Source organism: Citrobacter sp. Cu096 (assembly GCF_030332285.1).
Lineage (GTDB): Bacteria > Pseudomonadota > Gammaproteobacteria > Enterobacterales > Enterobacteriaceae > Citrobacter > Citrobacter meridianamericanus.
The window spans coordinates 287,362-345,032 of the sequence record NZ_JAOWID010000023.1 but is presented as its reverse complement, the minus strand read 5'-3'; the positions used below and the strand labels follow the sequence as shown (position 1 = coordinate 345,032).

Below are 57,671 nucleotides of genomic sequence, written 5' to 3'. Positions count from 1 at the left end.
GCAGTTAACTCACTTAACTTCCCCATTCCCATGGTCAATGCCGTTGATTTTCCAAGTATCGATTCGGCCGCAATGTCTTTATCCTGGCTGGAAAAATGTACTACATATCGATACAGCGAACTCATTTCCTCTGTACCATTAAAGTTAATAACATCCAGCACTGACTTGCATGAAGGGATATACAATTGATAACGATTCAACGTATTTTCAGATATAAATGACATCCCACCGCCAAGTGATTCATCCATTCCCATATATTTAACCCCTGTAATTTTATAAAGAGTCACTTCCAGAACGAAAACTTACCCTCAACGCATTATCTTTATTAAACTGACTAAATCTTTTTTCTTGTTAGTGACAATGGAAAAAGTAAATCGACGGTTGTCATTTGATATCCAAAGCTCTTCTCTTCCATTATCAATATAATCATAGTGATGAAAGCCAAGACCTGTCAGATAATCACGAATAATGCCCGCATCACCACCGTAAAAAATAATAAGATTTGTTTCCCGTGTACTTCCATCAGGAGAAATATATTCAAAGTAATAATTATTTGATATCCTTGGAGCCTGCTTGATGTCCACATCAGTATAGAAATAGTAATCAAAAAAATCGTTTTCCCGATATTCTAATTTATCTGGCCAAGGTATTAACAGCGGTGACAAGGAAATAAAAACAATCGTCACCAGTATTATTTTACAGTAGTTCATTACCATTCACCTTGACAAGAATGAATAATAACCGCCATCCCCGGTGATAATTTCTACCCGACCCGAAGTGAAATCACTCCACGGTTGCACCCATGTCATAAATGAAGGCAGGCTTCCTTTATAGGGTTTATGGACAGCACAGTTATCCAGGGGATCTGGAAACAGTAATGGTAAAAATCCTTTATTCTTATATTTACCTATCGGCCCATAAAAATCCCATCTACTCAGTGCCCGCTCTTTACTGACTAAGCTCAGTCTTGACTGGTAGTTTGAGGGAAGGATTGCCCGGTAGAAGCCTAAAAGATCGGATGTAAGATCCTCACCGCTAAATCCACTGTCGGTATACCAACTAAAACACCAATTAGATTGCAAACTTTCAAACAAGCGCGCCGTCATCATCATCATAGCTAACGCAACGCTGCTTTTCTCACATGCAGATAAACCTTGTTTGATACGCCACTTAACAAATTTTCCTGTACCAAACTGGCGATGATATACAAACATCTTTTGGCTATAGGTGACTTCATAATAACCATCACGACTTGATTCACCTCGTTTTATATCTAACAGTAGGTTTTTAATATCGCTTCCCTGCGCATGGCCTATATCTATCCATCCCAATATTTCGCTATAAACGAGCCCCGTTTTACGATCCGATGTCCACTCGTAAGGTTCAATAATATCGTTACGTTTACTCATCATTAAATTCCAGCATAATTCCCTCTTCATCACGCCAACTTAAAGTAAGTTGCTGAGGTTTTTGCTGCCGGGAAAGATACGTTAACAACTGCTGGCTAAGCACAGGCAAGATTTGTTGGTTGAGCAGACTATCAATATTCCTCGCCCCCGTATCCGGTAGCAGACAAGCGGCTGTCAGGGCATCAAAAAGGTTCTCGGATATCGTCGTGGTGATACCGTAGTGGCGCTGCAATCGCTGGCTAACCTGATCCAGCTTCATTTGTACAATCGTACGTAACGCTGGTTCACCGAGCGGGTGGTAGATAATCGTCTGGAAGCGAGCCAGTAGTGCTGGCTGAAAATGGTCGCGCAAAAGTGGGCGCAGCAGTTCGTGCAACTCAGACTCTGTGGTTTCCGGCTGTTCTTCCAGCAGTTGCATCACTGCGTCGCCGCCAAGATTGGAGGTCATCAGAATAACGGTATTGCGAAAATCAATTTCACGACCTTCGCCGTCACGCATGAAGCCACGGTCAAATACCTGGTAAAACAGGTTCATGACATCACGATGCGCTTTTTCTACTTCATCCAGCAGCACCACGCTATAGGGACGTTTTCGCACGGCTTCGGTCAGGATCCCTCCCTGACCATAACCCACATATCCCGGAGGCGAGCCCTTGAGCTGACTCACGGTGTGCGGCTCCTGATATTCAGACAGATTAATAGTGATCAGCGATTTTTCACCGCCAAACAGAATGTCGGCCAGGGCCAGTGCCGTCTCCGTTTTGCCGGTTCCACTTGGTCCGGTAAGCAGAAACACACCCTGCGGGCCGTTTTCCGGCGTAAGACCCGTTTTTGATGCGCGCAGTCGTTGCGCGATGGCATTAAGCGCATAATCCTGTCCGACAACGCGTTTTCCCATCTGAGTTTCAAGCGTCAGCAAGTCTGCCTGGGAGTCCTTCATTAGTGAAGACAACGGTATACCGGTCCAGTCGGCGATCACCGTTGCGACAGTGCGCGCGTCTACCTCCGGAAACAGTAAAGGATGCCCCTGCTGAAGCACACTAAGCTGCTGCTGCAATTCAACCGTTTCCGCCTGACGGGAAATATCACGGCGGCTGGCCAGCAGTTGCTCGGTGAGCGATAATTCCTGGCCATACTGGGTTTCGCGTTCATCCAGCTCGACAAGCAGACGATTTTCCTGCTGTTCAATGCTCGCCAGCCTTTCACCATGCTGACCATTTCCTAGCGCGAGATCGGCAAGCAACGCCTGCTTTTCAATTTCAAGCGCGGTGATCTCCGACCTCAAACGCGTCAGTGGTTCCGGAACGGTATCAAGGCTCATCCGCACTCTTGCACCTGCGGTGTCCAGCAGGTCGACGGCTTTGTCCGGCAACTGCCGCCCGGTAAGGTAGCGGCGGGAGAGCGTAACAGCGGTTTTAACCGCGTCGTCAGTGATGTGAACGCCATGGTGTTCCGCATAGTGTGATTTCAGACCGCGCAGCATCAAACAAGCAGTGTAATCATCCGGCTCATCCACTTTAACCATCTGAAAACGCCGCTCCAGCGCAGCATCACGCTCAAAATACTGTTTATATTCGCTCCATGTGGTCGCCGCGATGGTTCGTAATTCACCTCTGGCCAGAGCGGGTTTTAGCAGATTGGCTGCGTCAGCGCCCCCCGCCTGATTACCGGCCCCAATGATGGTGTGTGCTTCATCGATAAAGAGCAGAATCGGTATTGGCGATTGTTGAACGGCATCAATGATATTTTTCAACCGCTGCTCAAACTCACCTTTCACCCCTGCGCCAGCTTGTAACAGCCCAAGATCCAGCGTGCGTAACGTCACCGCTTTCAGGCTATCCGGCACGTTACCTTCCGCAATACGCAGCGCCAGCCCCTCCACCAGAGCGGTCTTGCCGACGCCGGGTTCTCCGACCAGAATGGGATTGTTTTTTCGCCGACGGGACAGCACATCCACCATTTGACGAATTTCATTATCGCGACCAAATACCGGGTCGATATCGCCGGCACGCGCTTTCGCAGTGACGTCCTGCGTAAATTTATCGAGCACGCCTTGTAATGCTGGCGACAACGTCGACTGAGCCAGGCCAGGACGCGATTCATCATCAGGAGAAATCTGCGCCAGAGCGGCTTCCTGCTGTCTTTCCGGCCGCTCATCCGACTGGACATTTAATAGCGGCAGGAGGCGTTCCAGTTGAGTATGTCCGGCGCTCAGAAGAGGCCACAGGCCATCACACTTCAGTAGTGAAGGCTTGCCTACCAGTGCCATCAGCAGATGCACACCCCGTATCTGCGAATTTTCATCCGTTGCGGCGCAAAGCCACGCTTGTTGCATTAAAGAAAGAAGCGCATCAGACAACTGTGGGCGGCTTTTCACGGAACGAGGCTGATCATCCAGATGCGCCAGCAGCGACTGCCAGAGATTGTCGATATCCCATTCATAGCGACGAGCGATGACGGTAATATCGCCCTCCCCCTGCTCAAGCAACTTCAGTAACCAGTGTTCAGGCGTGATTTCTGCATGCGCGCGCGTCTGGCATAACGATGCTGCCGCTTCAAGCGCCTGAGCACAGTAAGGATTGAGACGACGTAATAACACTGCTGACTGGTGTTCCATTTGGTTCCTGACTCCCTGTATTCAGGCACGCTACCGCCCGTAGCCTTAATCCAATGCCCATAAGGTAATAAGTGACGTTGATACTCTCTGCTTAACCCCACTCCGGACGCTCAGCAGAGGGCATAAAAAACGGATGAGGAAATCCTCATCCGTTAGTGCATTACGCGGTGGTACGCTCGTTCCAGGCGTCAGAATGAATAATGTTGCCATCCTTATACGTCCAGACGATCTTCTCGTAGCGCAGTTCAATCTGCTCCAGGTGGTTGTGCTTCTCTTTAGCCGGATCCTTGATGTCGTACATCACTGGGTTTACTTTCACCACTTTCACGTTGTGTAGCGTGGTGTTGAAGTATTCCACTTCCTGACCCGCATCATTAATGCGATACCATTTGAACTCTGCCTGGCGCAGGGTCTGACCGGTCGTTACAGCCTTGTACAGATACGGGCTGGAGGCGTCGATTTCCTTCGTGAAAAGGAATGGGGTATGGATACGCGTCCCGGTCAACTTACCGGTGTTGTTATCGGTAGGGATGTACAGGTTATGTTCCTGAGCCACTACTTCGATACTGCCCACACGGTCTTTCACGTCAACAGAGCCTTTGATATCCGCACCGCCGTCGTCTTTCAGCCAAAGGTAGACTGGAATTGCCATAACTCTTTCTCCATTTTTACTTCGCTAATGCGTCACCGCCTTCCGGTGACGGTTCCTTCATTCCCGGTACCCGACAGGCATCAGCCTGCGGAACCAGACTGATCTCTACACGGCGGTTGGCAGCCCGACCCTCCAGCGTATCGTTGGTTTTGTAGGGATGTGATTCACCGTAACCCTGAACGGCAAAGCAGCTCTCTGCGACGTCACCGGTATCACGCATCCAGTCGCGAACAGATTCCGCACGTTTGAGAGAGAGCTGCTGATTAGATTTATCGTCACCCACATCATCGGTATGCCCGGCAATGACTATCAGCCAACCGGGTCTGGCTTTGATATTGACCAAAGCTCGAATGAGTACTTTTGTTGAACTCGCTTTTAGCGCCCATTTGCCCGTATCAAACAGCGACATGCTGTCGAGACGCACGGTTTGCGGGGAGGTCGCTTTTGGTTTTTCAGGTGGCAACCAGTCGCTGATTGCGGCCTGCAAAGGTGGGATCAATCTCATCCCCTGGTACAATCCCATTGAAAGAGAAAGGGGTTCGCCGCGCTGATACCAGCGATCAAGCCGCTGCGCATCCCGACGAAGCTGATCCTGGGCCTGAATCTTTGGCTCGACAGGATTGCCGCTAAGATGGCGGTATAACGTCAGATGATCGTTTGTGACCCTGATGAGATGCTGGTTATTGATAAAGCTGCATGCCATCGCCAGTCCGACAAAAATGCCGCATAGCAGACCACTTATACCCACCGTTCGTTGCAATGCTGTCAGTGCCCGGCGGCGGGATAAAAAAGGCAATGCTAAATCAGGAAAAGGCAGCAGCTCGGACCCTGCAGAAGCCGCAGGAGAAATCGTTGTCTGATCGGTAATATGCCGTTGCCACAGATTATTTTCACAGACCGCTAATGAGGTGAAACACGCAACCCGTAAAGCAGAGAAAAGTGGCGGAACATGGCGCCCTGCGTCGCCTTGTACCCTCTTCAGCCAACCCAGTAAGGTATCTAACCATACGGCATGTGTAAGATGAGAATGGCGAGCCGAGTGCTCTTGCAATGAGAAAGGAACACAATCATCTAATCCTGTAGCCGACTGCACTTCAGCATCCTGAGGAGTGCGAATAAACCAACGTACAGTCTCATTGCATTGAGGAGAATTCAGCCAACAACACAGCCAAAATGGCGGTATACCTGATAACCAACGCCGACTCTGGGTCACCACCCGCCGCCAACTGAGTAGCATGTGCTTAAGCGCATCTTCATCATTATGCCATTCCGGGATTAACGCCAGCATCACGGAAACGCGCATAAGAAGCCCCGGACGCTGCACAGCTATCCGACGAACCAGAGCACTATAATGCTCCGGGGATTGAACAGATAAATACCACCCCTGTGAACTCTCGCAGGAATCGCCACGTCCGGCAAATAAGGGGGCAGTATCGCCACATACCAGCACAACAGGCCCACTGAAACTCTCTGGAGGGAGCGGAATGTCATGAGCAGAATGCGCAGACGTCAACCGACCATACTGGCGCCAGCCATAAATGATTCCAGGAATGGAAAGCAGTAAAATAAAGACGGTAAGACCACTGCGAACACTCGCACTTAACGGACTGAATCCCCAGACCAGCAACAAAGCCAGCACGGTCGCCAGTACATAGTTCACGATCCCTCGCAACTGAGCCATGTCTTAACCCTGCCCAATAAGCTGAGCAATCTGCCCTTGTAAGACATGAGAAAATGTGAGCCATAAAGCACCTAACGCCAGCGCGCCGACAAGCCATGCCAGCCACCAGCGGCGCTTACCGCCAGAGAAGCCGGAAGCCCGCATGATGACTGGCGCATCGTGCTTTAATTTAAAAGGCATCGCCTGAGTCGCCAGCGCTTCAAGAACATCTTCACGACGTTCGTCACCTTGCTCACGATAGCGCCCCACAAAACCGAGTGTGATTGCGCGATAAAAACAGGTTAATACGGCGGTGTCAGGAACGGGCTCGCGCAGAACGGTACGGATGCGCTCCCAAAGTTCTTCCCCGGCATTGGTGGTGTTGAAATAGCGGGCCTGTAAAGGTGTCGCAAGCCAGGTGATATAACCGCTATCCTGACGGTTGCGGTTCAACACGCTTTCATCCAGTAATGCACATTGCGTATAGAGCATGTGCTCAACGCTGTGTTCGCTGTATCCCATGTCACGCAATGCTTCACGTGCAGAATCAATCCATTGGCAGGCCCGGCGATAGAAAGCAGCACCATCGTCGACTTCCGACCCATCGCGTAATTGGCTTACAGCAAGCCAGGTTGGCCAGAACACCTGATCAATATCCTTATTCATTTATTTCAATCCCTTAATACTGCAAATAGCTCAAGTTGAATCTCTCCCAACGTTCCCGGCACATAGAAAGCGCAATTACCGGCGTCCAGCATGGACTGGGCGGCTGGATGATTAATCTCAAGAGCAAAATATTGATTTTCCAGTCGTAGTGGGATAGCGGCGGGTACATGCGTCAGCGGTTTTAATGGAATGCCGCTGAGTGCCACATTGACGACATCTGACACATCAGCCCGACTCCCGGCTTTACACAGTTGTGGAAACTGTGTCAGGAGGACATGCGCTGGAAGAGCCGAACGAACGGACAGATAAAAATCAGCGCCTTCACGCAGTCGGGCATCCGACAGAGCGCCATACCAGAACTGTCGCTCCTGCGTCAGTTCAATCGCGACAACGCGAGATGGCAGGCTGGCTTCCAGTAGTTCCACCAGCAGTGCAAACAGTGGCGGGAATACCTGCTGCGGATTTGCGTGCTGGTATGGAGGTACAACGCTGACATCATTTTCTAATGAAAAGGTCAGCAGGCTGCCGGCTAACCGCGCCAGCTCACGCCACAAAAGCTCGGGGTGACGGCCTGGGTTTTGCAGCATTTCTTTCAGAACAGGCTCCGAGCTATTAAGCGCATTCAGCAGCCAAAATAATGAAACGTCTGCTACCGCAAAATCCGCCATTCGTTCATTACTTTCACGGCGCAAGGCCATCAGGCGGCGACAACGGGCCTGGATACGGTGTACCAAATCACCGAGCGAATTGATTAATGAGGGGCTCGCTGAGAGTGAAAGCGAGGGGGGTAAAAAATCGCGTGCCAGCTCCCATTGCCCCTGAGCATTACGAATAAGGCAAGCTACCGGACAGGTCAGATAAGCGCTGTTATCGTCGTGGGCATACCGAAGGGTAATAGCATGCCGCAGCACCGCCATATCAGTCCTTTCCTGGCCTGCAAGATCCTGCACTGGCAGCCATTCCTGCTGCCAGCGACACGGGCGGCTAACGCCGTTGCCTGATGAAAGATTACCGCCATTAGCCGAAAGCAGTGGCAATGCCAGCACGATATCAACGCTGTTGTAACCAGCAAGGTGCGATAAATCACACGCCGGAGGCAGGTTATCTGAAATACCTGTATCCACTAACGTTCCGTCAGGAAAGCGCACCACCAGATTAACGGGATTCAAACGGGAAACCGTTAGCGCACTTTCGTCAAACTCCGCGCTGATGACACCCCATGGTGAGGAAAGTGACATGTGTGCCACTACGTCAGCGACATAGGCATCCCAACGTGTCTGCTGCTGAAACTGCTGGGGAGCCAGAAAGGCCCCCTCGCTCCATAACGGACGGTAGATCTTCATCGCACCTCCTGTGCGCTGCGTCGTTAAGATTTCGACTTAGGCATTTGTGAAACTAACGACAGACTGACGTCCATACCTTCAACCTGGAAATGCGGAATGGCATACAGGCGCACACGGAAGAAACCGGGGTTATCCTCAATATCCTCTACCACGACACGCCCATCACGCAGCGGGTGTGATGCCTGCAAGTCATCGCCAGGATCGGTCATTTCGGTTACCAGACTGCGCAGCCAGTTATTAAGTTCAAGCTCAAGCAGACGGCGATCTTTAGTCGTGCCAATATTTTCCCGCTGCAGGATTTTCAGGTAGTGAGCGATACGAGAAAGCAGGAAGATATATGGCAGACGTGAGTTAATCCGGCTGTTAGCCGTCGCTTCCGGAGTATCAAACTGCGCAGGTTTTTGAGCCGAGTTAGCAGAAAAGAAGCAGGCGTAATCACGATTTTTATAATATGAAAGCGGAATAAAGCCGAGATTAGCGAATTCAAACTCACGAGTTTCCGGAATCATTACCTCAGACGGGATTTTCACCTGATTACCTGTACCCAGATCGTACAAATGGATAGGCAAATCTTTAACCGCACCGCCCGCCTGTGGCCCACGGATCTGGACGCACCAGCCATTCTTGATAAAACTTTTCACCATGTTCACAGCGAAAGAGAAAGAGGCGCTGGTCCACAGATATTTTTCGTGATCCGGCCCCTTAACTTCTTCAACATAGTTAAAACTACGTACCGGCACGGTATCAGGGCCATACGGCAGACGCCCCAGTACACGCGGCATAGTCAGCCCGATATAGCGTGAATCGTCGCTATCACGAAATGCTTTCCACTTGATGTATTCAGCACGTTCGAAATAATCATTGATATCTTTTATGGCCGCGACTTCTTCCATATTTTCTTTCAGGAAGAATTTAGGCCCCACGGAACCAATAAACGGCATATGACAGGCAGCCGAGACGCCAGAAATATTGCGCAGCAGTGCAATATCCTGCGGGCTGTTATCAAATTCGTACGCTGAAATCATTGCCGCAATGGGTTCGCCGCCTGGTTGGTCATATTCTTCAATATAAACATGACGGTATAACCCACTCTGAATAAGCTCCGGCGCGTCGTCAAAATCATCACGTAGCGCATCCTTGCTGATATCCATCATTTCTACACGGACATTTCGGCGAAAATCGATGCCGGTAATCATCGAATGCAAACCACGCCAGAGCGATTCTTGTTTTTGAAATTCTACATGATGCATAACTTCATTAACCTGGTCGCTAATCTGCTTATCCAGGCGAGCAATCTGCTCATCGAGCAGCGTTTTATCCAGACGTTCCAGGGGCTGCGCAGCATCCGCCAGACATGAGACCAGAACCTGAATCGCAGCGGTCACGCGTTCAGCCGGCGCGGCATCAGATAGCGCTTCATCGCTCTGCCACGCATCGATATTTTTTAATGTCGAAACCGGGGCAAGATTAATTTTGTCAAAGAGAGACTGATAAACGCTGCGTTCACTGGTCGTGGTGGTCGCGACTGAAGAAGTATGTTCCTGAACAGACATCAGCATATTCCTTTTATGATCCTTTACTATTCCTGCCGATTAAGCGGAGGAAACCCTGTATAGCGTTAAATCTCTTTCGGCATCATGGTTGCCAGTTCTTCACGCAGTTCCTGACTCAGGGCTGGATCTTTAAGGATGATTTCCAGCTCGCGACGAAAAGCGGCGTTATCGAGTAAGTTAGATTTCAGGTCACGCAATAAGTTACGCATAGCTAACAAAACGCGTAATTGTGGGATATTCCTTGCGACCTGTTCGGGTTCAAAATCGCGGATATTTTTAAAGGTAAGGTTAATATCGTCTTTTCTGTCATCGCCAGCCAACGTATTTTTAACACTCAGATTAACTACTGGTGAGAACTTAGCCAACACATCGTTAAAATTATTCTTATTAATATCAACCTTTTCGCGCTCCGATAATGGTCGTTGTTCTCTACCATTACTGAAATCCCCCACGGTCAAAAGCTTTAACGGCAATTCAACCTTTTTTTGCACGCCTCCGGTATGTAAATCTAACTTAATATTAACGCGTGCCGTCGGCACTTCACTCTGAAAACTGTCACCCATACGTCCCTCTCAGACCGGCGATTCCTGCCGATGTTTTGCATTTCCTGACGGAGCACTTTTCCAATTGCTCAACGTGTTTCTTACAACGTCATTTCTGTGGGCAGTCAACAATGACCGTTAATGACAATTAATGATTATAATTAGTATGTCGATGTAATCCGATATATTCCACGCGGGAAAACATGATCGGCATCACTAATCAACCAAATAACATATTAGTGATATTTATTTAAAATCAAAATCAATAAAACATTTATTTAATACAAGCAGCAGGAATTAATCATCGTTAAAAGCATTCATCAACCAAATGCATTTAAGCTATAAAACATCACCCAAGAAAATACTTATGAATTTATATATACACTACGTAACTTATTTAAATATAATCAGCACCAAGTTAACTGTAAATTAAAAAATCCGGAGATAGACTCCGGCTTTCGTATTGCAATCAGAAACATGCCAAAAGATTACTCTTCCTTTACCACAATCAGCGGTTCGATATCGCTCTCTTTTTTAATCACCAGCGACTCATCGCCGCGCAAGCAGGTCCCGCCGTAGTTACCGCCTACGGTGAAAGTACAAACCTGAATATATTTACCGGCAATGTTTGGCAGACACCAAAGCTGCTGGTAAATGTTCTTCTGCTCGGCAAACTTACCGCTGGTTTTATCCAGCAATTCTTCCTGATGACTCACCAGATCGATGTTGCTGCCACAGCGTCCTGCAATAGGTTTCACCGCATAACCGGTTTGCGCCAGCTCTTCATTAACCGTGAAATCGGTATCAAGCAAATAGCGGTGATGCGGAAAAAGCTGCCAGAGGATCGGCAAAATCGCTTTGTTGCCTGGGATCACCGTCCAAAGAGGTTCGAAGACCAGCACTTCCGGGCGCAGCAGCACGTCGATTAAACGCACTTCCTGATTGGTATGCCCGGTACGAATTGGCACCGCGGCGTACTCCGTTTCGCTAACCTCTCGCACCTGCTCTATCGCAGTTTCCCACGCCCAGGTTTTCCAGACACAGTTCACCAGGCGACCGTCACCGTCAATCAGTTGACCGGCATCATCCCAACGTAGCTCATCGAGGCCATGCAGAATTTTGCTGTCAAACCCAGCCTGACGCAGCGCCTGCTGCATAAACTGTGCATGGTAATTTTCCTCTATATCTTTGTCCTGCATGATGTGGACAAAAGGACGCGCGCGGCTGTGCTTCCAGGCACCCGCCAGTTCGTTGATCAACCCTTCAGCCGGGTTGTGTCCCTGCCCTGTGTAGCCCCGCTCAGCCCATCTTTCGAGGATCAAACCGGCTTCGGTATGGCACGATGCGGAATCGGCGTTGTACTCATACACCTTCAGCCCGCGTTCATCCATACAGAAATCCATACGCCCCGTAATCATATGATGCCGACGACGCTGCCAGGAAAGGCGCAGTCGCGGCCAGAGGATTTTCGGAATATCGAACAGCGCCAACAGGTTGTCGTCTTTCAGTACCTTGTCGGTCGCGTGCAGGTACATCAGGTGCAACTCGTTCGTGGCTTTGATCAGCTCCTGCTCGGCACTCTCGGTAATGGTGAAGTACTGATGCGGATCCTGATTAATGACGTGGCCGTTGGCCAGCACGTAGGCTTTTTGCAGCGGATCCTGCTCATCCAGCCATTTACCGTCAAACTGTCCGTTATCTTCCAGTCGCGCACCGCCAATTTTCAGCGAGTCATTGGCGATTTCCGGCTGCGGCAGGCTGTAACGAGTATCCTCGGTCTGGATCATCCAGCCAAGGATGGTGGTGTCGTCAAAGGTATCCCGCAGAGTGTAGCAACCGTTTTCAACCACCATCTCCAGCTCGCGGGTCCACTGCTGTCCGGGAGGCAGCGGCGTATGGAGCACGTTCTGTTCGGCAATACGGATTTTGTTTTCCAGCAACTGGGTGACGACCGCCACATGGCCGGTATCTTTAAATTCGCCGCCTTTTTGCCAGATAAGCAACGCGCCTGCTACCGGTGCGCGGGGTGAACCATTGGGAAATGCCTGTAACGGCAGGATATTGTCATTCACCACTTCACGCAGGAAGCGTAAGGAGAAGATCTCCCAGGCCATGCCTACATCGGTGAAGACCACACCATAGTTAAGGAAGAGAAAGCGGCGTGCGAACTCTACGCACTGCCATTTGTGGCCCATGTATTCGTCGTCGATATAGCTGCGAAATGCCGCATCATCGTCGTAGTCCCGTGGGTCAAGGGAGCTGTAATCTGAAGAGTAGATTGCTACGCCGCCTGGGGCGTAGCCCAATAATGTCCCGAATGGGGCATCCTGACTGGTCGTTCCTTTGCTCATGCACCTTACCTCAAAACAATACAGCCTGAGCAGGTTGGCGTGAATTTTTCGCTCTGATTGCCTGCTCTGCGACACTAACCGGACAGAGGTCGACATCATCATACACCTCAACGCAGCGGCTGGCGCTCAGAGGCGAAAAATTCACAGCAGGATCTACGCCTGGGTAAGGATTACCGGCACGCTTTTATAGGCCGGAGTCAAACTTTGTGTATCCACCGCGTCCAACGAGAGCAGGACATTCGCTTCAGGCAGATACGCGCCAATTGAGCCCTCCGCCATGTTGTAAATCACCACCGTTAAACCGTACATGATGCGATCCGCACACGGCTGACCGTTGTCGTCCAGCGCCTGAACGTTAACCACATCACCCTGGTTCAGACCACGAGCCGCCGCTTCCTGGGCGCTTAAAAACACCACATCCCGACGACCAGTAATGCCACGATAGCGATCGTTCAGACCATAAATCGTGGTGTTGTACTGATCGTGGCTGCGTAGCGTCGCCAGCACAAGCGCAGCAGCAGGCTGGTTCTCCCGCTCTACCGCCCGCTGATGGCTGACGATAAAGTTGGCTTTGCCATTTACCGTTCGCCATTCACGGCGCGATGCAGGGGTATCCATACGAAACCCGCCCGGTTCAGCAATAAGGGCGTTGTAGTCGTGGAACGCCGGGATCACGGCTTCAATGGCATTACGGATCAGCGCGTAGTCCCCGGTCAACGCTTCCCAGTTTACCGGCGAAAGCGGCAGCGTGGCGCGCGCCATGCCCGCCACAATCGCGGGCTCTGATTTTAGCCAGCGGGAAGCCGGTTTCAGCGCGCCACAGGACGCGTGAACCATCGACATCGAGTCTTCGACGGTCACCGACTGAATGCCCGTCGCCTGCATGTCGCGCTCGGTTCTGCCCAACGCGGGGAGCAGGTAGTTATGTTTTGCCAGCAGCAAATGCGATCTGTTAAGTTTGGTCGCAACGTGAACCTGCAGATCCAACTTTTTCATCGCCGCAAAGGTACGCTGCGGCTGCGGCATCGCCACCGCCAGATTACCACCCATGCAGATAAGCGCTTTTACGTCTCCGCGCTCAATGGCGCGAATACTCTCCACGCTGGAGCGGCCATGTTTGCGCGGAACGCGGATAGAGAAATGCGTCTCAAGGCGTTGCAGGAATTCTTCGGACGCCGCTTCGTTAATACCCACGGAACGATCGCCCTGCACGTTAGAGTGACCGCGCAACGGGCAGATCCCCGCCCCCGGCTTACCTATATTGCCTTTCAGCAGCAGCAGGTTTACCAGTTGCTGGACGTTCTCAGTGCCGTTTTTATGCTGGGTGATGCCCAGACCATAACAAACGATAGTGGCACTGGATTTACTGTAGCTGTGCGCCAGATCTTCCATCTGACTGCGCGTCAGGCCTGAGTCCTGTTCCAGTTCCGCCCAGCTACGCTGGCGTAAGTCATCATACAACGCGGCATATCCGGCAGTGTGATCATCGATAAACGCATGATCGAGCGTCGGTTGTTGATCCAGTAAGATCCGTGCCTCATCCATTTCGATCAGCGCCTTCATGATGCCTTTGAGCAGCGAGGCGTCACCGCCCATTTTTACCTGGTAGTAGTCGTGGCTCAGCGCCGTCGCCTGACCGGTGAACATCTCTTTCGGACTTTGCGGGAAGCTAAAGCGCTCAAGCCCCCTTTCGTTCAGCGGATTAATGGAGATAATTTTAGCCCCGCGTTTGGCAACGTCGCGTAAGGTGGTCAGCATGCGCGGATGGTTAGTGCCTGGGTTATGCCCGATACAAATCACCAGATCGCAGTGGTCAAAATCCTCAAGTTCAACGGTCCCTTTTCCAAGGCCGATAGCCGGCGTTAGCCCTGCGCTGGTCGGTCCGTGGCACATGTTTGAGCAATCAGGGAAGTTGCTGCTGCCATATTCGCGGGCAAACAGTTGATACAGGAACGCCGCCTCATTTGACGTTCTGCCGGAGGTGTAAAACTCAACCTGCTGGGCTGAATCATAACTGTGCAGACGCTCGCCGATTTCCTGAAATGCGATATCCCAATCCACCGCTCGCCAGGTATCTGATGCGGCATCGTATTTCATGGGATGCGTCAAACGACCGATATTTTCCAGCTCATAATCGCTGTAGTGCCAGAGTGCGGAAACCGGGTGACGGCTGAAAAATTCCGGTGACGCTTTCTTGTTGGTTGTCTCCCAGGAGACCGCCTTAACGCCATTTTCGCACAACTCCATTGGCGCCCGATGCTCTGGGTCCGGCCACGCACAGCCTGGACAGTCGAACCCTTTAACCTGGTTCATTTTGAACATCGCGATAATGTCGCGGGCGACAGCCTTTTGCGAAAACAGCGAAGCAGTAACGGCTTTTACCGCGCCCCACCCACCCGCCGGGCCCTGATAACCGCTTACTCCTGGAACACCTTTTTTCATTATTACTGCTTATTCACCACCAATTTTTGATGGTGAATACGGTAGCAATTTCCGTGCAACATTGATTTCCTCTTCATGGAGTACGGGCCAGGTACAATGAACGGGTTAGATTTATCTTCCCCTTTCAGCACAAAACGGCATAAAGTCCCAATCTGTTAAATTGAGTTCTACCTGGCTGCTACACTGCATCAAACAACCACTCAGAAGGCAGATCACTATGTCAGACAATACCTATCAGCCCGCGAAAGTCTGGACGTGGGAAAAATCGAACGGCGGCACGTTCGCCAATATCAACCGCCCTGTTTCCGGCGCCACCCACGAGAAAACGCTGCCGGTTGGCAAACATCCGCTGCAGCTCTATTCGTTGGGAACGCCAAATGGGCAGAAAGTGACGATTATGCTGGAGGAGTTGTTAGCACAGGGCGTGAAGGGCGCGGAATACGATGCCTGGCTCATCCGCATTGGCGATGGCGATCAGTTTTCCAGCGGCTTTGTGGAGGTGAATCCGAACTCGAAGATCCCGGCGCTACGCGATCACTCGCAAAACCCACCGGTTCGCGTATTCGAATCTGGCGCAATCCTACTCTATCTGGCGGAAAAATATGGTTATTTCCTGCCGCAGGATTTGGCTAAGCGTACAGAAACGCTGAACTGGTTGTTCTGGTTACAAGGCGCTGCCCCGTTCCTTGGCGGTGGCTTTGGTCACTTCTATAATTATGCGCCGGTTAAAATTGAATACGCGATTAATCGCTTCACCATGGAAGCCAAGCGCTTACTCGACGTGTTGGATAAACAGCTAGCGCAGCATCAGTTTGTCGCCGGAGATGAATACACCATTGCCGATATGGCGGTCTGGCCATGGTTTGGTAATGTGGTTCTGGGCAACGTGTACGACGCGGCAGAGTTCCTTGACGCCGGAAGCTACAAGCACGTACAGCGCTGGGCAAAAGAGGTGGCAGCGCGTCCGGCGGTTAAACGTGGTCGGATTGTAAACCGCACTAACGGACCGCTGAACGAGCAGCTTCATGAGCGCCATGACGCCAGCGACTTCGACACCAGCACCGAAGATAAGCGCCAGGGCTAACGCAAGATGCCGGATGGCGGCATAAATGCCTTATCGGGCCTACATCTAAGGCATAGGCCCGATAAGCGCAGCACTATGAGGCACAAACCGGTTGTCACGCGCTGGTGACGTCGTACTCCATGCGGCGAAGTGCGTCTAACGTGGCTTTAGCTTCATCTTCATCAATGATGCTCATGGCGAACCCTACGTGCACCAGCACCCATTGCCCGACCAGCTCAGCCGTATCACCTTCACAAATCAGGGCAATATTGACATCACGTTTGATGCCGCACACTTCAACCTGCGCAAGTTGGTGAATATCTTCACCAACGGCCAGAACCTGACCAGGGACTCCAATACACATATCTGACTCCGCCCCATAGCAACCTATGGGTTATTCGACTTCAATACTTTTCACTTTCAGTGAATCGCCCGCATCAACTCGCAGACGATCCCCCTGACAATGTGGGCACTGCGCATCATGCTGGGTGATTTCCACAACCTGACTGCAATCCCAGCACCATGCCTGGGCTGGCTTGTAATCAATATGCAGCTCACACCCTTGCGCCAGCGTCCCCTGACAGACGATGTCGAAACTGAAACGCACGGCGCTCTCTTCAACGCAGGAGAGCGCCCCGATTTCCAGCCAAACGCCGGTTACTCGTTTGACACCGTGCTGCTCTGCCTGCTGTTGAACAATCTCAACCGCGCTCTGACAAAGGGACAGCTCATGCATTTTCGCAGTTCCGACGACCCAGCAGCAGCGCGCGGCGATTGAGCTGCGGCGCATTTGGATCGCTCACCGGCAGCGATAACAGCATTCGCGCGCAATCGTCAGTCAAGCGTACGCCTTCCTGCGACGACATATTGTGCGAAAGCGGTGACATCAGTGAACAGGAAAGGTATTGCGATACGCCCTCCAGTTCACCAACGGTAAAGGTCATCTCGCCATACGGCAGACGCAGCCCGATTTTTTCGCTGACTTTACGTACCGGCCAGATCTGGTCTGGTCCAGGGAAAATCAGTGCGCTGAGCATCCAGGGTGTGATAACACACCCCGTCCACTGCCCTTCAAACAGCGTAAAATCAGAGACATATACCGGCATGTTCGGATGCAGAAAAGAAAGATCGTGCATCGAGCGCCGGGCAACCTCTTCAAACGCTGCCTGAATCTGCATCTTCGGGGCCGTCTGAAAACCGACAAACTCCTCAGACATGAGCCGCCTCCCGAGGGATCGCTTCAACGCCTGATTCGCGAAGCGCGGCAAGAACCTGCTCAAGCGCAGGTTCAATCATCGCTTCGACCGTTGGCGTTAGCCCGATATGCGGCTCCAGCGATTCCGGAATAATGCCGACTAACGTCAGCTTTTTCGGAAACTCGCCGGTGAAACGCAGGGCCGACAAAACGTCGGCCAAGCCAAGCTGGTGCGGTGAGATTTTGTTGGTAAACAACGCCGGGATCTCTTCATCCCGCAGGACCATCATCGTTCCTGGCGTGTTTTTCTTCGACACAATAGCGTCAGCAATGATCAGATGATCTCTGTTCGCCATATCGCCGAGAAGCTCCATCCCAGCCGTACCACCGTCCAGAACATCAACAAAGTCTGGCAGGATGTACCGTTGCTCTAATGCCTCAACGATACGTACCCCGATGGCTTCGTCGGTCAGCAAAATATTGCCGACCCCTAAGACTAATATCCGCATTACAGAACCTTAACTGAGACCACTTCGTTCCCGTCAACGTCCACCACATGCACCGCACATGACATACAAGGGTCGAAGGAGTGAATGGTACGAACCACTTCCAGCGGTTTGTTTGGATCGGCAATCGGCGTTCCTACCAGCGAGCGCTCATACGGTCCCACTTCATCATTAAAGTTACGTGGGCCAGAGTTCCAGGTTGACGGTACAACCGCCTGGTAGTTGCTGATAATGCCATCTTTAATCACCATCCAGTGAGACAGCATACCGCGCGGCGCTTCGAGGAAACCAACACCTTTGAATTCGCCCGTTGCCGGAATATCCGGTTTCACGAAGGTGGTGTGGTCGCCTTTACCGATGTTCACGATCAGCGCGTTGTACTGATCCTGCAGAACGTTCTGCAGTTCACAGCAGTGAACGGTACGACCAATAATACGGCCCAGCGTAGAGTGCAACTGCGACACTTCGATAGTTTTACCGGTCAGCTTGGTGTAAATCGCGATGATTTCATTCAGCTTGGCATGAGTAGACTCGCGTTTGGCCGCCAGTTTACACAACATGTTGGCCAGCGGCCCCACTTCAACCGTTTTACCGTAGAAGGTCGGCGCTTTAACCCAGGAGTACTTACCGTCATCTGACCAACCGGTGTAATCAGGAACCGTTGTACCTTCCCACGGAGCCTGCGGCGCTTCGTCTTTGTACCACGCGTGTTTCGCACTCTCCTGAATCCCTTTGATCAGGTACTCATCGGAGTGAGAGGTGATCGGACGATAGGTCGACAGATCTTCATTGGTGATGTAACCCCCCGGGAACAGGAAGCTGCCGTTTTTACCGTCAGTCGGGAATTCCGGTGCGCTCAGATAGTTAACCGCACCCTGACCACGTTCCAGCCACTCAGGATAGAACGCCGCAATAACCGCAGTATCTACCTTGTAAACCTGCTCAACGAAGTCGCTCAGCTTATCAATGAAAGACTTGATGTACATCAGGCGTTCAAGGTTCAGCACGCCAAGACCGTCGAGGTTAATTGGGTTAGCAACCCCCCCTACTGCCAGGTTCTGGATGTGCGGCGTTTTACCGCCCAACAGCGCCACAACGCGGTTGGCATCACGCTGGCATTCCAGTGCCTGCAGGTAGTGAGCGACCGCAATCAGGTTCACTTCCGGCGGCAGTTGCATTGCCGGGTGACCCCAGCAACCGTTGGCAAAAATACCTAACTGACCGCTGGCAACAAGGTCTTTAATCTTGTTCTGAACCTTAGTGAACTCTTCTGCGCTGTTCAGGTGCCAGGAGGACACACCGTTCAGCATGGCAGACGCTTTCGCTGGATCGGCCTTCAGCGCAGAGGTGATATCCACCCAGTCCAGCGCTGAGAGCTGATAGAAGTGAACAATATGGTCATGCGTGGTGTGCGCGGCCAGAATGATGTTACGGATATACTGTGCGTTTACCGGAACATCAATATTCAGCGCGCTTTCTGCAGCACGAACGGAAGAGATAGCGTGAGTGGTCGTACAAACGCCACAGATACGCTGCACAATCATCCAGGCATCGCGCGGATCGCGGTTTTTCACAATCTCTTCCATGCCGCGCCACATGGTACCGGAAGCCCATGCTTTAGATACCACGCCATTTTCGATTTCGCAGTCGATGCGTAAATGACCCTCAATACGGGTTACCGGATCAATAGTAATTCTCTGGCTCATGCTTTGCTCGCCTCATGACGATTTTGATCGTTTTGTTTTAAAGGAGGAAGTATCGGCAGTAGACGAATGAGTACGATGTATGCACAAATCTCAATAGCCACAAAACCAATAGAAATCAACAGTTCTTCCCAGGTCGGGAAGTAGTGGTAGCCACCACCAGGATTGAACGCCACCAGCGAATAAGACAGACGCCATGTCGCACAACCCAGCAATGCGCTCAGCGCAGACAGATACAGCATGCGCGAGTCGTTACGCAGCTTAGTGACGCGCAGCACCACCAGCGGGAAGACCATCAGCACGACCTCAAGCCAGAACATGGCTGAGTAGAAATCGCCTGCAAACGCATACGACAGCTTGTCGCGATAGATCAGTTCGCCAAAGCGCAGAACCACGAAAATCGCCAACAGCACGCTGATGGTGTTCGTCAGCTTGATGAACAAACTTTTCTCGTCAGGGCCGTTACCTTTCAGACCAGCTTGTACCAACGAGCCTTCAAAGATGACGATCGAGAAGCCCATAATAAAGGCGGTTAATACCGAGAAAAGCGGCAACATTTCATAAGCTTGCCAAAGCGGATGTACTTTATAACCCGCAGAAATCATCAATGAACCCATTGAAGACTGGTGCATGGTTGGCAGCAGCGCGCCGAGGGCAATAATAAAGAACATCACTTTATTCAAACGCTTGAGAGAAACTTTCCACCCCAGACGTTCAAACAGAGCCGGAGCAAATTCCAGCGCCATGATGCCGATATAGATGGTCATACAGACCGCCGTTTCGAACAGTACCGAGTTCACGTTGAAGTGACCCGGAATGTAGAAATACGGCAGATTCCAGTAACGACCGACGTCAATGGTGATCGACAGACCGCCCAGCGAGTAGCCAAACAGGCTCGCCAGCAGCGCCGGACGTACCAGCGGATGGTATTGTCCTCTGTTGAAAACATACACCGCCCACGCCAGCGCCCAACCGCCGCACGCAAAGCCAGTACCAATCAACAGGTCAAATGCAATCCATACCCCCCATGGGAAACCGCCGTTCAGATCGGAGACTGAACCCAATCCGAAGACCAGACGTTTCACGATCAGGAGCATGCACAGGACGATAAGCGGCCCAAAAATAATGACCGGTTTGCTGATTATTTTTCCGCCCAGCGGTTTAGGATCATGACTCATGATCGTCTCCTCCATCGTGATGGTCGTTTTTCGTGTTACGACGAACCAGCACGGTTAAGCCCGCCAGCGCAGCCAGGGGTAGTATCATGCCCTTGTACAGGGAATGTTGAACATGTTCGGAACGCGCACCGGTTGAAAGATCATCCAGTTTCGGCAGATCCAAATCCTCGTAAGGAACACCCGTCAGCACCATAACCTGCGTACCCCCCCCCTCATTCTCACCGTACAGATGGGGGTAATACTTCGGTACCGTATGCAGGTAGGTATCGCCTGCTTTCACCGTTTGACGCGGATAGTGGTATTCGCTGCCAGGCTTCAGCGCGAGACGTTTTTTCGCCTCAGCCATCAGCTCTTCACGGGTACCAAAAATCACCGCACCGGCAGGACACACTTCAACACAACCCGGTAAACCGCCTTTGTCCAGACGCTCAACGCCTTTCTGGTTACAGAGTTCACATTTGTGAAGCGCACCAAACGGGTTGTTGTAGTCGTACTTAGGCACGTTGTACGGGCAGGCAACCATGCAGTAACGACAGCCTGTACAGACATCTTTGTCATAGTGGACGATGCCGGTTTTCGGATCTTTCTTCAGCGCGGAGACCGGGCAAACGGAGACGCAGTTCGGATCGACACAGTGCATGCACTGTTTCTTAATATATGCGTAGCCATTTTCTTCCTGGTCTTTGTTCACACCTGTTCCGCTACGCCACACCTGGATGATGTTATTGGTATACGGAGACAGTTTGTCGTTGTTCGACCAGGTCTGCTCGCCTTCCGGGTTACGCGCCGGGAAGTTGATATCCTGACACTTGGTGACACAGGCCTGGCAGCCTACGCACAGCGTCGAGTCATAGAGCATCCCCAAAGAACCAGGGATCGGCGGACGGTTTTCTGCAGCCGCATGGCTGATGGACGGCGCGGCGCCCAACAGCAATGCCCCGCTGGAGGCTGCTTTAATAAAGTTACGTCTGTTCACGGTTATTCTCCCCGTGAGTCAGCGTTATCTTTCTTCTGCTGACGCCCCAGTTCACGAACCGCCATCACGCTGACACCGGCAACCAGTCCTACTACGCCGCCAAGCAGCCCAATCGCTCCGGCAGAAACATTGCCGCCTTCTTTCATATTGACGTCAGGTTTCTCGGAACGTGGCGTTTGGTTTTCTACATGAGCAAGCTGGTGAATACCTTTATGGAAACCGACGCCTTCTTCGTTACAGCCGTAGCAAGGGTGACCGATAGCCACCGGCCACACGCCACCAACATCGCAGAATTGCAGCGTTGAACAGTTACCGTAGGTTTCTGGTCCTTTACAGCCCAGATGGTAGAGGCACCAACCTTCACGGTGGCCTTCATCGCCAAACTCTTTCGCAAAACGGCCAGCATCGAAGTGCGGGCGACGTTCGCAGTGTTCGTGAATCAAACGGCCATAGGCGAATGTCGGACGGTTTTTGGTATCCAGCTTCGGCGGCTTACCGTAAGTGATGATATGCGCGACCGTTGCAAGGAAGTTATGTGGGTTCGGCGGACAGCCGGGGATGTTGATAATGGTTTTGCCTGGCAGAACTTCCTGCAAGCCGACTGCACCCGTTGGGTTAACGCCAGCGGCAGCAACACCACCCCACGCGGCGCAAGAGCCGATGGCAATGATAGCGGCAGCGCCTTCAGCGGCCCGGCGGATGTGATCCACGATCGGCTCACCGGCAACCATGCAGTAAATACCATTATCTTTTAGTGGGATAGAACCATCTACAACCAAAACATATTGCCCTTTGTACTTCTCCAGAGCGTTATGTTTATTCTCTTCAACCTGGTGGCCGAAGGCGGCAGAGAGTACCTCATGGTATTCGAGAGAGATGGTCTCCAGAACGAGGTTTTCCACTGTAGGGTGTGTCGCGCGAAGCAGCGATTCAGTACAACCCGTACACTCCTGAGCACCAATCCAGATAACTGGTGGGCGCTGAGGACGAGAAACTGATTCGGCCATTTCTGCGGCGGCTTTGCTACTGAGCCCCATGGTAGCGGCCAGTGCTGCACAAAGCTTCATGAAATCACGGCGATTGATGCCGTTCGAATTGATGAGAGAGTTATCTCCAGTCATTTTATAGTTATTCCGTTGCGAAGACCTGGCTTTTTATTTTGCACCATTCGCATGTTGCATATTGCGATCGGCGCGCCATTTACCACACTTTTTATATGGTTATGTGCGATATATTACTTCGACGGAGCAACAAAACGAAGGTGTTGGTCAATAGTGTAATTAATTAAAGCAACGGAATACCCCTTTCGGATCAAGCTTCGAGCCGATAGCCAGCCATGAAAAACCGAATTGTCGTACTGGACTGGTTCTCTTTAAAGAAATCCATCACCATCTCTTTATCCAGGCCATAGCGGCGCGTGAGGATGCCCGCCTCCCACGCGCTAAGCTGCCGATCGCCCGTTTTTTCAAACATACGATGTGAAAATCCCAGTATAAAACCGCGTTTATAATCAGCACAAAAATTGGCCACCATACGGGCGCTATCCGCGCTTGACGCGTTTAATCCGGCCATCAGACCTTTTCCAAAATGATTGTCCATGCGTAACCCCCAATCGCTATATAATAAATTATATAGCGATTTTTTAAGCAAAGGCCAGAGGTTTCACGTACTTTTTTGCGCCTGCTTAAAAGGACACCCACTCGTCCGTTTTGGCGGCCGCAGACGTTTTGCTGTCTGCTGAAGGGGAAGTGGTATTCGCAGCAGCGTATTGCACATCATTCGCAGACAGGCGGAACTGTTGCACCGAGCGTTGCAGCTCTTCCGTTTGTCGTTCCAGCGCCACAGCAGCGGCAGAGACTTGCTCAACCAATGCAGCGTTCTGTTGCGTGACGCTATCCATCTGGGTGATCGCCACACTCACCTGCGAGATGCCCTTGTTCTGTTCTTCCGAGGCAGAGGCAATTTGTTTCATGATAACGGTCACTTCGGTGGCACCGCGGAGAATTGCCTCCATGGTTAATCCCGTCTCTTTAACCAGACGAGCGCCCTGATCGACACGACGCGACGATTCGCCAATCAGCGTCTCAATTTCTTTCGCCGCTCCGGCGCTCCGGCTGGCAAGGTTACGTACTTCACCAGCAACGACGGCAAAACCACGTCCCTGCTCGCCCGCTCTGGCAGCTTCAACTGCGGCGTTAAGCGCCAGAATGTTGGTCTGGAAAGCAATACTGTTAATAACAGACGTAATTTCGGCGATCTGTTTCGAGCTGGCGGCAATGCCATCCATCGTCTCAACCACTTCAGAAACCAGCGTGCTGCCTTTACCTGCCGTCTCTGTCGCCGTATCGGCAAGCTGGCTGGCCTCACGCGCATTTTCGGCGTTAAGTTTTACCGTGGCGGTCAGTTGCTCCATGCTGGCAGCGGTCTCTTCCAGCGCCGCAGCCTGCTCTTCAGTACGTGAGGAGAGATCGTTATTACCGGTGGAAATTTCCGTAGCTCCTCGCCAGATGTTGTCACTACCTGAACGAATGGTACTGACGGCTTCGCGCAGGCTGTCCTGCATCGCGCATAGTAACGGCACCAGTTGGCCCACGCAGTTACGCCCAAAATCTTCAATAGGATGGCTGAGATCGCCCTGCGCAATCTGTTGGAACTGCTGACGGATGCGTCCCAGAGGTTTCACCATCATGGCGACGAGGTAACGGTCGGTAAAGAACAGTAGGGCAATACCGAGGATCACGGCAGTAATAATTAACGTCCGGATGATAGACGTTTTGCCATCGACCATAACACGGGTGGTATCAAGCCGCTCTCCTGCCGTGGCGTTAAAACGTTCGGCACTGGCGCCAAATTCACGGCTCAGCGCTGGCGTTATGGTGCTGGCATGTTCCGCAAAGGCCGTGAGCGTGCCCTGCTTTGCCAGCTGCATTTGCGGGATCACGCCATTGTCCAGCAGCGCCTGCCACTTCGTCAGTACCGCCGCGGCAACTTCCGGATCCATGGGGCCTGGAGACAATGTTTTCATCTCCTGGAGTTTTTTGCTCATGTTCTCAAGGGACTGCTGCGCCGGCGCAAAATCAGGCGTTCCGCCACTCATTTTGACGTCCATGGCGCGACTTAACCGCGTAACGAAGCGAAAGTACTGATCGTTCCCCTGACTGAGCACCGTCATCTGATGGACGAGATGACGGTCAATATCATTGCCTTCAGATATTTTTGATAAAGAATGAAGACTGAATAAACCCACGCCCGACCAGAGCAGGCAAAAAAGTCCCAGTATTGCCAACATGACAATACGAATAGTGAAGTTTTTCAGCAAACGCATAATAATTTCCTTGCCGTTGATGAGGAATTCGCCATCAGGCGATACTTATCCTTGTTATCGGCAGGCAACAGAGAAGATATAATGCGTTCTTTATTTTTTTACTTTCTTAAGTACATTCAATATCTATTTACACTATATCAACATGAATGCTAATGAAATTAGCTAGCATTACTATTCAGATGATTAGCCTGAATCATTTAATAATCCTTTGTTTTATATCGTAAATATTCATTAAACCATGTAAGAGTGCGTTTCCAGGATAAATCAGCAGCAGTCTTATCATAACGTGGTGTCGAATCATTATGAAAACCATGATTAACGCCGGGATAGATATATGCCTCATAGACTCTCTTATTGGCCTTGAGTGCCTCCTCATAAGCAGGCCCCTCGTTAATTCGGATACCATCATAGTAATCGAGCAACTCTTGTGGAAAGTCTTTCGCAGTTAAACGCGGCATGGCAGCGCTCCTGATTGATGTTTTTATACGCAAAACACAGTGGTCTGTTTTTACCCAGTTTTTCATCCCAGTGTGACCTGGTGAACGGGATCTTCAGCGGGAACCCGCTAGAATAGAAACGTTGTTTCGAAATTCACCTGCACTAAGGAGATCTCATGGCCTGGTTTGCCAATCCTGAACGTTACGAGCAGATGCTCTATCGTTACTGTGGGCGCAGCGGTTTGCGTTTACCCGCGCTATCGCTGGGTTTATGGCACAGTTTTGGGCACGTTCAGGCGCTGGATTCACAGCGCGCCCTGCTGCGTAAAGCATTTGATTTAGGCATCACGCATTTTGATTTAGCCAATAACTATGGACCGCCTCCGGGCAGCGCAGAAGAGAATTTTGGCCGATTACTGCGCGAGGATTTTGCACAATATCGTGATGAGCTGATCATCTCCAGCAAAGCAGGCTATGACATGTGGCCAGGTCCATACGGTTCTGGCGGTTCGCGCAAATACCTGCTCGCCAGCCTCGACCAGAGCCTGAAACGCATGGGCCTCGACTATGTCGATATCTTCTACTCACACCGCGTTGACGAAAATACGCCAATGGAAGAGACCGCCTCAGCCCTGGCCCATGCGGTGCAAAGCGGTAAAGCGCTGTATGTCGGTATCTCATCCTATTCCCCGGAGCGTACGCAGAAAATGGCCGAGCTGATGCGGGAGTGGAAAATTCCGTTGCTGATCCACCAGCCTTCTTACAACCTGCTTAACCGCTGGGTAGACAGTAGCGGTTTGCTGGATACACTGGAATCCAACGGCATGGGCTGTATCGCATTTACGCCGTTGGCCCAGGGGCTGCTGACGGGGAAATACCTCAACGGCATTCCGGAAGGTTCACGCATGCAACGTGAAGGGAAAAAAGCCCGTGGGCTGACGGAAAACATGCTGACGGAAGAAAATCTTACCAGCCTGCGTTTGCTCAATGAGATGGCGCAACAGCGAGGACAGTCGATGGCGCAAATGGCCTTAAGCTGGCTGCTGAAAGACAACCGGGTGACTTCGGTATTAATTGGCGCCAGCCGGCCGGAGCAACTGGAGGAAAACGTTCAGGCGTTGGCAAACCTGACGTTCAGTGCCGAAGAACTGGCGCAGATCGATAAGCACGTCGCAGACGGTAAGCTGAACCTGTGGCAGGCCTCATCGGACAAATAGCTGTTTATCACTCCGTGCCGGAAGGTGTCGTTAACCTCCCCGGCACGTAATGCAGACCCGACAGTCCCCTCACACTTCTTCCGCGTTGATCTCCGGGCGTTGATACTCCGGCCAGACCAGCGCGACAAGTGCAGGATAAGCCTCAAGACTGAACTCCCTGAAGCACTGACGCAGGTTGAGCACGTCCAGGTCAGCATGCGGGACCTTCTCACCGCTCAAACAGCGTTTTTTAATATTGTCGTAATATTTATACACCGCAGAGTTGAGGTCGCTGCAACGCCGCTGTGCATCAAATAATCCAGGAATCTCATTCAACTCCACCATTGTCATCCGTTTGATCGTGGAGTGAATAAAATCGATATATTCGTGATTAACGCGCCAATACCAGACTGGGGTAATCGAATTCATCAATACCGAGAAATGGTCCTCACCTTCTTCTTTACTCAGCATTTCCGGCTGGTTTTCAGAATGTCCATTTTCTGCATATCGGTTTTTATTTGCACTGCGCATTAAAAAAAGCACCCCGCAGGTCAGCAATAGCAGGGTTATAACAGAATAAAATATACTGTTCATATACTGGCTCCATTTTTTTTGATTTTAAAATTACGCCATGCTATTGTCAACGCGGCCTGATTTATTTAAAACAACATATCATTGGCATCAAAGGATATTTCAACATGCTTCCCGAGCATCTTGTTCCCTCGCATTTTCACTTATCCAGTCCATCTACCAATACTGAACCCGTAGATAATAGTGAAAATTTGAATCAGGGAAAGAGAACGTTAAGCGATTACGAACCCGATATTTTGATTAGTGCTACAGCTACCGGTCAGGCACGCAATATGTTATTTGAAGAGTGTGATCGTCATTTAAAAGAGCGTTTGTTTCGTGCCGCGAAAATTGAGTCATTCACTCGCTTGCTCAATTCACTACAAGCAGAAGGCGACATTAACGCTCAAGAATTAAGTAAAATTTTGTCCACAAAAACAGCTATCATAAATGAGCAAGGTAATAAAATTTGGCTTAATTTAATCACACGTGAAACCAGCGATCCTATTTTTTATTCTCTGGAAAAGAAATAAAATGAAAGATATTGAGGATAATAATGTTTATTTGGCTTTAGATGACCATAAAAGCGATGAGTTTGTCTTAAAGCAAAATTTAGCCGTGTTGATTGCCAATAAAAACGCGACGCTGGAAAGCGTCGCTCAGGAGATTGTTTCTATCCCCGCCGCGCTGGTACGAATGAAATGGCAAAATCGCCGTGAGATTTATGCGCTACAAGCTAAAGAAGAGATCTACGGCGCCGCCATTGAGGCCATTATGGAGCAGCAACCGGAACTGCGGGACAAAATAATGACCCGGCTGGAAAGCGCATATCAGCATATTCTCAGGCGAGAAACAGCCACCCTTCGCCTGACGCGTAAACTGTCTGAAGGCAACTACGAGCCAACCAGGATAACGACAGTCGCCCTGGATGAAGACAGATAAGGGCGAGTGGAGAACGTTGAATCAGGAGCTGCAGGCCGGGTAAGGCGCCCCCCCCCACCCGGCAATGAGGATTACTTCGCTTTTACAGTCTCTTCACCAACCAGACCAATCTTCAGGAACCCCGCCTGATGCAAAGCATCCATAACCTTCATCATGGTTTCATAATCGACGGTTTTATCCGCAAGGAAGAAGATCGTAGTGTCTTTCTTGCCATCAGTCAGCGTATTTAACTCGCTAATCATGGTATCGTCCGTCACCTGGTTGTTGCCAATAAACATACTCTTATCGGCTTTCACAGACAGGTAAACCGGTTTTTCCGGACGCGGTTGCGGTGTGCTGGTGGAAGCAGGGAGATTCACCTTCACATCCACCGTTGCCAACGGCGCAGCCACCATAAAGATGATCAATAAAACCAACATAACGTCGATAAACGGCGTCACGTTTATTTCATGCATTTCACCGTTATCGTCCAGGTTTTCATTAAAGCTCATTGCCATGGAACATTATCCTACACGTAATTTCTGCGCAGCACGTACCGGATGCGCGGATGCGCTAGCGTTCAGGTCGAGATCGCGACTTTGCAGCAACAGCACCTGCGCCGCGACATCGCCCAGCATCGCTTTATAGCTGCCAATCTGACGTGCGAAAACGTTATAGATAACAACTGCAGGAATTGCTGCAACCAGACCAATCGCGGTGGCTAACAGCGCTTCTGCGATACCCGGCGCAACAACGGCCAGGTTGGTCGTTTGGGTTTGCGCGATCCCGATGAAGCTATTCATGATGCCCCATACCGTACCGAACAGCCCGACGAACGGAGAGATAGCCCCGATGGTCGCCAGGTATCCGTTACCGCGCCCCATATGACGCCCTACCGCCGCGACGCGACGCTCCAGACGGAAACCAGTACGTTCTTTAATACCTTCGTTGTCGTCGCTACCTTCAGACAGTTCCAGCTCATTCTGCGCCTCGTTAATCAACAGCGCGCCCAGGCTTTTGCCATCGAATCCTGCGGCAATCTCACTTGCCTGGTCTAAAGAGCGAGCATCCACCAGCAGTTGCTGCTCGCGCTTAAGGCGGCGTTTCTGAGTAAAGAACTCAAGGCTCTTACTAAAGAAAATTGCCCAGGTGACCACTGACGCCAAAATCAGCCCAATCATCACGCACTTAACCACGATATCGGCGTGCTGATACATACCCCAGACGGAAAGGTCCGTCTGCATCAAATTATTACCCACTCTGTATCTCCAGGACGCAAGTCACAAAATCTGTGCGTAATGATATCAAAACGACGTCGAATTGATAGTCGTTCTCATTACTATTTACATAGTGCCGCACCTTTGGTTTCTTTTCCTTGCGCTTACGCAGTAAAAAAGTCACCAGACGCAGTTTGAGATTATTTTCTACTGTATGCCTGTTCTGCGGGATGCGTCATCTTTGATTCATGGTAGTTTAGACATCCAGACGTATAAAAACAGGTCAAACAACATGGCAGATAAACAACTTGAAACCAAACTTGTGCATGCAGGGCGCAGTAAAAAGTACACGCTGGGCTCGGTAAATAGCGTGATCCAGCGCGCTTCTTCGCTGGTTTTTGACACCTTAGAGGCCAAAAAACAGGCTACCCATAACCGGGCTAACGGCGCACTTTTTTACGGACGTCGCGGAACCCTGACGCATTTCTCCCTGCAGGAGGCGATGTGTGAACTGGAAGGCGGGGCAGGTTGCGCCTTATTCCCCTGCGGCGCGGCAGCCGTGGCAAACACCATCCTCGCTTTTGTGGAGCAAGGCGATCATGTGCTGATGACCAACACCGCCTATGAACCCAGCCAGGATTTCTGCACAAAAATTCTCGGCAAGCTTGGCGTGTCCACCGGCTGGTTCGATCCGCTGGTTGGCGCCGATATAGTGAAGCACATGCAGCCGAACACCAAAGTCGTATTTTTGGAATCGCCTGGCTCTGTCACCATGGAAGTGCATGATGTTCCGGCTATTGTTGCCGCCGTCAGAAGCGTTGCACCTGACGCGATCATCATGATTGATAACACCTGGGCTGCCGGGGTGCTGTTCAAAGCGCTGGATTTTGGCATCGATGTTTCTATTCAGGCTGGCACCAAATATCTGATTGGTCATTCCGATGGCATGGTCGGCACGGCGGTATCCAATGCCCGCTGCTGGGATCAACTGCGCGAAAATGCGTATCTGATGGGACAAATGTTGGATGCCGATACTGCCTATATGACCAGCCGTGGACTGCGTACGCTGAGCGTACGCCTGCGTCAGCATCATGAAAGCAGCGTAAAGGTTGCCGAATGGCTGGCCAGCCATCCGCAGGTCGCCCGCGTGAACCACCCAGCGCTACCCGGCAGTAAGGGTCACGAATTCTGGAAGCGTGATTTCACCGGCAGCAGCGGTCTGTTCTCGTTCGTATTGAATAAGAAACTCAATCATGAGGAGCTGAGCGCGTATATGGATCACTTCAACCTGTTCAGCATGGCTTACTCCTGGGGCGGCTTTGAGTCGTTGATTCTCGCTAATCAGCCGGAGCACATTGCGGCAATTCGTCCACAAGGCGAGGTGGACTTCAGTGGAACGCTCATCCGTCTGCATATCGGTTTAGAGAATGTTGACGATCTGATTGCCGATTTAGCCGCAGGATTTGCCCGAATCGAGTAAAATTGCCATAGATGGACATATATGCAGACACTTCTGGTGGAAAAGTCTGCAATTGTTGCGTCCGGGATCAAGGCATCCCGGACAATTCAGGAGTACAATCCACACATAAACGCTGTTCCACAGGAAAGTCCATGGTAGTCATTCAAGATATTGTCTCCGCGCTCTGGCAACACGATTTTGCCGCGCTGGCGGATCCACACGTTGTGAGCGTGGTGTACTTCGTTATGTTCGCCACACTGTTTTTAGAAAATGGCCTGCTGCCCGCCTCCTTTTTACCCGGAGACAGCCTGTTATTGCTGGCAGGTGCACTGATCGCTCAGGACGTGATGAGTTTTTTACCTACCATAGCTATTCTGACCGCCGCAGCCAGTCTGGGCTGCTGGCTGAGCTACATTCAGGGACGATGGCTGGGCAACACGCGGACGGTAAAAGGCTGGCTGGCGCAATTACCTGAAAAGTATCATCAGCGTGCCACTTGTATGTTTGATCAACATGGGTTGATGGCGCTGCTGGCCGGACGCTTTCTGGCATTCGTTCGTACCCTGCTGCCAACAATGGCGGGTATTTCAGGGCTTCCTAATCGTCGATTCCAGTTTTTTAACTGGCTGAGCGGACTGCTGTGGGTCACGGTCGTCACCGGCTTCGGCTATGCGCTAAGCATGATCCCGTTCGTCAAACGCCATGAAGATCAGGTGATGACCTTTTTAATGATCCTGCCGATTGCCCTGTTAACCGCAGGTCTGTTGGGAACGCTGTTCGTGGTGATTAAAAAAAAATACTGTAGCGCCTGAATCGCATCCGTAGGCCGGATACTCTCCGGCATTTCGCCTTATAGCACGCAGCTTTAAGGCGTACGGTGTACCTGTCAGGCCGACAAGAAGTCAACTCCCCTGCATCATTCTTATTCTGGCCGCATCCTCTCCCGGCGTTACGCCAAAGAAACGTTTAAACTCACGACTGAATTGCGATGCGCTCTCATAGCCGACACGCATGGCGGCCGCGCTGGCCTTCATTCCGTCGTGGATCATCATCATCCGTGCTTTATGCAGCCGATAACTCTTGAGATATTGCAGCGGCGATGTGCTGGTCACCGCTTTAAAATTATGATGAAACGCCGACACGCTCATGTTCGCTTCTGCCGCCAGCTGTTCTACATTGAGGTTTTCGGTGTATTTGGTTTCAATTCGCTTCAACACCCGGCTTATCAAACTGAAATGCGTCTGGCGACTAACCAGCGCAAGTAACGCGCCGCCACGCGGCCCGGTCAGCACATGGTAGAGGATCTCGCGAATGATCTGTTTTCCCAGAATACGCGCATCCAGCGGCCGTTCCATCACATCCAGCAGACGCTCAGCGGCACAGAGAATTTCGTCAGAGAGCGTCGCGGAGTTGATCCCGCTGGCCGCCATGGCGGGCTGGAACAGCTCGTCTTCCCCAATGTCCATCAACAGCTCCTGCAATTGCAGAATATCGACATTCAGGTAAATACCGGCCAGTGGAACCTCCGGCGTCGCATACGTTTCACATTCAAAGGGTAAAGGTACTGTCAGCAACAGATATTCGTTGGCGTCATAACGAAATACGCGTTCATTGATATAACCAATTTTATGCCCCGAAAAGAGAAATATGATGCCAGGCTGATACATCACCGGTGTACGCGCCGCTGGCTCAGTACCGTGGAGCAGACGAACATCTGGCAGCAGTTCGCTGAGTTTATTTTCATTATTTTTCAACTGCTTAATTTTATCTGTCAGCAGAAGGCAGATCTCATCACGGTCCATAGAGCACCAGTTCATCATCGGTTTGTAACTCTGCCATAATGCGCAGATTTATACTTTTTCTCCAGTCGTCTGTAGAAATGGGCAAGACATCGGCAGAAATGAGCATTGAGAGCTACGCGACTGACGACCACAATGTTCATCATCCGGCAGATACTCTCCTGCCCTCTTTTTTACCCACATAAGGGAACGAGCAATGAACAATTTTAATCTCCATACCCCAACCCGCATTCTGTTTGGTAAAGGCGCAATTGCACAGTTGCGCGATCAAATCCCTCAGGACGCTCGCGTACTGGTTACCTACGGCGGCGGCAGCGTGAAAAAAACCGGCGTTCTGGCACAGGTTCAGGACGCGCTAAAAGGTCTGGACGTGATTGAGTTTGGCGGTATTGAGCCGAACCCGTCTTATGAAACGCTAATGAACGCGGTAAAAATCGTACGTGATGAGAAAGTGACGTTCCTGCTGGCGGTGGGCGGTGGTTCAGTGCTGGATGGCACCAAATTCATCGCGGCTGCGGCACAGTACGCGGACGGCGTTGATCCATGGCGTATTCTGGAAACCCACGGTAATGACGTAAAAAGCGCCATCCCGATGGGCTCCGTATTAACCCTGCCAGCTACCGGCTCTGAATCTAACTCCGGTGCGGTAATTTCACGTAAAACAACTGGCGATAAACTGGCCTTTATGACCCCGTTTGTGCAGCCGGTATTTGCCGTGCTGGATCCGGTTTACACCTATACACTGCCGCCGCGTCAGGTTGCTAACGGTGTCGTGGATGCGTTCGTTCATACCGTTGAGCAGTATGTGACCTATCCGGTCGACGGGAAAATTCAGGATCGCTTTGCCGAAGGCATTCTGCTGACGCTTATCGAAGAAGGCCCGAAAGCATTGCAGGAGCCGGAAAATTACAACGTCCGTGCAAACGTCATGTGGGCGGCAACCCAGGCACTCAACGGCCTGATTGGTGCAGGCGTACCGCAGGACTGGGCAACGCATATGCTGGGTCACGAACTGACCGCAATGCATGGTCTCGATCATGCCCAAACGTTGGCCATCGTTCTGCCTGCGCTGTGGAATGAAAAACGCGATGCCAAGCGCGCCAAACTGCTGCAGTATGCTGAACGCGTGTGGAATATCACCGAAGGAAGCGATGACCAGCGCATCGATGCCGCCATTGCAGCAACCCGCGCTTTCTTCGAGCAAATGGGCGTACCGACTCGCCTGTCTGACTACGGTCTGGACGGCAGTTCTATCCCGGCGTTACTGGAAAAACTGGAAGCCCATGGTAATACGAAACTGGGAGAACATCAGGACATTACGCTCGACGTCAGCCGCCGGATTTACGAAGCTGCCCGCTAAGGTTTTTTGACCTCCACCTTTCGTTTTTGGGTATTTATACCAGGCTTAAGTCACACCTATGTCACCGGAGTATGTTCCGGTGACAGACATTAAGGGGGGAATTATGACCACTCCAACCATTATAAAACTACAGGATGGCAACGTCATGCCACAACTGGGCCTGGGGGTCTGGAAGGCAAGCAACGAAGAAGTCATCACCGCCATTCATAAAGCGCTGGAAGTGGGGTATCGCTCAATCGATACCGCGGCAGCGTACAAAAATGAAGAAGGTGTCGGCAAAGCAATACGCGACGCAGGCGTGCCGCGGGAAGCGTTATTCATTACCACTAAGCTGTGGAATGATGACCAGAAACGCCCCCGGGAAGCCTTACTCGAAAGCATGGAGAAACTCCAGCTTGATTACCTCGATCTGTATCTGATGCATTGGCCCGTTCCGGCGATCGACCACTACGTTGAAGCGTGGGAAAGCATGATAGACCTGCAAAAAGAAGGGCTGATTAAGAGCATCGGCGTGTGCAACTTTCAGATAAACCATCTCCAGCGGCTAATGGATGAAACCGGCGTACCTCCGGTGATTAATCAGATAGAACTTCACCCGCTCATGCAACAACGCCAACTGCACGCCTGGAACGCCACACATAAAATCCAGACCGAATCCTGGAGTCCACTGGCGCAGGGCGGCAAAGATGTCTTCGATCAAAAGATAATCCGTGACCTCGCAGAGAAATATGGCAAATCACCCGCGCAGATTGTCATCCGCTGGCATCTGGATAGCGGCCTGGTGGTGATTCCGAAATCGGTCACTCCTGCGCGTATCGTAGAAAACTTTAACGTCTGGGACTTCCGCCTGGATAAAGATGAATTAGGCGAAATCGCGAAACTCGATCAGGGTAAACGTCTGGGACCCGATCCAGACCAGTTCGGCGGTTAACCCCTTCCAGCCAGCCCGACACTCTCGTCGGGCCTTTTCTGATTTGAAATATCAGGAAACAATTCACACACATATATTGATGTATTTCTTGCAATCCCTGGAGCAGCATTACGCAACATAACCTGTTAATTATTCAGTAAATATATTCATGATATGAATATATTTATAACACCTATAGGTGCGTAACCGTGACTGAGAAAAAAAGCAATAGTGTCAAATGGCTCCCATTGATTCTTATAACACTCATTTCCGCTGGACTGTGGCAGCTTACCCCGCCGACAGGGCTAAGTACGCCAGCCTGGCATTCAGCAATTATCTTCGTCGCCACCATCGCCTCTATCGTGGCGAAAGTGTTACCCATCGGCGCAGTCGGCATTATTGGAATTACGGTTTTTGCACTCGCCTATGCTGCCGGAGATAAAACCGCCAGCGGCGCTATCACCACAGCGCTAAGCGAACTGAACAGTTCGCTTATCTGGCTTATCGTCGTCGCTTTTATGATTGCCCGTGGGTTTATCAAAACAGGCCTCGGACGACGTATTGCGCTGCAGATGATCCGTTTGCTTGGCAAACGCACTCTCGGACTCGCCTACGGTCTGGCCTTTGCCGATCTGATTCTATCCCCCGCAATGCCGAGCAATACGGCACGCTGCGGCGGCGTCATCTACCCCATTGCCGACTCCCTGGCGCGCAGTTTTCATTCGAATCCGGAAGATGAGTCCCGCAGTAAAATCGGTACCTTTCTTATCACCTGTATTGGCAACGTCAACGACGTCACTGCCGCACTATTTATGACCGGCTACACTGGCAATCTGTTAGCGGTGAAGCTGGCGGCCAATGCGGGCGTCACGCTGACCTGGGGCGGCTGGTTCATGGCGGCGCTGCTGCCTTGCCTGGTCTCCTTACTGCTGGTTCCATTGCTGGTCTACTGGATTGTACGCCCGGAAATTAAACACACACCAGATGCCCCGAATCTGGCGCGTAAAGAGCTAGTGGAAATGGGTCGGATGTCTCGTGGGGAATGGCTGATGCTGGCTACCGTCGGCGTGCTGCTGGTGCTGTGGATTTTTGGCGATACGTTAGGCGTCGACGCCACCACTGCCTCGTTCGTGGGACTGTCTATTTTATTACTAAGCGGTGTTCTGAGCTGGGAAGACGTCAAAAGTGAAAAAGGCGCTTGGGACACACTGATTTGGTTTGCCGCGCTGCTGATGATGGCAAACCAGCTGAAAAAACTGGGTTTTACCACCTGGTTTGGCAATCTGATCGGTGACAGCCTGAGCAGCACCATGCACGGTACCAGTTGGGTAATCGTCCTGCTGCTGCTGAACGCCGCCTATTTCTATACTCACTACTTTTTTGCCAGCGGCAATGCACAGATTGCCGCGCTGTACGCCGTTTTCCTCGGCGTCGGTCTGCATTTGAACATCCCCGCTGCCCCCACGGCGCTAATGCTGGCCTTCACCAGCAGTTTGTACTGCTCGCTCACCCAGTACACCCACGCTCGCGGTCCAATCCTGTTTGGTGCAGGGTACGTTCCAACGGGCGTCTGGTGGCGCACAGGCTTTATCATCAGCCTGTTTAACCAGGCGGTGTTTATCACCGTGGGGTTGATGTGGTGGAAGGTATTGGGTCTGTACTAAACTGACTGCGTCCTGACGACATACCTTACTGCGGAGAAAAGGAATGACCTGTATTTTCTGTCAAATAGTTGAAGGCAAAGCCTCCTGCCATAAGGTCTGGGAAGACGAGCACCATCTGGCTTTTCTGTCTATTTTCCCGAACACTGACGGTTTTACCGTGGTGATCCCGAAAAAGCATTACCCCAGCTATGCCTTCGATATGCCGCCGCAGGCGTTGGCTGACCTGATGATGGCAACCCAAAAAGTGGCTAAGAAACTGGATAAGGCTTTCCCGGATGTCAGTCGTACGGGGATGTTCTTCGAAGGTTTCGGCGTAGACCATGTGCACAGCAAATTAAGCCCTATGCACGGTACTGGCGACCTCCCCCACTGGAAACCGATTGAGTCGCGGCAGACCAAATTTTTCGAGCAGTATGAAGGCTATCTGTCATCACACGACCACGAACGAGCGGATGATGCAAAACTGGCCGCATTAGCGGCCAGAATTCGTGAGGCATAACGTTGGATGTGATTGCCGGGTAAAGCATTTGTACCTTATCCGGCATTCAATCTGGCATTAACGCCCCGCAACTTTGCCGCGTTTTTTGTTCGCGGCAGGCGTCTGGCGCTGATGAGCCACTGGCGTATGCTTGGTCAACGCAGGACGGGTATGACGGTTCTGGCGACGTGCTTCACGCATCTCTTCCAGCGTAGGCGCCGGAACCAGACATTCACGACGACCGCCGATCAGATGCTTTTTACCCATGTCTTCCAGCGCCTGGCGGATTAACGGCCAGTTAGCTGGATCGTGGTAACGCAGCAGGGCTTTATGCAAACGGCGCTGCTTATCGCCTTTCGGCACCACCACATCTTCACTCTTATAACCAATTTTACCCAGCGGGTTTTTCCCGGTGTAATACATGGTTGTGGAGTTCGCCAGCGGCGATGGATAGAAGTTCTGCACCTGATCCAGACGGAAGCGACGTTGTTTCAGCCACAGCGCCAGATTCACCATATCCTCGTCACGCGTACCCGGGTGCGCGGAGATGAAGTATGGGATCAGGTATTGCTCTTTACCCGCCTGTTTAGAGTAGGTATCGAACAGCTCCTTAAAGCGATCGTAGCTGCCCATCCCCGGCTTCATCATCTTCGACAGCGGGCCTTCTTCAGTATGCTCTGGCGCAATCTTCAGATAGCCGCCAACGTGGTGGGTCGCCAGCTCTTTGATATAGCGCGGATCTTCAACCGCGATGTCATAGCGCACACCGGAAGCAATGAGGATCTTTTTAATGCCTTTCAAATCACGCGCCCGGCGATAAAGGTTAATCGTCGGTTCGTGGTTGGTATCCATATGCGGACAGATATCCGGATAGACGCATGACAGACGACGGCAGGTCTGCTCAGCACGCGGTGACTTACAGCGCAACATATACATGTTCGCCGTTGGGCCACCGAGATCGGAAATCACGCCGGTAAAGCCCGGAACGGTGTCGCGAATGGCTTCAATCTCATTGATTATCGAATCTTCAGAGCGGCTCTGGATGATGCGGCCTTCGTGCTCAGTGATCGAACAGAACGAACAGCCGCCAAAGCAGCCACGCATAATGTTGATCGAGAAACGGATCATCTCGTAGGCCGGAATGCGGCTATCGCCATACGCCGGGTGCGGCACGCGCTTGTACGGCAGCGCAAAGACGCTGTCCATCTCTTCGGTAGAAAGCGGAATAGCTGGCGGGTTAATCCAGATGTAGCGATCGCCATGCTTTTGCATCAGCGCACGCGCGCAGCCTGGGTTGGTTTCGTGGTGCAGGATACGCGACGCATGCGCATACAGCACTTTGTCACCCTTCACTTTTTCGAAAGATGGCAGCAGCACGTAGGTTTTTTCCCACGGTTTCGGGCGCGGCGGCTGTACCGTTACCGCTTTCGCTTCCTGCTTTTTCGGGGCGACCGGTTTGTTGTCGGCACACGGCAGATCTTCGCCGTACGGATGCGGGATCGGGTCAATTTTGCCCGGCGTGTCGAGGCGCGTGGAATCCACCCCACTCCAGCCCGGTAGTGCTTCTTTAACCATAATCGCAGTGTTACGCACGTCGCGGATCTGATCGATGGTTTCCCCCATCGCCAGACGATGCGCCACTTCCACCAGCGGGCGCTCACCGTTACCAAACATCAGCATGTCGGCTTTTGAATCCACCAGCACGGAGCGACGAACGGTATCAGACCAGTAGTCGTAGTGCGCGGTACGGCGCAGACTGGCCTCAATACCACCGAGAATAACCGGCACATCTTTCCATGCTTCTTTACAGCGCTGGGTATAGACCAGCGTGGCACGGTCCGGGCGTTTGCCCGCCACGTTGTCTGGCGTATAGGCATCGTCATGGCGCAGTCGGCGATCGGCCGTATAACGGTTGATCATCGAGTCCATATTGCCTGCGGTTACACCAAAGAACAGGTTCGGTTTACCCAAACGCATAAAATCGTCTTTGTTGTTCCACTCCGGCTGGGCGATAATCCCAACACGAAAGCCCTGAGCTTCCAGCATACGGCCGCAAATTGCCATGCCAAAGCTGGGGTGATCGACGTAGGCATCGCCGGTAACCAGAATGATGTCGCAGCTATCCCAGCCAAGTTGGTCCATTTCGTCGCGTGACATCGGCAAAAACGGTGCCGGGCCAAAACAGGCAGCCCAGTACTGCGGCCAGGAGAAAAGGTCTCTGTCCGGCTGGATCAGGGATATTGCGCTCATAGTGCTTCCAAAAATGGTAAAAAAATAATCAAAGGCCGGGGATTATACGCTGTATGTCGGCAAGAAATGAAGTGGAGTCTGAACCAGACGAGTAGAAAGATTTATAAATTGTTAAATTTTACGCAGCCCATTTTGATCCATCATTATTAACGCCATGCCGACCAGCTGAGGTCACTCTTTTTTGGCGGGGGATTTTTCATTGCGACTCAACGATTCACTGCATATTTCCCAGTTACGGGTGGTTGTTCACCTGTGCGGATTTCTGGTTCTTCTCTACAGCTTCTCCATGCTGCCACCGATGACCATTGCTTTGTTAAACAAAGAGCGGAGCTTTTTCGCTTTTTTCAGCACGTTTATGACCTTCTTTACCCTCGGCGGCGGCGCATGGCTGGCAACCAAGCATGCGGGTATTCAACTACGAACTCGGGATGGCTTCGTCATTATCGTTCTGTTCTGGCTGCTGTTTTCGTTTATCAGCGCGATGCCGATGTGGATGGACGACGGCTTAAATCTCTCTTTTGCCGATGCCCTGTTTGAAGGGGTTTCCGGTATAACCACCACGGGTGCAACGGTGATTCACGACGTCAGCGCGTTGCCGAAATCGTATCTCTACTATCGGGCCCAGCTCAATTTTATTGGCGGACTGGGGGTTATTGTCCTCGCCGTGGCGGTATTACCGCTTTTGGGTATCGGCGGCATGAAGCTGTATCAGTCTGAAATGCCGGGGCCCTTTAAAGAAGAACGCCTCACGCCAAGACTTGCCGATACTGCACGTACGCTGTGGCTGACCTATGTCATTTTGGGTCTAATCTGTACTCTGGCCTACTGGGCAGCCGGGATGTCGTTTTTCGACGCCTTGTGCCATGGGCTGTCGACGGTCTCCCTCGGCGGTTTTTCCACGCGCAGTGAGAGTATCGGCTTCTATGACAGCCATGCGATTGAGCTGGTCGCTGGGGTGTTTTCCCTGTTGTCTGCTTTTAACTTCACCCTCTGGTACGTGGCTATTGCGAAACGTACCTTCAAACCCTTTCGTCGCAATGCCGAACTGCGTTTCTTTCTGCTTATTGCGCTGGTTGTCACCGTGATCGCCACCTGGCAGGTCTGGCGGGCGGGCATGTATGGGATAACGGACAGTCTGGTGCATGCCTTTTTTCTCGCCAGCTCCATGCTGACGGATAATGGCCTGTCCACGGCGGATTACGCGCAGTGGCCCTCGCATACCATCTTTATGCTGCTCAGCGCCAGTTTCTTCGGCGGTTGCGTGGGCTCGACCTGCGGTGGGATTAAGGTGCTGCGCTTTTTAATTATGTTCAAGCAGTGCCGTCAGGAGCTACACCAACTCGCACATCCTCGCGCTTTACTGAATATCAAAGTGGGTAATAGCGTGGTAAGCGACCGCGTGGTGCGTTCGGTATGGAGCTTCTTCTTTCTTTACGTTTTGTTCACCAGCTTTTTTATCTGGGCGCTCAATCTGATGGGCTACGATCTTTTCTCCTCTTTTGCCACCGTCGCCGCCTGCATCAACAACATGGGTCTGGGATTTGGCGTCACCGCAACGACATTTGGTACTTTGAACGATGAAGCAAAACTGCTGATGTGCGCGGCCATGATCCTGGGGCGTCTGGAGATTTACCCCATTCTAATCCTGTTCTCGCGCATGTTCTGGCGGGCGTAACGGAAACCACGGCGCATTACGGCGCCGGGTTCACCAACATCTGTCCGATCGAACCACGGTCCGCCATTTCCAGCGTCTGACTGTTAAAGTAAAACGGGAAATGGGCCCAGGAAGGTTGTCCGTAGTAGACCAGTAATTCAACCTGGCCGTCGACCCAAACGGTATCTTTCCAGCCTCTGTCTTCCGGGAACGGCATCGCGCCATTCACATTACGGATCAGGAACGAGACGCCTTCAATATGGAAAGACTGAGGCATATCCGCCCGCACCGTCCAACGCTCCCAGGAGCCTTGCTGAGCGGTAATATCCATGCGATTGACGTCCCACAGCTGACCATTGATACCAGGATCATCATCCAGGCTGATGTCACGACTGCGAATCGGCGAACCGCTGAGGATTTCCGTTGGCAACAGGCGCATTGGCAGGCTGTCGGTCACCAGCGGCAGGAGGCCAGTCGGACGCAGCGTCAATACCAGCGTGGAGATAAGAATACTGGAAGGCTCAAAGAATCCGCGGATCCTGTCGACAATGCTGGCCGCCTCACCGCAGGTGATAGAGACCTCATTACCGTTAGTCATATCCACCAGAATTTCACGGCGCTCGCCAGGCGCCAGCGAGAGCTGCTTCACCGAAACGGGCGCAGGTAAAAAGCCCTGATCGCTGGAAATCACATGCAGCGCACGGCCATCGCTCATTTGCAACTGGTAACGGCGCGAGTTTGAGGCGTTGAGCAAGCGCAAGCGCACCCAGCCGCGAGAAACCTCGACATACGGACTTTGCACCCCGTTGACCAACAGCGTATCCCCAACAAAACCACCGCTGCCGGGTTCGCTGTATTCCGGCGCACCAAAGTTGTCCAGACGCTTGTCCTGGATAATGATCGGAAAATCATCCACCCCGTAGTGATTGGGAATAGACAGCGATTTACTCACTTCATCCTCAACCAGCCACATCCCGGCAAGGCCATTATAGACCTGCTGGGCTGTACGATTTGGTGTATTGGCGTGATACCACAACGTGGCGGCATTCTGCCGAATCGGCAGCACTGGCGCCCAATCCGCATTAGGAGACATCATGCGTGCCGGGCCGCCCATTAGCGGGCCAGGTACCTGTAAACCGGCGACAGTCATCGAGACATTTTCAGTCAAACGGTTGCTGTAGATAAGCTTGACGTCATCCCCTTTCCAGACGCGGATTGTCGGTCCCAGGTAGCGACCGTTAATTCCCCAGACAGGTGCGCGCGTGCCTTGCGTGAAGGACCAGTGCGCGCGCTGCAGCGTCATAAATAGCGGCTGCCCCCGACGGGACTCCAGCAGCGGAGGTACGGGTAACGGTTGTTGCTGACCGGCAGCATTAGCCTTCAGCGGAACAGCACCTGCACACAGTGCGATCCCCGATGCCTGAATGAACTGACGCCGACTGAATGACATATAAACTCCATGAAAAACTGGCGATTAACACACAGGAAATCTTTTCCTGTAAAAAACCCGAATAGCACGGATTAAACCTTACCGGCGGCTTCCCGTTCAGCAACTTCTTTATCGAGTTCTGCGATTTTTTGTTCCATCAGCGTACGGCAATGCGCTGCCAGTTCACGAACCTGATCTTTCCCAAAGTGGCTAATATCCACCGGCGGCAACATCTCGACAATCGCCAGACCATTATTGAGGCGATTTAAATTTATCTTGTTCGAGGTTGTTGAAACGCATACCGGAATAACCGGGACACCTGCCGCAATCGCCGCGTGAAACGCACCGGTTTTAAACGGCAACAAACCGCGACCGCGGCTGCGTGTTCCTTCCGGGAACATCCAGATAGAAATGCGACGTTTTTTGAAATGGTTAACCACGGCTGCAATGGTGCTGTGCGCTTTTGCGCGGTTGTTTCTGTCAATCAGCAGGTTACCGGTTAGCCAGTAAAGTTGGCCAAAGAACGGGATCCACAGCAGGCTTTTTTTACCTACCGTTACCGTCGGCGGCTGAACGATATTCGCAGCGGTAACCATGTCGTAGTTGTTCTGATGGTTACAAATATAGATAGCATTACCATAGTTCTGCGCGTCTGCCGGCATGCGGCATTCGACCTTCAGACCATAAAGGGGAGCCAGGCGGCCAAACATGTGGCCAAACGTGGCGACGTGTTTAGGATTTCGTGGGCTGAACAGACAGTATATGCACCCGAAGATACAGACCAGAACGCAGTAAATAACAGTAATGATGACACGAAAAATATATAGCATAACAACCTCTAAAGGCCTAAGAACCTGGCGTTTTACGTCACCGGATGCACAACTCGGCATCAGGTTAGGGCTTTGTTAAGAACGGCTCTTAAGGAAAAGCGTATTGTTAATCGCAACGCTCGAATAAACAACGGTTTCACGGGAATTTTTAACGTTGGCTCTCCCTGCGCGAAAACAGGGAGAGCTGGACGGTAGCGTTATTCTTCGCTGTCGCCGTGACTGGCGCGTCGAGGCGAATCAATGTCAATGCGATCGATACGCTGCAGGCCGCGCATTAGCGTACCGCGACGACCACGCTCGCCGGTAACTTTTTGCAACTCTTCAGGACGCAGTTTAATTTTGCGCTTGCCGACGTGGATAGTCAGCGTGCTTTGCGGCGGTAACACATAGAGCAGCGCCAGACCATCTTCGCCTTTTGCCGCTTCCGCTGCGGGGATATTAATGATCTTGTTCCCTTTGCCCTTCGACAACTGCGGTAAATCGCTTACCGGGAACATCAACATGCGACCGGCCTGAGTAATCGCCAGCAGCATATCGGTTTCATCTTCAATCACTACCGGCTGCATAACGCGCGCATTTTCTGGCAGCGTAATCAATGCTTTACCCGCACGGTTACGTGCTACCAGGTCATTGAAGGTGCAGACAAAACCATAGCCCGCGTCGGATGCCATCAGCAGTTTCTGGTCGTCGCCTTCCATCAGCATGTGCTCAACCGTCGCGCCTGGCGGCAGCGTGAGCTTCCCGGTCAACGGCTCACCCTGACCACGCGCCGACGGCAGCGTAATCGGGTCGATGGCGTAGCTGCGTCCGGTCGAGTCAACGAACACTACCGGTTGGTTGCTCTTACCCTTCACCGCCGACTTAAAGCTGTCGCCCGCTTTATAGCTTAATCCTGGCGCATCGATGTCGTGGCCTTTCGCGCTACGCACCCAGCCACTCTGGGACAGCACAATAGTCACCGGCTCAGACGGCAGCATGTCATGCTCGCTCATCGCCTTCGCTTCTTCACGCTCCTGCAGCGGAGAACGACGATCGTCACCATAGGCCTCGGCGTCAGCCTGCAGCTCTTTCTTCAGCAGGTTACTCATTTTACGCTCGGAGGCCAGAATGCCCTGCAACTGATCGCGCTCTTTCGCCAGCTCATCCTGCTCACCGCGGATTTTCATCTCTTCGAGTTTGGCAAGATGGCGTAATTTCAGCTCGAGGATGGCTTCAGCCTGGGTTTCAGAAATGCCAAACCGCGACATCAGCTCTGGCTTTGGTTCATCCTCATGACGAATAATTTCGATCACTTCATCAATGTTGAGGAACGCCACCAGCAAACCTTCGAGGATGTGCAGGCGTTTAAGCACTTTTTCCAGACGATAGTTGAGGCGACGACGCACGGTATCGCGGCGGAACGCCAGCCATTCAGTGAGGATCTCCAACAGGTTTTTCACCGCCGGACGCCCATCAAGCCCGATCATGTTCAGGTTGATGCGGTAACTTTTTTCCAGATCGGTGGTCGCAAACAGGTGGTTCATCACCTGTTCCATATCCACGCGATTGGAGCGTGGGACAATCACCAGACGGGTCGGGTTTTCGTGATCCGATTCGTCGCGCAAGTCGTCGACCATCGGCAGCTTTTTATTGCGCATTTGAGCGGCGATCTGCTCCAGCACTTTAGCCCCGGAAACCTGATGCGGCAGCGCGGAAATCACCACCGCGCCGTCTTCTTTCGACCATACCGCACGCATACGTACGGAGCCGCGTCCGTTTTCGTAAATCTTACGAATCTCCGCACGCGACGTAATGATCTCTGCTTCGGTCGGATAATCCGGCCCCTGCACGATATCCAACAATTGATCCAGCGTCGTTTTCGGCTGCTCAATCAGGGTGATCGCTGCTTTAGCCACTTCACGCAGGTTGTGCGGCGGAATGTCCGTCGCCATACCAACGGCGATACCGGTAGTGCCGTTTAACAGAATATTCGGCAGACGCGCAGGCAACATCTTCGGCTCCTGCATGGTGCCATCGAAGTTAGGCACCCAATCCGACGTGCCCTGGCCGAGTTCACCCAGCAGGACTTCCGCATATTTAGACAGGCGGGATTCGGTATAACGCATTGCCGCGAAGGATTTCGGATCGTCCGGTGCCCCCCAGTTCCCCTGCCCGTCAACCAGCGGATAACGGTAAGAAAACGGCTGCGCCATCAGCACCATCGCTTCATAGCAAGCACTGTCGCCGTGGGGGTGGTATTTACCCAGTACGTCACCGACGGTACGGGCGGACTTTTTAAATTTGGCGCTGGCATTCAGCCCCAGCTCGGACATCGCGTACACGATGCGACGCTGAACGGGTTTCAAACCATCGCCGATAAACGGCAACGCCCTGTCCATGATGACGTACATGGAGTAGTTCAGATAGGCGTTTTCCGTGAATTCATGCAGCGCCAGGCGCTCTGCCATATCGCTCATTAATCGTGGTTCCTCAACTTTGTACCCCTTTATTGAAGGGCAATATTGCCGCAGATACTACCCTATCTGGCGTGTTGAGTCACAAAGAAAAGGGCCACGAATGCGGCCCTGATGAGGATTATTTGGCAACTTTGGTAATCTGTTTCACGTCTATTTCAACGGAGTTCCAGTCTTTATCCACTTCACCCTGGATTTCAACCACATCCTGCGGCGTGACGGTTACGCCGTTCCAACGCTTGTGGTCGATATCGACATTCACTGTGCCAGTCGCATCTTTAAACACATACAGGTCGTCGGAAATGCGCTCTACAATGTTCCCGCGCAGGGTAACCCAGGTGTCATCACGCAGCGATTTGGCGCTTTCTACCGTCGTGCTGCTGCCGTTAGGGCCAACAAAGCCGCCGTTTTGGCTTTGTGTAGTCGTTGTCGGTCCAGAGAAGCCGCCCTGCTGCGCGGCCAGAACAGGTGCGGAACACAGTGCCATTACGGCAACCATTGCAGCTAATTTTTTCATCGTCATGTCTCCCTTTCATGTTGGTTTACGACTATTAAATAAGTTAATCCTTAACAAGTTCTTAAGGCAAAAAAAGATACTTTTTTTGCTGTACAGAGGCTGTAGCCACAGGTTTACTTGACGGTAATGAGAGTGACCGCAGGGAAGAGCATATGCGTATTTTACTGGTAGAAGATGACACGTTGATTGGCGACGGCCTGAAAACAGGTCTGAGTAAAATGGGTTTCAGCATCGACTGGTTTACTGAGGGTCGTCAGGGAAAAGAAGCGCTCTACAGCGCCCCTTATGATGCGGTGATCCTCGACCTGACGCTGCCAGGCATAGATGGGCGGGACATCTTGCGCGAATGGCGAGCCAACGGGAAGCAAGAGCCGGTGCTGATTCTGACCGCCCGTGACGCGCTGGCGGAACGCGTGGAAGGTCTGCGCCTCGGCGCGGATGACTATCTGTGTAAACCCTTTGCGCTGATCGAAGTTGCCGCAAGGCTGGAGGCGTTGGTGCGCCGTGCCAGCGGCCAGGCCACCAGCGAACTGCGCCACGGTCAGGTGACGCTTAACCCCGGCGCGCTGGTCGCCACGTTCGCAGATGAGCCATTATCACTCAAGCCAAAAGAGTTCGCACTGCTGGAACTACTGATGCGCAACAAAGGGCGCGTACTCCCCCGCAAACATATTGAAGAAAAACTGTATAACTGGGATGAAAACGTCTCCAGTAATGCGGTTGAGGTACACGTCCATCACCTACGCCGTAAGCTCGGCAGCGACTTTATCCGTACCGTGCATGGCATTGGTTATACCCTGGGTGACGCATGAAACTCACACAACGCCTCAGCCTGCGCATCAGGCTAACACTGATTTTTCTGATTCTTGCATCTGCGACCTGGGCCGTTTCCAGCTTTGTGGCCTGGAAGCAGACCACCGATAATGTCGATGAGCTGTTTGATACGCAGTTGATGCTGTTCGCCAAGCGTCTCAGCACGCTGGATATCAGCGACGTTACTACGTCTCATAATATGGCCCGCACGCCGAAGAAGCTGAAGCACGGCCATATTGATGATGACGCGCTGGCGTTTGCCATCTATTCCACCGACGGCAAAATGGTCTTGCACGATGGCGATAAAGGCCAGGATATTCCCTACAGCTACAGCCGGGAAGGCTTTAGTGATGGCCAACTCAATGGCGACAACGATCCGTGGCGCTTTCTGTGGCTAAATTCCGCAGACGGTAAATACCGCATCGTGGTGGGTCAGGAATGGGAGTATCGGGAGGATATGGCGCTGTCGATCGTCACCGCTCAGCTAACGCCCTGGCTGATTGCGCTGCCGCTCATGTTGCTGATCCTGGTGGTCATGCTGAGCCGCGAACTCAGGCCGTTAAAAAAACTGGCGCAGGCTCTGCGCTGGCGTTCACCGGAATCGGAAGAGCCGCTCGACCCGAAAGGTGTGCCAAGCGAAGTACGCCCACTGGTTGAATCGCTCAATCAACTTTTTACACGTATTCATACCACCATGGTACGCGAGCGGCGCTTTACCTCAGATGCCGCCCACGAACTGCGCAGCCCGTTGACCGCGCTGAAAGTACAGACCGAAGTGGTGCAGCTGTCCGACGATGATCCGCAGGCACGACAAAAAGCGTTAATGCAGATGCAAACGGGAATTGACCGCGCCACGCGTCTGGTCGATCAGCTACTGACGCTTTCGCGCCTCGACTCCCTCGATAATCTTCAGGATGTGGCGGAAATCTCGCTGGAGCAGCTCCTGCAATCTGCAGTGATGGACATCTACCATCCGGCGCAGCAGGCCCACATCGATGTGCGTTTGCAGATTAACGCGCACGACATTACACGCACCGGGCAACCACTGTTGCTCAGCCTGATGGTCCGCAATCTCCTGGATAATGCGGTTCGCTACAGCCCGCGGGGAAGCATTGTGGAAGTGACGCTCAACGCCCGAAATTTCAGCATTAAAGATAACGGGCCAGGCGTTGCGCCGGAAGTCCTGACGCACATCGGTGAACGCTTTTATCGTCCCCCGGGACAAAGCGTGACCGGCAGCGGCCTCGGCCTGTCAATCGTCCGTCGTATTGCGACGCTGCATGGAATGTCAGCCTCGTTTAGCAATGCGCCGGAAGGTGGGTTTGAAGCGAAAGTCAGTTGGTAATTGCATTATTGTTGCTCACGTAGCAAAAGACTTTGCACATTTTGCTAATTTCACCGCAGTGCTGGTAGGGGTAAAATCGCCCTCAAACGTTATTCTTTGAGGACACAACATGAGCAACATTCTGATTATCAATGGTGCGAAAAAATTCGGCCATTCCAATGGCCAACTAAATGACACCCTGACCGAGGTCGCGGACGGCTTCCTGCGCGACCTCGGGCATGATGTTAAAGTCGTACGCGCAGACAGCGACTATGACGCACAAACAGAAGTGCAGAATTTTGTTTGGGCAGATACGGTTATCTGGCAAATGCCTGGCTGGTGGATGGGCGCGCCGTGGACGGTGAAAAAATACATTGATGATGTATTCACCGCAGGGCACGGCACGCTGTACGCCAGCGATGGCCGCACACGTTCAGATGCGTCTAAAAAATACGGATCCGGCGGGCTGATTCAGGGCAAAACCTACATGCTGTCTCTGACCTGGAACGCACCGATGGAAGCCTTCACTGAAAAAGACCAGTTCTTCCATGGCGTTGGCGTTGATGGCGTTTATCTCCCGTTCCATAAAGCAAACCAGTTCCTGGGAATGGAAGCGCTGCCGACCTTTATCACCAATGACGTGATTAAAATGCCAGACGTCCCGCGTTATATCGCAGAATATCGCAAGCATCTGAACGAAATTTTTGGTTAACTGGTAACCTGGAATTAGAAGGAGTTAACCATGCTTACCGTTATTGCAGAAATCCGTACACGTCCAGGTCAACATCACCGCCAGGCGGTACTTGACCAGTTCGCTAAAATCGTTCCGACCGTACTGAAAGAAGAAGGTTGTCACGGCTACGCGCCGATGGTCGATCATGCTGCTGGCGTCAGTTTTCAGACCACGGCACCGGACTCAATCGTGATGGTTGAACAGTGGGAAAGCATTGCGCACCTTGAAGCGCATTTGCAAACACCGCATATGAAAGCCTATAGCGAAGCAGTGAAAGGCGATGTGCTGGACATGAATATCCGTATTCTGGAGTCAGGCATTTAAGATTGCCGAGTTGCCGGATGAGGCGTTTTAGGCCACCATCCGGCATTCAACCGCAGCGCCACCGGGCACTCCTTACCAGTAGAGCTTCCAGCTCTGAGTGAAGCGCATTAACGCTTCAACGTAGAAATAATCCCCCCAACTTGCACACTCATCGACCCCTTTGTTGCTCGACAGGTGATACACCGAGTGTTTCAGTAGCCCGTTCCCCTGTTCATCTTTACCCATCAGATAATGCCTGGTCAGCGAGGACATGATCCCCATCGCCCACTGTTGATAGCGCTCGCGATCCGGATCGGTCACCGGCAGATGTTTAATCAGCTCCAGCAGACCACAGACGGTAATCGCCGCCGAAGATGAATCGCGCAGCGCATCGGTTCCGACTAATGCCAGATCCCAGTGGCAAACGGCATCTTCCGGCAGGCGATTAAGAAAGTAGTTGGCCAGCTTTTTCGACAACTGCACCATTTGTTTATCGCCAGTGTAAATATAGCTCAGCAGAAAACCATAAATCCCCCATGCCTGCCCACGCGACCAGCAAGAATCATCAGCATAGCCCTGCTGGGTATTACCATAACGCGGCGCGCCGGTTTGCACGTCCATATAGTAGGTGTGGAAGGTCGACGCATCCTGGCGGATCAGATATTTGGCTGCCTGCGCAACGTGGGCCTTCGCCGCATTCGCAAAACGCGGATCGCCCGTTTGCTCGCTCGCCCAGTACAGCAGCGGCAGATTCATATTGCAGTCAATGATCATCCGTCCGGCCTGATCGGGATCGCGAAGATCGCCCCACGCCTGGATGATCTGCGCCTTTTCATGAAAACGCTCCAACAGCGCTTCAGCCGCCATCAGGGAAAAACCTCGAGCATCGCGATTGTCCGTCAACCGCCAGGCCGCCACACAGGAAAGCGTGTAGAGGAATCCCAGGTCGTGGGTGTTGGTATCGTGGCGTCCGGCAATACGCAGGCCAAACGAACGCACATGCTTCTCCGCCATCTCACGAAATTTGCTCTCACCACTCATTTCCCACGCCAGCCATAACTGCCCGGTCCAGAAGCTGGTCGTCCATTCCACATTCTCTGTCAGTGGGTAATAACCTTGCACACAGGTTTCGGCAGGGAATTGTTCACCGAATTCCGTTAAATGACGGCTAATCAATTCGAGGACATGTTCTCGGGCGCAACTTATTTGATCCTGAAAACTGCCGGGATTAACCGGACTGCCAGGAAATGTGCGCAACGATTCCTCAACGATATGATTTAACATATTTCGGTTCCTTATGACGTAAATTATTTTGCAGGGTTATTTTCAGCAATATCGAGAGCGATATTTTTGCCTCGTTTACTCTGACAGGCAGATAAAGTAAATGCCGATATCAATGTAAAAGTCAGCGCCACAATGCCCATAATGATATATGTCTTCTCAAAGCCTATCCGGTCGTACATTAATCCGGCGGGAGAGGAAACCACCACGTTACCGACATACAGCATGGCCTGATAACCCAGTAAATACATGGTCGCATTGACACGTTTATCAAAATGCTCGGCAATATATTTAAAGACAGAAACCAGTAATAAACAGATCTCCAGACCGTATAGTGGCTTCAGCACAGAAATGAGCAGGTGGGAGTCGCACAGGCCTGAGATAACCAGTCGTGCGCCCACCAGCGTCCCAACAATCAGCAGGCCACGCTTCGCACCAACATAATTGACGAATAGCGGAATGACCATGTACATGAAAAATTCCATTCCCGATTGTACGGTGCCCAGATAACCAAAGACGGCGTTCCCTTCATGTACATCGGCAAAGAAAGTAACGAAGTACCGGGAGAACTGCTGCTCCGCGATAAACATCATCCACGCCACGCCCGCAACGTACAGGCAGAATGCCCAAAATTTGCGATTACGCAGCAGGGCGTAAACATCCGCGGGTGCGATCTTCTCTTTGGTTAGCACCTCCGAGGCGTTGGCCGCATTGACATTGACTTTCAGACTCACCAGAACAACCAGCATCACCACTGACGCCAGGCTGCCGAGCATAAAGTTATAGGCCGGTGAGAGGTTAAACAGCAGGCCAGAGAACGATGACGCCACCGCCCAGCCAAGCGACCCCCACATACGGATCTGCCCAAACTCCATGCCGTTCAGACGGCTGTAGCGGTCAGAATAAGATTCACAGGCAGCCACCCCGGCATACCATGCAAAGCTCAAGTAAATCGCGCCAACAATAATACCCAGCATGGTATTGGAGAGTAATAATGGCTGATAGACATAAATAAAAAACGGTGCCATTAACGCTGACATCACCACGACGAAATAGAGCAGATATTTACTCATACCTATTTTATCGAGGATATAGCCATAAATAGGTTTCAGAATAACCGAGAATATACCATTCACAGCAAATACGGTGCCGATCACCGTACCGCTCAACTGCGCCTTTTGCCCCAACCAGATAGCCAACAAGCCAATACTTGCAGACCAGGTAAAGAAATAGAGGAATATAAAACTGCTTATTTTATAATATTCAGTCCGATTTCCCGTTGAATTATTTTTCATACCACCCTCGCTATAAAAAGAACGACAACTGGCGTGCATTTTCAGGCTGCTGAATAACAACCTGGTTATTGTTGATAGATAGCTGCGGAACGGTGGCGTACTGTCTTTGCTGCCCGCTGGCGCTCACGGCGCAGCAAAGCCAGCTTTGGCCCTGCGGGATTTCGCTGGTCAACACAGGAATCGACGCGCATTCCGGGAACATGATGCTACTGTTCGGTGGCGTGACCACGCTATCTGGCTGACGAAATATGGACGGCGACAGATCAACGATAACGCTGGTTCCGTTGCATGCCGCAAGGAGACATCCACGCTCACGTAACCGAGGCTCGGCTTTCATCACCGCAAATCCTCCCTCCACCGTTTGCAGCGTTCGCGCACTGTTAATACGGTGCAGGCGAAGATGCCATTCGCCAAACGGAATCAGCCAGGTCTCAATCATGACGTCATGCCAGGGAGACCAGCGGGACCAGATATAATTCTCATCGACCTGAACCTCGTCGCACTGACGGCGGCCACGATAGTAGCCATCACCGTCCGCCAACAGCAGCATAGAGTCACAGGCTGCATGCTTGATGCCGTAACGGCCACGCTCAATGGTGAAACCAAAGCGGCTGGAGTAAGCAAATTTGGTGTATTTGGCTTCGGTATTAACGTAGTTGTTCAGTTCAAGCTGGCCTGAGGTCAGCATCATGACATGCTCAGAATGCTCACTATGCTGCAGGATCTGCGCAGCATGGGGGATAACGCATTTTTCAGCGAGTCGCGGTAGCGCCAGCTCTTCAGCCTGCCAGAATGGATGATCCTCCGGCAGTGCAAGAATCAAAAAGACCTTCAATGCCCAATAAGGCGATCCCGGCGAGTTGTAGTCTTCACACATCGCCAGATTCGGGTAGGCAAACCCCAGCGTCAGAATGCCATCACGATCGAAAATCGGCTGCTTCTGCCACCAGCGCAAATGACGCAGGATCACTCCTTTGATTATGCCTGGCGAAAGAACATCCAGTTCGGCAAACGCCACCGCGCTCCAGAAGGCAACCATGGCAAAACGGTAGGTCAGGCTGCGACCAAATGGCACCGATGCGCCGTCAGCGGCGGACAGGTAAATAAAATCTTCTGCAAACAAGCGCGAACGTTCACGCAGAACGACAGCGCGTTCGGTATCATCCGGGCTGAGGGTGGCATACAACAGGCCGTAGAAGTGAAAAGCCATTGAGATGTAGTAATCTTTCGGTCGACCGGGACCATCGGAATACCAACCGTCGCCAAGATAGTAGGCTTCCATCAGCTCAAAGCGGCGATCGATAGCCGCCTGATCGTAAGGCATACCCGCACGCTTGAAACCAAGCTGAACGATAATCGCAAAATAGTTCCAGTTGCTGTCCGGCATTTGCGAGTCGGTTATCTGATTCAGCCAGCGGTGCAGATTCTCGCGTTCGCTCAGGGAGAAATGCTCCGTTAATTGCGTCTGTAACAATGCCAGACCCAGGCCATAAGCCGCCATCTCAACCAGACGCTGATCGTAAGGACCGGTATCTCCCCAGTAATGTGGGCTTTGTGGGTCAGTACCGAGTTTTATCGCCTGAATGTACTTTTCGGCAAACGGCACTTTAGCCCCGCCAGCCATCAGCGGAAATAGCCCCCACAACGCCCGGGAAAGCCCTTCCATACAGGCAATATCCGCGCTGTAGTGAGCACAGGTATTGCCAAGAGAAAACTGAGCCTGCCCCGCCGGAAACTGCCGATCCAGCGCACGTAAAATGGCGTTAACCGCACACATTACGTCTTTGCGTGATGACAATGGATTTGATTTTTCTTCAGTTGCTGACCACATACTCTGCCCCTCTGAATTAAGTGGCTAAAGAATAGTGAATCGCAGAGCAGCAGAAATGTTACGTCAATCACACCACCAGAATTAAAGTAAAACAGCTATTGAGAAAATTTAAAAATAGGGTTTATAAATTACCATTCGGCGGCAAAAATTTAAATTTATTGCACTATGACTTTATCCTCACCGCAAGAACGTCTGGAGCTGATCGCCCTCAATGATGCGGTTGCGTCGTTCAGTCGTTTATTCGCTAATACCGTGCGTTATCACCACTGGCATCAGTGTCTGGAAGTGCTGTATGTGGAAGAAGGCTTTGGCGTGGTCACGGTTGACCATAAGCAGTTCACCATGCGACCGGGACGCATGTTCTTTTTCCCACCGTTTACTCTACACAAGATCTGGGTCGATGAGCAGGCACGGGATAGTTATCGGCGTACCATCATTCATCTCGATCAACATGCGGTGCTGAAGGTGCTTCGCGACTTGCCACACACTCAGCAGCATCTGCAAAATCTGAGCATTCGCGGCAGTGAAGCATGGGTCGTCGACGCGGCGGATGTTCATCCGCATGTTGATTTTCTCTTCAGCCGTTATGAAAAAATGGTCACTCAGAAACCGCTAAATACAGAACAGGTTGCTTGTTTGTTAGTCAACTTACTCGGCCTGTTACCCGACGATAATGGCAATATGCCGGAAATTAGCAGCGGTATTGCCAGTCAGGTGATGTTCTGGCTGGATGAGCATTACACTCACAAATTTAGTCTGGCAGCGCTGGCGCAGGAGCTGAATAAATCAAAAAGCTATGTTTCCCGACGCTTCCAGATGGAAACGGGCGAGAGCATTCTTGACTATCTCAATACGCTGCGACTGCGAAAAGCATGTGAAGCGCTGTTACACAGTGAAATCAGCGTGCGGGAAGTTGCTCAAAAGGTGGGATTTTCGGAGGTAACGTACTTTATCAGCGCCTTCGGCAAAGGCATTGGCGAGACGCCGTTGCAGTATCGCAAGCGGCATAAACAATAACGCCGGAAAGCACATTGCTTTTCCGGCATTCAACGGTCAATTAACCTTCAAGATCCGCCAGGTCGCCCTTCTCCTGCAACCAGTTACGACGATCTTCAGAACGCTTCTTGGCCAGCAGCATATCCATCATGGCGTTGGTACGCTGATCGTCTTCATCATCGATGATGAGCTGTACCAGGCGACGGGTGTTCGGATCCAGCGTCGTTTCGCGCAGCTGCATCGGGTTCATTTCACCCAGACCTTTAAAGCGCTGGACGTTCGGCTTGCCTTTCTTGCGCTTTAACTGCTCCAGTACGCCCGCTTTCTCTTCTTCCGTTAGCGCGTAATACACCTCTTTACCCAGGTCGATACGGTATAAAGGCGGAAGCGCCACGTAAACGTGTCCGTGTTTCACCAGCGTACGGAAATGCTTCACAAACAATGCGCACAACAGCGTGGCAATATGCAGGCCATCGGAGTCCGCATCCGCCAGAATACAGATCTTACCGTAGCGCAGCTGGCTCAGATCGTCGCTGTCCGGATCGATGCCGATCGCCACCGAAATATCGTGAACTTCCTGTGAGGCCAGCACTTCATCGGAAGAGACTTCCCAGGTGTTAAGGATCTTACCTTTAAGCGGCATGATCGCCTGATATTCACGATCGCGCGCCTGTTTGGCCGAGCCACCCGCCGAGTCACCTTCGACGAGGAACAATTCAGTGCGATTGAGATCCTGTGCGGTACAGTCCGCCAGTTTCCCCGGCAACGCCGGACCGCTGGTCAGCTTTTTACGTACCACTTTTTTCGCCGCGCGCAGACGACGCTGGGCGCTGGAAATCGCCATCTCAGCCAGCAGCTCGGCTGACTGCACGTTCTGGTTCAGCCACAGGCTAAAGGCATCTTTCACCACGCCAGAAACAAACGCCGCACACTGACGTGAAGACAGACGTTCTTTGGTTTGACCGGCAAACTGTGGATCCTGCATTTTCACAGACAAAACGTACGCGCAGCGATCCCAGATATCTTCCGCCGATAGCTTCACGCCGCGCGGCAGGATATTGCGGTATTCGCAGAACTCGCGCATCGCATCCAGCAGGCCCTGACGCAGGCCGTTGACGTGCGTCCCGCCCTGCATGGTTGGGATCAGGTTCACATAGCTTTCGGTCAGCAGCTCGCCGCCTTCCGGCAGCCAGAGCAGCGCCCAGTCCACGGTTTCTGTTTCACCGCTGAAATTACCGATAAACGGTTTTTCCGGCAGCGTCGACAGGCCATTCACCGCTTCGCTCAGATAGTCATTCAGACCATCCTGGTAGCACCAGCGCTGTTCGCTGTTGTTGACCTCATCCTTAAAGGTGATCTCAACGCCCGGGCACAGTACCGCTTTGGCTTTCAGTACGTGCGTTAAGCGCGAAACGGAAAAGCGCGGGCTGTCAAAGAAGCTTTCATCCGGCCAGAAGTGCACGCTGGTTCCGGTATTGCGTTTACCGCAGGTACCGACTACCTGTAAATCCTGCACCTTATCACCGTTCTCAAACGCGATGTTGTACACCTGCCCGTCGCGGCGCACGTTCACTTCGACACGCTTCGACAGGGCGTTGACCACGGAGATCCCTACCCCATGCAGGCCGCCGGAGAACTGGTAGTTCTTATTGGAGAACTTACCACCCGCGTGTAGACGACAGAGGATCAGCTCTACCGCCGGAACGCCTTCTTCAGGGTGAATGTCTACCGGCATGCCGCGGCCATCATCAATGACTTCCAGAGACTGGTCGGCATGTAAGATCACGTCCACGCGTTTCGCGTGGCCCGCCAGTGCTTCATCCACACTGTTATCAATCACTTCCTGTCCAAGATGGTTCGGACGGGTTGTATCGGTGTACATCCCTGGGCGACGGCGTACCGGCTCAAGCCCAGTGAGTACCTCAATGGCATCAGCGTTATAAGTTTGCGTCATGGTTTAAATAAGCAATTCGAATTGATCGTCAGAAACTGTGCAGTCCAAGGAAATCGACAATCGGGTTGAAATAATCTTCGAAGCCCGTGAATGCGTGGTTTCCGCCCTCAATAACTGTCTGACGGCAGGAGGCGTAATACGCCACCGCCTGGCGGTAGTCCAACACTTCATCGCCCGTTTGTTGAAGCAGCCAGATCAAATCCGGCGCTTCCAGCGGGTCAATCTGCATGACTTTAAGATCGTAAATATGGCGTGACTCTAGCACATATTGCTGCCCCGTGTAGGGGTTCTCGTTTTGACCGAGATAGTCGACCAGTAGTTCATAAGGCCGTACAGCGGGGTTCACCACCACGGCTGGCAGCATAAAACATTGCGACAGCCAGGTGGCGTAATAGCCGCCCAACGAGGAGCCGACAATACCCAACGACTCTCCGCCATGTTCAAGAATGATCGATTCCAGCATCTCTGCAGCCTGGGCCGGATACGGTGGTAGCTGCGGCACGATCATCTCTACGTGCGGATGATGCTCCGCCAGCCAGTTTTTCAGTAAGCACGCCTTCGCCGAACGAGGAGAACTGTTAAATCCGTGAAGATAGAGAAGCGTAGACATCAGTAGCCTTCTGAAGCGGTATCAGGGTGGAAACGATTACCCTGCAGACGGCGAACCTGAGTCTGCAACGTCCCGTCAGCAAAAAGCTCCAACGTCCGCCAGCCGGGGCTGATGGTATCTAACGTGAAGTTGGAACAATGCGGCTTAAACTGCACGCAGGTCGACGGCGTCGCCATCAGACGGCGTCCGTTCCAGTCCAGGTCCAG

53 protein-coding genes and 1 pseudogene (2 of these 54 only partly in view) are annotated in these 57,671 nt (G+C 52.0%); 16 read left to right on the top strand and 38 right to left on the bottom strand.

The genetic code is table 11. The features are described 5' to 3' along the window. From OGX99_RS10560 to OGX99_RS10505, 12 genes and pseudogenes are all read right to left on the bottom strand, one after another. A pseudogene (locus OGX99_RS10560) lies at positions 1–254 on the bottom strand (type VI secretion system Vgr family protein); its annotated part reaches 1,488 nt to the left of the window's first position; the annotation flags it as partial. A gap of 54 nt (positions 255–308) precedes the next feature. After that, positions 309–710: a hypothetical protein gene (locus OGX99_RS10555; protein WP_151217701.1), complete on the bottom strand. Its 402-nt coding sequence runs from the start codon at positions 708–710 to the stop codon at positions 309–311. 6 nt (positions 711–716) lie between these two features. Next, positions 717–1,409 carry a hypothetical protein gene (locus OGX99_RS10550; protein WP_151217907.1) on the bottom strand — a complete coding sequence of 231 codons (693 nt, stop codon included), beginning with the start codon at positions 1,407–1,409 and terminating at the stop codon, positions 717–719. Further along, a complete protein-coding gene (gene tssH, locus OGX99_RS10545) occupies positions 1,402–4,026 on the bottom strand; it encodes a type VI secretion system ATPase TssH (RefSeq protein ID WP_286543475.1) in 2,625 nt (874 codons plus the stop codon). Before tssH ends, OGX99_RS10550 begins: the two co-directional genes overlap by 8 nt. Positions 4,027–4,186: 160 nt before the next feature. Further along, positions 4,187–4,678: a type VI secretion system tube protein TssD gene (gene tssD / locus OGX99_RS10540; RefSeq protein ID WP_003024437.1), complete on the bottom strand. Its 492-nt coding sequence runs from the start codon at positions 4,676–4,678 to the stop codon at positions 4,187–4,189. A 16-nt stretch (positions 4,679–4,694) separates the two neighbouring features. Beyond that, positions 4,695–6,359, bottom strand: coding sequence for an OmpA family protein (locus tag OGX99_RS10535; protein ID WP_286543472.1), 1,665 nt, complete (start codon positions 6,357–6,359; stop codon positions 4,695–4,697). A 3-nt stretch (positions 6,360–6,362) separates the two neighbouring features. Next, positions 6,363–7,004 carry a type VI secretion system protein TssL, short form gene (tssL, locus tag OGX99_RS10530; RefSeq protein ID WP_151217704.1) on the bottom strand — a complete coding sequence of 214 codons (642 nt, stop codon included), beginning with the start codon at positions 7,002–7,004 and terminating at the stop codon, positions 6,363–6,365. A 5-nt stretch (positions 7,005–7,009) separates the two neighbouring features. Next, positions 7,010–8,347: a type VI secretion system baseplate subunit TssK gene (tssK, locus tag OGX99_RS10525; protein WP_252838761.1), complete on the bottom strand. Its 1,338-nt coding sequence runs from the start codon at positions 8,345–8,347 to the stop codon at positions 7,010–7,012. A gap of 23 nt (positions 8,348–8,370) precedes the next feature. Further along, on the bottom strand, positions 8,371–9,900 hold the full coding sequence (gene tssC / locus OGX99_RS10520; RefSeq protein ID WP_187253245.1) for a type VI secretion system contractile sheath large subunit: 1,530 nt from the start codon (positions 9,898–9,900) through the stop codon (positions 8,371–8,373). 65 nt (positions 9,901–9,965) lie between these two features. Further along, on the bottom strand, positions 9,966–10,463 hold the full coding sequence (gene tssB / locus OGX99_RS10515; RefSeq protein WP_210905366.1) for a type VI secretion system contractile sheath small subunit: 498 nt from the start codon (positions 10,461–10,463) through the stop codon (positions 9,966–9,968). A gap of 467 nt (positions 10,464–10,930) precedes the next feature. Continuing rightward, positions 10,931–12,793 (bottom strand): bifunctional glutathionylspermidine amidase/synthase, encoded by a 1,863-nt coding sequence (gene gss / locus OGX99_RS10510; RefSeq protein WP_187253246.1) that lies wholly within the window; start codon positions 12,791–12,793, stop codon positions 10,931–10,933. Positions 12,794–12,946: 153 nt separating this feature from the next. Then, positions 12,947–15,235, bottom strand: a complete 2,289-nt coding sequence (locus tag OGX99_RS10505) for an FdhF/YdeP family oxidoreductase (RefSeq protein ID WP_286543464.1) — start codon at positions 15,233–15,235, stop codon at positions 12,947–12,949. 217 nt (positions 15,236–15,452) lie between these two features. Between OGX99_RS10505 and yghU the strand changes: the two genes are divergently transcribed. Beyond that, positions 15,453–16,319, top strand: coding sequence for a glutathione-dependent disulfide-bond oxidoreductase (gene yghU / locus OGX99_RS10500; protein ID WP_210905368.1), 867 nt, complete (start codon positions 15,453–15,455; stop codon positions 16,317–16,319). 94 nt (positions 16,320–16,413) lie between these two features. Here yghU and hybG read toward each other — a convergent pair whose 3' ends face one another. The 11 genes from hybG to OGX99_RS23875 all read right to left on the bottom strand — a co-directional run bounded on the left by hybG (position 16,414) and on the right by OGX99_RS23875 (position 25,705). Further along, entirely contained in the window at positions 16,414–16,662 is a 249-nt protein-coding gene (hybG, locus tag OGX99_RS10495; protein WP_003024459.1) for a hydrogenase maturation factor HybG, read from the bottom strand. Between the two features lie 30 nt (positions 16,663–16,692). Next, positions 16,693–17,034, bottom strand: a complete 342-nt coding sequence (gene hypA / locus OGX99_RS10490; protein ID WP_003024462.1) for a hydrogenase maturation nickel metallochaperone HypA — start codon at positions 17,032–17,034, stop codon at positions 16,693–16,695. Next, positions 17,027–17,515: a hydrogenase-2 assembly chaperone gene (hybE, locus tag OGX99_RS10485; RefSeq protein ID WP_210905369.1), complete on the bottom strand. Its 489-nt coding sequence runs from the start codon at positions 17,513–17,515 to the stop codon at positions 17,027–17,029. The genes hypA and hybE overlap by 8 nt, the downstream gene beginning before the upstream one ends. Then, entirely contained in the window at positions 17,508–18,002 is a 495-nt protein-coding gene (locus OGX99_RS10480) for a HyaD/HybD family hydrogenase maturation endopeptidase (RefSeq protein ID WP_003024473.1), read from the bottom strand. The genes hybE and OGX99_RS10480 overlap by 8 nt, the downstream gene beginning before the upstream one ends. After that, positions 18,002–19,705 (bottom strand): hydrogenase 2 large subunit, encoded by a 1,704-nt coding sequence (gene hybC, locus OGX99_RS10475; RefSeq protein WP_003024476.1) that lies wholly within the window; start codon positions 19,703–19,705, stop codon positions 18,002–18,004. Before hybC ends, OGX99_RS10480 begins: the two co-directional genes overlap by 1 nt. Continuing rightward, positions 19,702–20,880: a Ni/Fe-hydrogenase cytochrome b subunit gene (hybB, locus tag OGX99_RS10470; protein ID WP_115601464.1), complete on the bottom strand. Its 1,179-nt coding sequence runs from the start codon at positions 20,878–20,880 to the stop codon at positions 19,702–19,704. The genes hybC and hybB overlap by 4 nt, the downstream gene beginning before the upstream one ends. Next, positions 20,870–21,856: a hydrogenase 2 operon protein HybA gene (gene hybA, locus OGX99_RS10465; protein WP_187253248.1), complete on the bottom strand. Its 987-nt coding sequence runs from the start codon at positions 21,854–21,856 to the stop codon at positions 20,870–20,872. The genes hybB and hybA overlap by 11 nt, the downstream gene beginning before the upstream one ends. Before the next feature lie 2 nt (positions 21,857–21,858). Beyond that, positions 21,859–22,977: a hydrogenase 2 small subunit gene (gene hybO, locus OGX99_RS10460; protein ID WP_040233985.1), complete on the bottom strand. Its 1,119-nt coding sequence runs from the start codon at positions 22,975–22,977 to the stop codon at positions 21,859–21,861. A 190-nt stretch (positions 22,978–23,167) separates the two neighbouring features. After that, on the bottom strand, positions 23,168–23,455 hold the full coding sequence (locus tag OGX99_RS10455) for a DUF2623 family protein (RefSeq protein ID WP_151224347.1): 288 nt from the start codon (positions 23,453–23,455) through the stop codon (positions 23,168–23,170). 85 nt (positions 23,456–23,540) lie between these two features. Then, positions 23,541–25,181 (bottom strand): methyl-accepting chemotaxis protein, encoded by a 1,641-nt coding sequence (locus tag OGX99_RS10450; RefSeq protein ID WP_187253249.1) that lies wholly within the window; start codon positions 25,179–25,181, stop codon positions 23,541–23,543. Between the two features lie 197 nt (positions 25,182–25,378). Further along, entirely contained in the window at positions 25,379–25,705 is a 327-nt protein-coding gene (locus tag OGX99_RS23875) for a dienelactone hydrolase family protein (protein WP_502873427.1), read from the bottom strand. An 89-nt stretch (positions 25,706–25,794) separates the two neighbouring features. Here OGX99_RS23875 and OGX99_RS10440 point away from each other — a divergent pair, with 89 nt between their 5' ends. Beyond that, a complete protein-coding gene (locus OGX99_RS10440; RefSeq protein WP_187253250.1) occupies positions 25,795–26,835 on the top strand; it encodes an aldo/keto reductase in 1,041 nt (346 codons plus the stop codon). A gap of 69 nt (positions 26,836–26,904) precedes the next feature. Here the strand turns inward: OGX99_RS10440 and OGX99_RS10435 are convergent, their stop codons facing one another. Next, entirely contained in the window at positions 26,905–27,408 is a 504-nt protein-coding gene (locus OGX99_RS10435; protein ID WP_151217713.1) for an ESA_00282 family adhesion-associated protein, read from the bottom strand. A gap of 104 nt (positions 27,409–27,512) precedes the next feature. Here OGX99_RS10435 and OGX99_RS10430 point away from each other — a divergent pair, with 104 nt between their 5' ends. Further along, entirely contained in the window at positions 27,513–27,917 is a 405-nt protein-coding gene (locus OGX99_RS10430) for a hypothetical protein (protein ID WP_187253251.1), read from the top strand. A 1-nt stretch (position 27,918) separates the two neighbouring features. Then, on the top strand, positions 27,919–28,326 hold the full coding sequence (locus OGX99_RS10425; protein ID WP_187259009.1) for a cytoplasmic protein: 408 nt from the start codon (positions 27,919–27,921) through the stop codon (positions 28,324–28,326). A gap of 71 nt (positions 28,327–28,397) precedes the next feature. Here OGX99_RS10425 and exbD read toward each other — a convergent pair whose 3' ends face one another. Both exbD and exbB read right to left on the bottom strand, forming a co-directional pair. Beyond that, on the bottom strand, positions 28,398–28,823 hold the full coding sequence (exbD, locus tag OGX99_RS10420; RefSeq protein WP_286543456.1) for a TonB system transport protein ExbD: 426 nt from the start codon (positions 28,821–28,823) through the stop codon (positions 28,398–28,400). A 6-nt stretch (positions 28,824–28,829) separates the two neighbouring features. Continuing rightward, a complete protein-coding gene (exbB, locus tag OGX99_RS10415) occupies positions 28,830–29,564 on the bottom strand; it encodes a tol-pal system-associated acyl-CoA thioesterase (protein WP_151217716.1) in 735 nt (244 codons plus the stop codon). Positions 29,565–29,814: 250 nt separating this feature from the next. Here exbB and metC point away from each other — a divergent pair, with 250 nt between their 5' ends. Next, positions 29,815–31,002 carry a cystathionine beta-lyase gene (gene metC / locus OGX99_RS10410; RefSeq protein WP_252838758.1) on the top strand — a complete coding sequence of 396 codons (1,188 nt, stop codon included), beginning with the start codon at positions 29,815–29,817 and terminating at the stop codon, positions 31,000–31,002. A gap of 131 nt (positions 31,003–31,133) precedes the next feature. Further along, positions 31,134–31,793, top strand: coding sequence for a DedA family general envelope maintenance protein YghB (yghB, locus tag OGX99_RS10405; RefSeq protein ID WP_187253254.1), 660 nt, complete (start codon positions 31,134–31,136; stop codon positions 31,791–31,793). A gap of 90 nt (positions 31,794–31,883) precedes the next feature. On the opposite strand, the gene OGX99_RS10400 is transcribed toward yghB, so the two are convergent. Continuing rightward, on the bottom strand, positions 31,884–32,783 hold the full coding sequence (locus OGX99_RS10400) for an AraC family transcriptional regulator (RefSeq protein ID WP_252838757.1): 900 nt from the start codon (positions 32,781–32,783) through the stop codon (positions 31,884–31,886). 193 nt (positions 32,784–32,976) lie between these two features. Between OGX99_RS10400 and yqhD the strand changes: the two genes are divergently transcribed. From yqhD to OGX99_RS10380, 4 genes are all read left to right on the top strand, one after another. Further along, on the top strand, positions 32,977–34,140 hold the full coding sequence (yqhD, locus tag OGX99_RS10395; RefSeq protein WP_151217719.1) for an alcohol dehydrogenase: 1,164 nt from the start codon (positions 32,977–32,979) through the stop codon (positions 34,138–34,140). Positions 34,141–34,243: 103 nt separating this feature from the next. Next, a complete protein-coding gene (dkgA, locus tag OGX99_RS10390) occupies positions 34,244–35,071 on the top strand; it encodes a 2,5-didehydrogluconate reductase DkgA (RefSeq protein WP_151217720.1) in 828 nt (275 codons plus the stop codon). A gap of 188 nt (positions 35,072–35,259) precedes the next feature. Next, positions 35,260–36,714 carry a DASS family sodium-coupled anion symporter gene (locus OGX99_RS10385; protein WP_187253256.1) on the top strand — a complete coding sequence of 485 codons (1,455 nt, stop codon included), beginning with the start codon at positions 35,260–35,262 and terminating at the stop codon, positions 36,712–36,714. Between the two features lie 43 nt (positions 36,715–36,757). Further along, a complete protein-coding gene (locus OGX99_RS10380; protein WP_286543451.1) occupies positions 36,758–37,213 on the top strand; it encodes an HIT family protein in 456 nt (151 codons plus the stop codon). Between the two features lie 57 nt (positions 37,214–37,270). On the opposite strand, the gene OGX99_RS10375 is transcribed toward OGX99_RS10380, so the two are convergent. Then, positions 37,271–39,442, bottom strand: coding sequence for a YgiQ family radical SAM protein (locus tag OGX99_RS10375; RefSeq protein ID WP_003024532.1), 2,172 nt, complete (start codon positions 39,440–39,442; stop codon positions 37,271–37,273). A 199-nt stretch (positions 39,443–39,641) separates the two neighbouring features. On the opposite strand from OGX99_RS10375, the gene OGX99_RS10370 reads away from it, so the two are divergent. After that, positions 39,642–41,117, top strand: a complete 1,476-nt coding sequence (locus OGX99_RS10370; RefSeq protein ID WP_151224351.1) for a TrkH family potassium uptake protein — start codon at positions 39,642–39,644, stop codon at positions 41,115–41,117. Between the two features lie 16 nt (positions 41,118–41,133). Here the strand turns inward: OGX99_RS10370 and ftsP are convergent, their stop codons facing one another. The 4 genes from ftsP to OGX99_RS10350 form a co-directional block, all read right to left on the bottom strand. Continuing rightward, positions 41,134–42,546 (bottom strand): cell division protein FtsP, encoded by a 1,413-nt coding sequence (gene ftsP, locus OGX99_RS10365; RefSeq protein ID WP_151217723.1) that lies wholly within the window; start codon positions 42,544–42,546, stop codon positions 41,134–41,136. Positions 42,547–42,617: 71 nt separating this feature from the next. Then, complete coding sequence (gene plsC / locus OGX99_RS10360) at positions 42,618–43,355, bottom strand: 1-acylglycerol-3-phosphate O-acyltransferase (RefSeq protein ID WP_060854968.1); 738 nt, start codon at positions 43,353–43,355, stop codon at positions 42,618–42,620. Between the two features lie 197 nt (positions 43,356–43,552). Beyond that, the gene (parC, locus tag OGX99_RS10355; protein ID WP_151217724.1) at positions 43,553–45,811 is read right to left on the bottom strand and encodes a DNA topoisomerase IV subunit A; all 2,259 of its coding nucleotides are present in this window, start codon (positions 45,809–45,811) and stop codon (positions 43,553–43,555) included. A gap of 118 nt (positions 45,812–45,929) precedes the next feature. Further along, positions 45,930–46,325, bottom strand: a complete 396-nt coding sequence (locus OGX99_RS10350; protein WP_005123105.1) for a YgiW/YdeI family stress tolerance OB fold protein — start codon at positions 46,323–46,325, stop codon at positions 45,930–45,932. A gap of 152 nt (positions 46,326–46,477) precedes the next feature. Here OGX99_RS10350 and qseB point away from each other — a divergent pair, with 152 nt between their 5' ends. The 4 genes from qseB to OGX99_RS10330 all read left to right on the top strand — a co-directional run bounded on the left by qseB (position 46,478) and on the right by OGX99_RS10330 (position 49,519). Continuing rightward, positions 46,478–47,137, top strand: coding sequence for a quorum sensing response regulator transcription factor QseB (gene qseB / locus OGX99_RS10345; RefSeq protein ID WP_151217725.1), 660 nt, complete (start codon positions 46,478–46,480; stop codon positions 47,135–47,137). Next, entirely contained in the window at positions 47,134–48,483 is a 1,350-nt protein-coding gene (qseC, locus tag OGX99_RS10340) for a quorum sensing histidine kinase QseC (protein WP_187259012.1), read from the top strand. The genes qseB and qseC overlap by 4 nt, the downstream gene beginning before the upstream one ends. Positions 48,484–48,592: 109 nt before the next feature. Then, entirely contained in the window at positions 48,593–49,174 is a 582-nt protein-coding gene (locus tag OGX99_RS10335) for an NAD(P)H-dependent oxidoreductase (protein WP_151217727.1), read from the top strand. Positions 49,175–49,204: 30 nt separating this feature from the next. After that, the gene (locus tag OGX99_RS10330) at positions 49,205–49,519 is read left to right on the top strand and encodes a putative quinol monooxygenase (RefSeq protein WP_003024557.1); all 315 of its coding nucleotides are present in this window, start codon (positions 49,205–49,207) and stop codon (positions 49,517–49,519) included. A 72-nt stretch (positions 49,520–49,591) separates the two neighbouring features. Here OGX99_RS10330 and OGX99_RS10325 read toward each other — a convergent pair whose 3' ends face one another. Genes OGX99_RS10325 through OGX99_RS10315 form a run of 3 tightly spaced genes read right to left on the bottom strand, consistent with a single transcriptional unit; the run spans position 49,592 to position 53,905 of the window. Next, entirely contained in the window at positions 49,592–50,782 is a 1,191-nt protein-coding gene (locus tag OGX99_RS10325; protein WP_210905375.1) for a glycoside hydrolase family 88 protein, read from the bottom strand. 23 nt (positions 50,783–50,805) lie between these two features. Beyond that, positions 50,806–52,074, bottom strand: a complete 1,269-nt coding sequence (locus OGX99_RS10320; protein WP_151217729.1) for an oligosaccharide MFS transporter — start codon at positions 52,072–52,074, stop codon at positions 50,806–50,808. A gap of 10 nt (positions 52,075–52,084) precedes the next feature. Next, positions 52,085–53,905, bottom strand: coding sequence for a DUF2264 domain-containing protein (locus OGX99_RS10315; protein WP_252838753.1), 1,821 nt, complete (start codon positions 53,903–53,905; stop codon positions 52,085–52,087). Positions 53,906–54,070: 165 nt separating this feature from the next. Between OGX99_RS10315 and OGX99_RS10310 the strand changes: the two genes are divergently transcribed. Then, positions 54,071–54,922 carry a helix-turn-helix transcriptional regulator gene (locus OGX99_RS10310; RefSeq protein WP_151224355.1) on the top strand — a complete coding sequence of 284 codons (852 nt, stop codon included), beginning with the start codon at positions 54,071–54,073 and terminating at the stop codon, positions 54,920–54,922. A 40-nt stretch (positions 54,923–54,962) separates the two neighbouring features. Here OGX99_RS10310 and parE read toward each other — a convergent pair whose 3' ends face one another. The 3 genes in view from parE to cpdA are tightly spaced (at most 28 nt apart) and all read right to left on the bottom strand, a layout consistent with a single transcriptional unit that may run on beyond the window. Then, positions 54,963–56,855, bottom strand: coding sequence for a DNA topoisomerase IV subunit B (gene parE, locus OGX99_RS10305; RefSeq protein ID WP_210905378.1), 1,893 nt, complete (start codon positions 56,853–56,855; stop codon positions 54,963–54,965). Between the two features lie 28 nt (positions 56,856–56,883). Next, positions 56,884–57,465, bottom strand: a complete 582-nt coding sequence (gene yqiA, locus OGX99_RS10300) for an esterase YqiA (protein ID WP_003024575.1) — start codon at positions 57,463–57,465, stop codon at positions 56,884–56,886. Further along, positions 57,465–57,671, bottom strand: the final stretch of a protein-coding gene (gene cpdA, locus OGX99_RS10295) for a 3',5'-cyclic-AMP phosphodiesterase (protein WP_286543440.1). Its footprint extends 621 nt past the window's final position; the window shows 207 of its 828 coding nt (coding positions 622–828); the start codon falls outside the window, past its right edge; it ends in the stop codon at positions 57,465–57,467. Before cpdA ends, yqiA begins: the two co-directional genes overlap by 1 nt.

Bases quoted from the DNA above. Each gene is read 5' to 3' on its own strand.
- OGX99_RS10335 (WP_151217727.1), top strand. From the start codon at position 48,593: ATGAGCAACATTCTGATTATCAATGGTGCGAAAAAATTCGGCCATTCC.
- OGX99_RS10350 (WP_005123105.1), bottom strand. From the start codon at position 46,325: ATGAAAAAATTAGCTGCAATGGTTGCCGTAATGGCACTGTGTTCCGCA.
- hypA (WP_003024462.1), bottom strand. From the start codon at position 17,034: ATGCATGAGCTGTCCCTTTGTCAGAGCGCGGTTGAGATTGTTCAACAG.
- OGX99_RS10535 (WP_286543472.1), bottom strand. From the start codon at position 6,359: ATGGCTCAGTTGCGAGGGATCGTGAACTATGTACTGGCGACCGTGCTG.
- gss (WP_187253246.1), bottom strand. From the start codon at position 12,793: ATGAGCAAAGGAACGACCAGTCAGGATGCCCCATTCGGGACATTATTG.
- yqhD (WP_151217719.1), top strand. From the start codon at position 32,977: ATGAACAATTTTAATCTCCATACCCCAACCCGCATTCTGTTTGGTAAA.
- tssD (WP_003024437.1), bottom strand. From the start codon at position 4,678: ATGGCAATTCCAGTCTACCTTTGGCTGAAAGACGACGGCGGTGCGGAT.
- ftsP (WP_151217723.1), bottom strand. From the start codon at position 42,546: ATGTCATTCAGTCGGCGTCAGTTCATTCAGGCATCGGGGATCGCACTG.
- OGX99_RS10400 (WP_252838757.1), bottom strand. From the start codon at position 32,783: ATGGACCGTGATGAGATCTGCCTTCTGCTGACAGATAAAATTAAGCAG.
- qseC (WP_187259012.1), top strand. From the start codon at position 47,134: ATGAAACTCACACAACGCCTCAGCCTGCGCATCAGGCTAACACTGATT.
- yghU (WP_210905368.1), top strand. From the start codon at position 15,453: ATGTCAGACAATACCTATCAGCCCGCGAAAGTCTGGACGTGGGAAAAA.
- plsC (WP_060854968.1), bottom strand. From the start codon at position 43,355: ATGCTATATATTTTTCGTGTCATCATTACTGTTATTTACTGCGTTCTG.
- OGX99_RS10380 (WP_286543451.1), top strand. From the start codon at position 36,758: ATGACCTGTATTTTCTGTCAAATAGTTGAAGGCAAAGCCTCCTGCCAT.
- OGX99_RS10440 (WP_187253250.1), top strand. From the start codon at position 25,795: ATGGCCTGGTTTGCCAATCCTGAACGTTACGAGCAGATGCTCTATCGT.
- OGX99_RS10455 (WP_151224347.1), bottom strand. From the start codon at position 23,455: ATGGACAATCATTTTGGAAAAGGTCTGATGGCCGGATTAAACGCGTCA.
- parE (WP_210905378.1), bottom strand. From the start codon at position 56,855: ATGACGCAAACTTATAACGCTGATGCCATTGAGGTACTCACTGGGCTT.
- hybE (WP_210905369.1), bottom strand. From the start codon at position 17,515: ATGTCTGAGGAGTTTGTCGGTTTTCAGACGGCCCCGAAGATGCAGATT.
- metC (WP_252838758.1), top strand. From the start codon at position 29,815: ATGGCAGATAAACAACTTGAAACCAAACTTGTGCATGCAGGGCGCAGT.
- OGX99_RS10450 (WP_187253249.1), bottom strand. From the start codon at position 25,181: ATGCGTTTGCTGAAAAACTTCACTATTCGTATTGTCATGTTGGCAATA.
- OGX99_RS10480 (WP_003024473.1), bottom strand. From the start codon at position 18,002: ATGCGGATATTAGTCTTAGGGGTCGGCAATATTTTGCTGACCGACGAA.
- OGX99_RS10315 (WP_252838753.1), bottom strand. From the start codon at position 53,905: ATGTGGTCAGCAACTGAAGAAAAATCAAATCCATTGTCATCACGCAAA.
- OGX99_RS10330 (WP_003024557.1), top strand. From the start codon at position 49,205: ATGCTTACCGTTATTGCAGAAATCCGTACACGTCCAGGTCAACATCAC.
- qseB (WP_151217725.1), top strand. From the start codon at position 46,478: ATGCGTATTTTACTGGTAGAAGATGACACGTTGATTGGCGACGGCCTG.
- OGX99_RS10310 (WP_151224355.1), top strand. From the start codon at position 54,071: ATGACTTTATCCTCACCGCAAGAACGTCTGGAGCTGATCGCCCTCAAT.
- OGX99_RS23875 (WP_502873427.1), bottom strand. From the start codon at position 25,705: ATGAAAAACTGGGTAAAAACAGACCACTGTGTTTTGCGTATAAAAACA.
- OGX99_RS10375 (WP_003024532.1), bottom strand. From the start codon at position 39,442: ATGAGCGCAATATCCCTGATCCAGCCGGACAGAGACCTTTTCTCCTGG.
- parC (WP_151217724.1), bottom strand. From the start codon at position 45,811: ATGAGCGATATGGCAGAGCGCCTGGCGCTGCATGAATTCACGGAAAAC.
- yghB (WP_187253254.1), top strand. From the start codon at position 31,134: ATGGTAGTCATTCAAGATATTGTCTCCGCGCTCTGGCAACACGATTTT.
- exbD (WP_286543456.1), bottom strand. From the start codon at position 28,823: ATGGCAATGAGCTTTAATGAAAACCTGGACGATAACGGTGAAATGCAT.
- tssH (WP_286543475.1), bottom strand. From the start codon at position 4,026: ATGGAACACCAGTCAGCAGTGTTATTACGTCGTCTCAATCCTTACTGT.
- OGX99_RS10430 (WP_187253251.1), top strand. From the start codon at position 27,513: ATGCTTCCCGAGCATCTTGTTCCCTCGCATTTTCACTTATCCAGTCCA.
- OGX99_RS10555 (WP_151217701.1), bottom strand. From the start codon at position 710: ATGAACTACTGTAAAATAATACTGGTGACGATTGTTTTTATTTCCTTG.
- tssB (WP_210905366.1), bottom strand. From the start codon at position 10,463: ATGGGTGACAGTTTTCAGAGTGAAGTGCCGACGGCACGCGTTAATATT.
- tssL (WP_151217704.1), bottom strand. From the start codon at position 7,004: ATGAATAAGGATATTGATCAGGTGTTCTGGCCAACCTGGCTTGCTGTA.
- OGX99_RS10505 (WP_286543464.1), bottom strand. From the start codon at position 15,235: ATGAAAAAAGGTGTTCCAGGAGTAAGCGGTTATCAGGGCCCGGCGGGT.
- OGX99_RS10425 (WP_187259009.1), top strand. From the start codon at position 27,919: ATGAAAGATATTGAGGATAATAATGTTTATTTGGCTTTAGATGACCAT.
- OGX99_RS10320 (WP_151217729.1), bottom strand. From the start codon at position 52,074: ATGAAAAATAATTCAACGGGAAATCGGACTGAATATTATAAAATAAGC.
- hybB (WP_115601464.1), bottom strand. From the start codon at position 20,880: ATGAGTCATGATCCTAAACCGCTGGGCGGAAAAATAATCAGCAAACCG.
- tssC (WP_187253245.1), bottom strand. From the start codon at position 9,900: ATGTCTGTTCAGGAACATACTTCTTCAGTCGCGACCACCACGACCAGT.
- yqiA (WP_003024575.1), bottom strand. From the start codon at position 57,465: ATGTCTACGCTTCTCTATCTTCACGGATTTAACAGTTCTCCTCGTTCG.
- dkgA (WP_151217720.1), top strand. From the start codon at position 34,244: ATGACCACTCCAACCATTATAAAACTACAGGATGGCAACGTCATGCCA.
- OGX99_RS10435 (WP_151217713.1), bottom strand. From the start codon at position 27,408: ATGAACAGTATATTTTATTCTGTTATAACCCTGCTATTGCTGACCTGC.
- OGX99_RS10550 (WP_151217907.1), bottom strand. From the start codon at position 1,409: ATGAGTAAACGTAACGATATTATTGAACCTTACGAGTGGACATCGGAT.
- hybO (WP_040233985.1), bottom strand. From the start codon at position 22,977: ATGACTGGAGATAACTCTCTCATCAATTCGAACGGCATCAATCGCCGT.
- OGX99_RS10325 (WP_210905375.1), bottom strand. From the start codon at position 50,782: ATGTTAAATCATATCGTTGAGGAATCGTTGCGCACATTTCCTGGCAGT.
- tssK (WP_252838761.1), bottom strand. From the start codon at position 8,347: ATGAAGATCTACCGTCCGTTATGGAGCGAGGGGGCCTTTCTGGCTCCC.
- hybC (WP_003024476.1), bottom strand. From the start codon at position 19,705: ATGAGCCAGAGAATTACTATTGATCCGGTAACCCGTATTGAGGGTCAT.
- hybG (WP_003024459.1), bottom strand. From the start codon at position 16,662: ATGTGTATTGGAGTCCCTGGTCAGGTTCTGGCCGTTGGTGAAGATATT.